57 protein-coding genes, 4 tRNA genes, 1 CRISPR repeat array, 3 riboswitches and 1 other annotated feature (1 of these 66 running past the window's edge) are annotated in these 57,671 nt (G+C 24.9%); of the genes, 4 read left to right on the top strand and 57 right to left on the bottom strand.

The genetic code is table 11. The features are described 5' to 3' along the window. The 17 genes from GM111_RS00295 to GM111_RS00215 all read right to left on the bottom strand — a co-directional run. Nucleotides 1–250, bottom strand: partial view of an OmpA family protein gene (locus tag GM111_RS00295; RefSeq protein ID WP_156298901.1) — the start only. 3,386 nt of this gene lie to the left of the window's left edge; the window shows 250 of its 3,636 coding nt (coding positions 1–250); it begins with the start codon at nucleotides 248–250; the stop codon falls past the left edge of the window. 102 nt (nucleotides 251–352) lie between these two features. Then, complete coding sequence (rpoD, locus tag GM111_RS00290) at nucleotides 353–1,510, bottom strand: RNA polymerase sigma factor RpoD (RefSeq protein WP_156298900.1); 1,158 nt, start codon at nucleotides 1,508–1,510, stop codon at nucleotides 353–355. Between the two features lies 1 nt (nucleotide 1,511). Further along, nucleotides 1,512–3,296, bottom strand: a complete 1,785-nt coding sequence (gene dnaG / locus GM111_RS00285) for a DNA primase (RefSeq protein WP_197034416.1) — start codon at nucleotides 3,294–3,296, stop codon at nucleotides 1,512–1,514. Nucleotides 3,297–3,351: 55 nt separating this feature from the next. Next, entirely contained in the window at nucleotides 3,352–3,537 is a 186-nt protein-coding gene (rpoZ, locus tag GM111_RS00280; RefSeq protein ID WP_156298898.1) for a DNA-directed RNA polymerase subunit omega, read from the bottom strand. 12 nt (nucleotides 3,538–3,549) lie between these two features. Next, nucleotides 3,550–4,095 (bottom strand): guanylate kinase, encoded by a 546-nt coding sequence (gene gmk / locus GM111_RS00275; protein ID WP_156298897.1) that lies wholly within the window; start codon nucleotides 4,093–4,095, stop codon nucleotides 3,550–3,552. A 44-nt stretch (nucleotides 4,096–4,139) separates the two neighbouring features. Beyond that, nucleotides 4,140–8,111, bottom strand: coding sequence for a DNA-directed RNA polymerase subunit beta' (gene rpoC, locus GM111_RS00270; protein WP_156298896.1), 3,972 nt, complete (start codon nucleotides 8,109–8,111; stop codon nucleotides 4,140–4,142). Nucleotides 8,112–8,140: 29 nt separating this feature from the next. Then, nucleotides 8,141–11,599, bottom strand: coding sequence for a DNA-directed RNA polymerase subunit beta (rpoB, locus tag GM111_RS00265; protein ID WP_156298895.1), 3,459 nt, complete (start codon nucleotides 11,597–11,599; stop codon nucleotides 8,141–8,143). A 168-nt stretch (nucleotides 11,600–11,767) separates the two neighbouring features. Continuing rightward, the gene (gene rplL, locus GM111_RS00260; protein ID WP_156298894.1) at nucleotides 11,768–12,133 is read right to left on the bottom strand and encodes a 50S ribosomal protein L7/L12; all 366 of its coding nucleotides are present in this window, start codon (nucleotides 12,131–12,133) and stop codon (nucleotides 11,768–11,770) included. Nucleotides 12,134–12,168: 35 nt separating this feature from the next. After that, the gene (gene rplJ / locus GM111_RS00255; protein ID WP_156298893.1) at nucleotides 12,169–12,663 is read right to left on the bottom strand and encodes a 50S ribosomal protein L10; all 495 of its coding nucleotides are present in this window, start codon (nucleotides 12,661–12,663) and stop codon (nucleotides 12,169–12,171) included. A gap of 14 nt (nucleotides 12,664–12,677) precedes the next feature. Then, nucleotides 12,678–12,814 (bottom strand) — a sequence feature (ribosomal protein L10 leader region). A 13-nt stretch (nucleotides 12,815–12,827) separates the two neighbouring features. Then, a tRNA-Leu gene (locus GM111_RS00250) sits at nucleotides 12,828–12,910 on the bottom strand. A 13-nt stretch (nucleotides 12,911–12,923) separates the two neighbouring features. After that, a tRNA-His gene (locus GM111_RS00245) sits at nucleotides 12,924–12,999 on the bottom strand. 12 nt (nucleotides 13,000–13,011) lie between these two features. Beyond that, nucleotides 13,012–13,087: transfer RNA gene (locus GM111_RS00240), tRNA-Gly, on the bottom strand. 6 nt (nucleotides 13,088–13,093) lie between these two features. Further along, nucleotides 13,094–13,170 (bottom strand) — tRNA-Pro (locus tag GM111_RS00235). 141 nt (nucleotides 13,171–13,311) lie between these two features. Further along, nucleotides 13,312–14,049, bottom strand: coding sequence for an ABC transporter ATP-binding protein (locus GM111_RS00230; protein WP_156298892.1), 738 nt, complete (start codon nucleotides 14,047–14,049; stop codon nucleotides 13,312–13,314). Between the two features lie 11 nt (nucleotides 14,050–14,060). Next, entirely contained in the window at nucleotides 14,061–15,044 is a 984-nt protein-coding gene (locus tag GM111_RS00225) for an ABC transporter substrate-binding protein (protein WP_156298891.1), read from the bottom strand. Beyond that, on the bottom strand, nucleotides 15,041–15,790 hold the full coding sequence (locus tag GM111_RS00220) for an ABC transporter permease (RefSeq protein ID WP_156298890.1): 750 nt from the start codon (nucleotides 15,788–15,790) through the stop codon (nucleotides 15,041–15,043). Before GM111_RS00220 ends, GM111_RS00225 begins: the two co-directional genes overlap by 4 nt. Before the next feature lie 40 nt (nucleotides 15,791–15,830). Next, a riboswitch (TPP riboswitch) is annotated at nucleotides 15,831–15,921 on the bottom strand. A gap of 3 nt (nucleotides 15,922–15,924) precedes the next feature. After that, the gene (locus tag GM111_RS00215) at nucleotides 15,925–16,821 is read right to left on the bottom strand and encodes a LysR family transcriptional regulator (RefSeq protein WP_156298889.1); all 897 of its coding nucleotides are present in this window, start codon (nucleotides 16,819–16,821) and stop codon (nucleotides 15,925–15,927) included. 111 nt (nucleotides 16,822–16,932) lie between these two features. Next, nucleotides 16,933–17,032, top strand: a riboswitch (purine riboswitch). A 50-nt stretch (nucleotides 17,033–17,082) separates the two neighbouring features. Between GM111_RS00215 and GM111_RS00210 the strand changes: the two genes are divergently transcribed. Together GM111_RS00210 and GM111_RS00205 are read left to right on the top strand one after the other, a co-directional pair. Beyond that, nucleotides 17,083–18,417, top strand: coding sequence for an NCS2 family permease (locus tag GM111_RS00210; RefSeq protein ID WP_156298888.1), 1,335 nt, complete (start codon nucleotides 17,083–17,085; stop codon nucleotides 18,415–18,417). Between the two features lie 78 nt (nucleotides 18,418–18,495). Next, nucleotides 18,496–18,595: riboswitch (purine riboswitch) on the top strand. Between the two features lie 51 nt (nucleotides 18,596–18,646). Next, nucleotides 18,647–19,981, top strand: a complete 1,335-nt coding sequence (locus GM111_RS00205) for an NCS2 family permease (RefSeq protein WP_156298887.1) — start codon at nucleotides 18,647–18,649, stop codon at nucleotides 19,979–19,981. Nucleotides 19,982–20,038: 57 nt separating this feature from the next. Here GM111_RS00205 and tpx read toward each other — a convergent pair whose 3' ends face one another. The 3 genes from tpx to GM111_RS00190 are packed head-to-tail and all read right to left on the bottom strand — an operon-like array spanning nucleotide 20,039 to nucleotide 22,096. Then, nucleotides 20,039–20,533: a thiol peroxidase gene (tpx, locus tag GM111_RS00200; protein WP_156298886.1), complete on the bottom strand. Its 495-nt coding sequence runs from the start codon at nucleotides 20,531–20,533 to the stop codon at nucleotides 20,039–20,041. An 8-nt stretch (nucleotides 20,534–20,541) separates the two neighbouring features. Beyond that, nucleotides 20,542–20,895, bottom strand: a complete 354-nt coding sequence (locus GM111_RS00195; RefSeq protein ID WP_156298885.1) for a hypothetical protein — start codon at nucleotides 20,893–20,895, stop codon at nucleotides 20,542–20,544. Further along, nucleotides 20,867–22,096, bottom strand: coding sequence for a DUF1576 domain-containing protein (locus GM111_RS00190; RefSeq protein ID WP_156298884.1), 1,230 nt, complete (start codon nucleotides 22,094–22,096; stop codon nucleotides 20,867–20,869). Before GM111_RS00190 ends, GM111_RS00195 begins: the two co-directional genes overlap by 29 nt. Before the next feature lie 110 nt (nucleotides 22,097–22,206). On the opposite strand from GM111_RS00190, the gene GM111_RS00185 reads away from it, so the two are divergent. Both GM111_RS00185 and GM111_RS00180 read left to right on the top strand, forming a co-directional pair. Further along, nucleotides 22,207–22,896, top strand: a complete 690-nt coding sequence (locus tag GM111_RS00185) for a copper homeostasis protein CutC (protein ID WP_156298883.1) — start codon at nucleotides 22,207–22,209, stop codon at nucleotides 22,894–22,896. 27 nt (nucleotides 22,897–22,923) lie between these two features. After that, nucleotides 22,924–23,616: a TetR/AcrR family transcriptional regulator gene (locus GM111_RS00180; protein WP_156298882.1), complete on the top strand. Its 693-nt coding sequence runs from the start codon at nucleotides 22,924–22,926 to the stop codon at nucleotides 23,614–23,616. A gap of 21 nt (nucleotides 23,617–23,637) precedes the next feature. Here GM111_RS00180 and GM111_RS00175 read toward each other — a convergent pair whose 3' ends face one another. From GM111_RS00175 to GM111_RS08120, 37 genes are all read right to left on the bottom strand, one after another. Next, nucleotides 23,638–25,251, bottom strand: a complete 1,614-nt coding sequence (locus GM111_RS00175) for an FAD-dependent oxidoreductase (RefSeq protein ID WP_156298881.1) — start codon at nucleotides 25,249–25,251, stop codon at nucleotides 23,638–23,640. A 51-nt stretch (nucleotides 25,252–25,302) separates the two neighbouring features. Next, entirely contained in the window at nucleotides 25,303–25,869 is a 567-nt protein-coding gene (ahpC, locus tag GM111_RS00170; RefSeq protein WP_156298880.1) for an alkyl hydroperoxide reductase subunit C, read from the bottom strand. Nucleotides 25,870–25,966: 97 nt separating this feature from the next. Further along, the gene (locus GM111_RS00165; protein WP_156298879.1) at nucleotides 25,967–26,347 is read right to left on the bottom strand and encodes a hypothetical protein; all 381 of its coding nucleotides are present in this window, start codon (nucleotides 26,345–26,347) and stop codon (nucleotides 25,967–25,969) included. 15 nt (nucleotides 26,348–26,362) lie between these two features. Continuing rightward, nucleotides 26,363–26,842, bottom strand: a complete 480-nt coding sequence (locus tag GM111_RS00160; RefSeq protein ID WP_156298878.1) for a type II toxin-antitoxin system death-on-curing family toxin — start codon at nucleotides 26,840–26,842, stop codon at nucleotides 26,363–26,365. A gap of 66 nt (nucleotides 26,843–26,908) precedes the next feature. Beyond that, nucleotides 26,909–28,966 (bottom strand): hypothetical protein, encoded by a 2,058-nt coding sequence (locus tag GM111_RS00155; RefSeq protein ID WP_156298877.1) that lies wholly within the window; start codon nucleotides 28,964–28,966, stop codon nucleotides 26,909–26,911. Nucleotides 28,967–29,486: 520 nt separating this feature from the next. Then, on the bottom strand, nucleotides 29,487–29,864 hold the full coding sequence (locus GM111_RS00150; protein ID WP_156298876.1) for a hypothetical protein: 378 nt from the start codon (nucleotides 29,862–29,864) through the stop codon (nucleotides 29,487–29,489). Nucleotides 29,865–30,590: 726 nt separating this feature from the next. Beyond that, entirely contained in the window at nucleotides 30,591–32,150 is a 1,560-nt protein-coding gene (gene nrdD / locus GM111_RS00145; RefSeq protein WP_156298875.1) for an anaerobic ribonucleoside-triphosphate reductase, read from the bottom strand. A gap of 15 nt (nucleotides 32,151–32,165) precedes the next feature. Next, nucleotides 32,166–32,537, bottom strand: a complete 372-nt coding sequence (locus GM111_RS00140; RefSeq protein WP_156298874.1) for a hypothetical protein — start codon at nucleotides 32,535–32,537, stop codon at nucleotides 32,166–32,168. Nucleotides 32,538–32,542: 5 nt separating this feature from the next. Next, a complete protein-coding gene (locus tag GM111_RS00135) occupies nucleotides 32,543–32,923 on the bottom strand; it encodes a hypothetical protein (protein ID WP_156298873.1) in 381 nt (126 codons plus the stop codon). Between the two features lies 1 nt (nucleotide 32,924). Beyond that, the gene (locus tag GM111_RS00130; RefSeq protein WP_156298872.1) at nucleotides 32,925–33,704 is read right to left on the bottom strand and encodes a hypothetical protein; all 780 of its coding nucleotides are present in this window, start codon (nucleotides 33,702–33,704) and stop codon (nucleotides 32,925–32,927) included. A 16-nt stretch (nucleotides 33,705–33,720) separates the two neighbouring features. After that, nucleotides 33,721–33,990, bottom strand: a complete 270-nt coding sequence (cas2, locus tag GM111_RS00125; RefSeq protein ID WP_156298871.1) for a CRISPR-associated endonuclease Cas2 — start codon at nucleotides 33,988–33,990, stop codon at nucleotides 33,721–33,723. Beyond that, entirely contained in the window at nucleotides 33,983–34,900 is a 918-nt protein-coding gene (gene cas1, locus GM111_RS00120; RefSeq protein WP_156298870.1) for a CRISPR-associated endonuclease Cas1, read from the bottom strand. Before cas1 ends, cas2 begins: the two co-directional genes overlap by 8 nt. Nucleotides 34,901–34,914: 14 nt before the next feature. Beyond that, nucleotides 34,915–35,199 (bottom strand): CRISPR-associated protein Csx16, encoded by a 285-nt coding sequence (locus GM111_RS00115; RefSeq protein WP_156298869.1) that lies wholly within the window; start codon nucleotides 35,197–35,199, stop codon nucleotides 34,915–34,917. A gap of 316 nt (nucleotides 35,200–35,515) precedes the next feature. Further along, the gene (locus GM111_RS00110) at nucleotides 35,516–36,187 is read right to left on the bottom strand and encodes a CRISPR-associated endonuclease Cas6 (protein ID WP_156298868.1); all 672 of its coding nucleotides are present in this window, start codon (nucleotides 36,185–36,187) and stop codon (nucleotides 35,516–35,518) included. Between the two features lie 2 nt (nucleotides 36,188–36,189). Further along, nucleotides 36,190–36,810 carry a hypothetical protein gene (locus GM111_RS00105; RefSeq protein WP_156298867.1) on the bottom strand — a complete coding sequence of 207 codons (621 nt, stop codon included), beginning with the start codon at nucleotides 36,808–36,810 and terminating at the stop codon, nucleotides 36,190–36,192. After that, entirely contained in the window at nucleotides 36,807–37,175 is a 369-nt protein-coding gene (locus GM111_RS00100) for a hypothetical protein (protein ID WP_156298866.1), read from the bottom strand. The genes GM111_RS00105 and GM111_RS00100 overlap by 4 nt, the downstream gene beginning before the upstream one ends. Further along, nucleotides 37,168–37,953, bottom strand: coding sequence for an RAMP superfamily CRISPR-associated protein (locus GM111_RS00095; protein WP_156298865.1), 786 nt, complete (start codon nucleotides 37,951–37,953; stop codon nucleotides 37,168–37,170). Before GM111_RS00095 ends, GM111_RS00100 begins: the two co-directional genes overlap by 8 nt. A 1-nt stretch (nucleotide 37,954) precedes the next feature. After that, a complete protein-coding gene (locus GM111_RS00090) occupies nucleotides 37,955–38,743 on the bottom strand; it encodes an RAMP superfamily CRISPR-associated protein (protein ID WP_156298864.1) in 789 nt (262 codons plus the stop codon). A 1-nt stretch (nucleotide 38,744) separates the two neighbouring features. Beyond that, nucleotides 38,745–39,293: a hypothetical protein gene (locus tag GM111_RS00085; protein WP_156298863.1), complete on the bottom strand. Its 549-nt coding sequence runs from the start codon at nucleotides 39,291–39,293 to the stop codon at nucleotides 38,745–38,747. Next, nucleotides 39,293–40,882 (bottom strand): RAMP superfamily CRISPR-associated protein, encoded by a 1,590-nt coding sequence (locus GM111_RS00080; protein WP_197034415.1) that lies wholly within the window; start codon nucleotides 40,880–40,882, stop codon nucleotides 39,293–39,295. The genes GM111_RS00085 and GM111_RS00080 overlap by 1 nt, the downstream gene beginning before the upstream one ends. Beyond that, nucleotides 40,869–42,701: a Cas10/Cmr2 second palm domain-containing protein gene (locus GM111_RS00075; RefSeq protein ID WP_156298861.1), complete on the bottom strand. Its 1,833-nt coding sequence runs from the start codon at nucleotides 42,699–42,701 to the stop codon at nucleotides 40,869–40,871. Before GM111_RS00075 ends, GM111_RS00080 begins: the two co-directional genes overlap by 14 nt. A gap of 18 nt (nucleotides 42,702–42,719) precedes the next feature. After that, the gene (locus GM111_RS00070; protein WP_156298860.1) at nucleotides 42,720–43,745 is read right to left on the bottom strand and encodes a hypothetical protein; all 1,026 of its coding nucleotides are present in this window, start codon (nucleotides 43,743–43,745) and stop codon (nucleotides 42,720–42,722) included. A 21-nt stretch (nucleotides 43,746–43,766) separates the two neighbouring features. Beyond that, the gene (locus tag GM111_RS00065) at nucleotides 43,767–44,720 is read right to left on the bottom strand and encodes a WYL domain-containing protein (protein ID WP_156298859.1); all 954 of its coding nucleotides are present in this window, start codon (nucleotides 44,718–44,720) and stop codon (nucleotides 43,767–43,769) included. Beyond that, the gene (locus GM111_RS00060) at nucleotides 44,717–47,092 is read right to left on the bottom strand and encodes a TM1812 family CRISPR-associated protein (RefSeq protein WP_156298858.1); all 2,376 of its coding nucleotides are present in this window, start codon (nucleotides 47,090–47,092) and stop codon (nucleotides 44,717–44,719) included. The genes GM111_RS00065 and GM111_RS00060 overlap by 4 nt, the downstream gene beginning before the upstream one ends. Before the next feature lie 441 nt (nucleotides 47,093–47,533). Next, nucleotides 47,534–47,857: a hypothetical protein gene (locus GM111_RS00055; protein WP_156298857.1), complete on the bottom strand. Its 324-nt coding sequence runs from the start codon at nucleotides 47,855–47,857 to the stop codon at nucleotides 47,534–47,536. A gap of 14 nt (nucleotides 47,858–47,871) precedes the next feature. Beyond that, on the bottom strand, nucleotides 47,872–48,252 hold the full coding sequence (locus GM111_RS00050) for a hypothetical protein (protein WP_156298856.1): 381 nt from the start codon (nucleotides 48,250–48,252) through the stop codon (nucleotides 47,872–47,874). A gap of 8 nt (nucleotides 48,253–48,260) precedes the next feature. Beyond that, nucleotides 48,261–48,647, bottom strand: coding sequence for a hypothetical protein (locus GM111_RS00045; protein ID WP_156298855.1), 387 nt, complete (start codon nucleotides 48,645–48,647; stop codon nucleotides 48,261–48,263). A gap of 22 nt (nucleotides 48,648–48,669) precedes the next feature. Continuing rightward, a complete protein-coding gene (locus GM111_RS00040) occupies nucleotides 48,670–50,427 on the bottom strand; it encodes a hypothetical protein (RefSeq protein WP_156298854.1) in 1,758 nt (585 codons plus the stop codon). Then, nucleotides 50,428–51,942, bottom strand: a complete 1,515-nt coding sequence (locus GM111_RS00035) for an AAA family ATPase (RefSeq protein ID WP_156298853.1) — start codon at nucleotides 51,940–51,942, stop codon at nucleotides 50,428–50,430. Further along, a complete protein-coding gene (locus GM111_RS00030) occupies nucleotides 51,939–52,784 on the bottom strand; it encodes a hypothetical protein (RefSeq protein WP_156298852.1) in 846 nt (281 codons plus the stop codon). Before GM111_RS00030 ends, GM111_RS00035 begins: the two co-directional genes overlap by 4 nt. Next, nucleotides 52,768–53,151, bottom strand: a complete 384-nt coding sequence (locus GM111_RS00025) for a hypothetical protein (protein ID WP_156298851.1) — start codon at nucleotides 53,149–53,151, stop codon at nucleotides 52,768–52,770. Before GM111_RS00025 ends, GM111_RS00030 begins: the two co-directional genes overlap by 17 nt. 216 nt (nucleotides 53,152–53,367) lie before the next feature. Then, nucleotides 53,368–54,120: a CRISPR direct-repeat array (repeat unit 36 nt; unit sequence GTTTCAATCCTTATTTTACTGGAATATGACTTGTAC). 189 nt (nucleotides 54,121–54,309) lie between these two features. Continuing rightward, nucleotides 54,310–54,438, bottom strand: coding sequence for a hypothetical protein (locus GM111_RS08455; RefSeq protein WP_269320123.1), 129 nt, complete (start codon nucleotides 54,436–54,438; stop codon nucleotides 54,310–54,312). Continuing rightward, on the bottom strand, nucleotides 54,431–54,595 hold the full coding sequence (locus GM111_RS00020) for a hypothetical protein (protein WP_197034414.1): 165 nt from the start codon (nucleotides 54,593–54,595) through the stop codon (nucleotides 54,431–54,433). Before GM111_RS00020 ends, GM111_RS08455 begins: the two co-directional genes overlap by 8 nt. 234 nt (nucleotides 54,596–54,829) lie before the next feature. Then, nucleotides 54,830–55,213 (bottom strand): hypothetical protein, encoded by a 384-nt coding sequence (locus GM111_RS00015; protein ID WP_197034413.1) that lies wholly within the window; start codon nucleotides 55,211–55,213, stop codon nucleotides 54,830–54,832. A gap of 27 nt (nucleotides 55,214–55,240) precedes the next feature. Further along, nucleotides 55,241–55,396: a hypothetical protein gene (locus tag GM111_RS00010; RefSeq protein WP_156298848.1), complete on the bottom strand. Its 156-nt coding sequence runs from the start codon at nucleotides 55,394–55,396 to the stop codon at nucleotides 55,241–55,243. 1,232 nt (nucleotides 55,397–56,628) lie between these two features. Continuing rightward, on the bottom strand, nucleotides 56,629–57,345 hold the full coding sequence (gene istB / locus GM111_RS00005; RefSeq protein WP_156298847.1) for an IS21-like element helper ATPase IstB: 717 nt from the start codon (nucleotides 57,343–57,345) through the stop codon (nucleotides 56,629–56,631). Continuing rightward, on the bottom strand, nucleotides 57,326–57,671 hold a 346-nt coding region (locus GM111_RS08120; protein ID WP_408022626.1), incomplete at its 5' end, for a Mu transposase domain-containing protein. The genes GM111_RS08120 and istB, both read right to left, overlap by 20 nt.

The raw sequence follows: 57,671 nt of genomic DNA, 5'->3' as shown, positions 1-57,671 counted from the left end.
TTAAATTTTTAATCTCTTTTTCCTTATTTTCAATTTCTGTAAGCTTTACCCTATTTTCTTCTATTTTCCTTACTACACTATCTTTAGTTTCATCATTACCAACAGCTGCAGAATTTTTCCCTATAGCTATAGAATTTCTACCTGTAGCAACACTACTTCCAATCGATATAGAATTATCCCCAATAGCTAATCCTTCATTACTATATAAATTTATAGCTAAAATTAACATTAACAAAAAATATTTTTTCATTTATCCCCTTTTATATATCTTATCCCCACAAAAATAGTATATCATAAAATTAAAATTTTTTAAATAATATTTTTAAACAAAAAAAGAGTGATTCAAATCACTCTAGTTTCTAAAGTCTTCAAGACCTTTTTTCTTTTTAATATTTTTTAATTTATTTATAGCCTTAACTTCAATTTGACGTATTCTTTCTCTAGTTACATCAAATATTTTTCCAACCTCTTCTAATGTTTTAGGAGCTCCATCATCAAGTCCATATCTTAATCTTAGTACTTGTTCTTCTCTCTCATTAAGCTCTTTTTTAAGTATTTCATTAAGCTTTTCTTTTAATACTGATCTAACAGTTGCTTCATGAGGATTTAAGAATTTATCATCTTCTACGAAATCTCCTAATTCAGAATCATCTTCACTACCTACAGGTGTTTCAAGTGATATTGGATCTTGGTTCATTTCCAAGATATTTTTAACTTTTTCTACTGGCATTTCAACTGTTTTAGCTAAATAGTCTGCAGTAGGTTCTTTTCCTGTTTCTTGTAAGTGTATTCTTGATGCTTTCTTTATTTTATTTATAGTTTCTATCATATGCACTGGTATTCTTATTGTTCTACCTTGATCAGCTATAGCTCTTGTAATAGCTTGTCTTATCCACCAAGTAGCATATGTTGAGAATTTAAACCCTTTATCTGATTCAAACTTTTCAACTGCCTTCATTAATCCAATATTTCCTTCTTGAATTAAATCTAGTAATTTTAATCCTCTGTTTGTATGTTTTTTAGCTATACTTACAACTAATCTTAAGTTTGATTCCATTAATTGTTGTTTAGCTTTTTCATCACCTTCACCTATACGTCTTGCTAATTCAAATTCTTCTTCACTTTTTAATAAAGGAATTTGACCTATTTCTCTTAAATACATTTTAATAGGTTCATCAACATCTGATGATTCACTTACAGATGTTAAATCTTCATTTAATAGGGCTTCAACTTCTTTATCATCTATATTTATTTCTGGTTCTATATCTTCTTTTTTTACTTTTTCTACTTCTTTATCTTTATCTTTTTTTGTTTTGTTTTTGTCGGCTATTTTATCTACAATTTCTATATTCATTTCTTGTAATTTAAAAAATGTAGCATCTATTTTATCTTGAGAAAAATTATCTTTCATCAGTTTATTAACTTCTTCTCTACTGATAATTTTATCTTCCTTCGCTTTCTTTATTAAATTAGATATACTTTCTTTTAAATCTATGTTTTTAGCCGCCATTTCATTCTCCCTTTAAAACAATTATTTCTTCATAACATTCCAACAAATCATTAACTAAAACAATATTTCTAAGTTTCTTGAGTAATCTTGCAATATTAACTTTTTCCACTACTTTTTCATTTATAGGTAATATGTTAATATAGTCCTCATATTCTTTTAGTAATAATTCTAACCAAGTTTTTATTAATCTAATGTAATCTTCATCCGTAAATCTATTGTTATAGTTTATTGTATAATCTATCATAAACTCTTCCTCTTCTTCATTTAAAGTAAGAGATGATATTCTAGCTATATCGTAATCTACAGATAGAAGTTTTTTATGTAATTCTCTATATTTTTCACTCTTAAAATCAAATGATTTAAGTATATCATATAGTTTAGTGTTTACATCATTTCCTAGTAATAGAAATTGAATTGTAGTTTTCTCAACTTTAGTTTGATTTGATTCTTCTTCTACCACTTCTACTACTGTATCTTTTTTTACATTAATATGTTTATTAATCTTTTTAGCGTTTTTAGTATATTTTGATAATATATACTCAACTTCAACACTTATAAGTTTTGAAAACTTATTAATTTCATCTTTATATACTATATCATTTGATATACTTTCAAAATATGACCTCATAATTTCAATAGCTTCTCTTTTTGAAGCTGTTTGTGTAAAGTCAAAATTATTTAAATTCATTTTTGTTACATAATCTAATGCTCCAATTGAATTACCTAATACTGTAAAGAATTCATCTTTTGAATATTTTTTAAAATATTCATCTGGATCTTTTACATCATCAGGTAGTGTTGCACATTTAATATTAAATTCTAACTTATTTAAAATATTAATTACTGATTTTGTAGCTTTTTGACCCGCTTCATCTTTATCATACATTATTATTATATTATTAGTATATTTTTTTAATAACATAGCTTGTTTTTCAGTAAAAGCAGTTCCAAGTGATGCAACAGAATTATTAAATGTATTAATATGTGAACTTAAAACATCTAAAAAACCTTCCATTAATATTGCATATTTTTTTTCTTTTATCTCTATTCCTCTATTAAATAATCCATAAAGTTCACTACTTTTATCGAATAAATAGCTTTCTGTTGAATTTAAATATTTAGGAATATTATTATCTTGTCCTATATATCTACCTCCAAAACCAACAATTTGTTGATGTCTATTAAATATAGGGAACATAATTCTTTCTCTAAATACATCATAAATATTTTCACTATCAGTATTACTAACAGCTACGATGCCTAACTTTACAAGTTCTTCAACTTCATATTTTTCTTTTAAATATTCATATAATCCATGCCATTCTTTAGTAGCATATCCTATTTGATATTTATTTAAATCATTAAGATTAAAACCTCTTTTTATCATATATTCTTTTGCTTTTTTTGATTTTTCAAAGTTTTCTTTAAAAAAGATAAGTGCATCTTTTAATATCTTATGTCCAACATTTTCTTTAATAATGTATTTTGAGCTATTATTTCTTATACTTATCCCATATTTTTTTGCAAGCTCATTTAAAGCTTCGTAATATGAAATATTTTTAATATATGAATAAAAACTAATTACATTTCCACCCTTTCCAGAACTAAAATCTTTAAAGATTTTCTTACCAGGATGTACCGAAAATGATGGTGTGTTTTCACTCTTAAATGGAGAAAAGCCTTTATAGCTTGCTCCTGCTTTATTTAAATCAACAAATTGACCTATAAGGTCAACTATATCGACATTATTTATTATTTTTTCTTCATCTTCGGATAGTTTAAACATATACTCCTCCATAATATAAGTATAATGCGATAATCTAAATTGTCAAGATTATAAATTAATCATTTTCAACAATTTTTATTTTTTCTTCTAAAATATCTTCAAAAACATTATCTATTATTTTATATTTTTCTATACCAGCAATAAATTCTTTTCTAGCAGCTTTACCTGCTAATATTGCTAATTCATATTTATTTGGTACTTTTTTCAATAATTCATCTACTGAAATTTTTTCTCTTTTCATAGTTTTTCTCCTTTAGCCTTCTATGATATCTATAAGCTGTTTACAAGAATCTTCAACATCATAATTAATTATTGTAAAATCATAATCTTTTTCATATTCAAGTTCTTTTAAAGCATTTTCAAGTCTTTTTTGTATTACTTCTTCACTATCAGTTTTTCTACCTCTTAATCTTTTTTCAAGTTCTATAAGATCAGGGGCTTTAAAGAATACTAAGATAGAATCTGGTCTTTTGCTTTTAGCAATTACACCACCTTGAACATCTATTTCTAAAATGACATTCTTTCCATTTTCTAAATGTTTTTCTATTTCAGAATTTAAAGTACCATAATAGTTCCCATGAACATTTGCATATTCAAATAATCCATTTTCTTCAATTTTTTTCTCAAATTCTTCCTTAGTAATGAAGTAATAATCTTTACCATCAACCTCTCCTACTCTCATTTGACGAGTAGTAACTGAAATTGCTAAAGGGATATTTAACATATCTCTTACAAGTTTTGTAACAGTAGACTTTCCAGAACCTGATGGTCCAGAAACTATGAATAATCTTCCTTTCATGCTACTCTCCTAAGTAATATACAAGGGGACTAGCCCCTCATACATTATATTTTTTCTATAATTTCTTCTTCAACTTCACCTAAATCTAAATTAAGATCTTTATAGTTTTTAAATCCTGTACCTCCAGGTATTTTCTTACCTATAATTACGTTTTCTTTTAATCCTTCAAGTCTATCTACTTTTCCTTCAACTGCAGCATTTGCTAATACTTTTGTAGTTTCTTGGAATGAAGATGCTGATATAAAGCTTTCTGTATTTACAGCTGCTTTAGTTATACCTTGAATTACTGGTTCGTAAATTGCAGGTTTTTTACCTTTAGCAATTAAGATTTCATTTTCTCTTTCTATTACTTTCTTATCTACTAATTCATCTTCTAAGAATAATGAATCTCCAGATTCTTTAATTCTAATTTTTTGGAACATTTGTTTAACTATAATTTCTATATGTTTATCATTAACTGTAACACCTTGGCTTCTATATACTTCTTGTACTGATTCTAAGATGAACTGTTGAGCTTCAACTGGTCCTTTAATTCTTAAAATATCATGTGGTGATATAGGTCCTTCAGTTAATTTATCTCCAGCATTTACTATCATTTCATTTGAAACTACTAAATGCTCTCCTGCTGGTATTGAGTATTCTTCTATCATAGTATCTTTATCGATATCATGTATTTCAACAACCCTCATACCTTTCTTAGTCTTATCAGAGAATTTAATTCTTCCTCCAACATTTGCTAAGATTGCTTTACCTTTTAAGTTTCTAGCTTCGAATAATTCTTGAACTCTTGGAAGACCTCCAGTAATATCTTTATTTCCTCCACCAGTTTTTGGTAATTTACAAATGATATCTCCTGGTTTAATCATATCTCCTTCTCTGAATAATAAGTATGATCCATAGTTAATATCATATTCTTTGATTTTCTTACCTTTATCATCATAAACTATAACTCTTGGTTTAACTTGTGTACTTTCTATTGGTTTAATAGCTAGTCTTTCAGTAACATCATATTTAACGTCTACATTTTCTTTAATATAGATATCTCTAAATTCTATACGTCCAGCAACTGTTGAAATTGTTGGAGTTTGGAACGGATCAAATTCAATTAAAACTTGTCCTTTAGTTACTTTTTCTTTATCTTTAATTTTTAATACTGAACCTGAAGGTACTTCATAACGATATTTACCTAGAATTACTTTACCTGCTGAAGAAACAACAATTTCTCTTCCATCAGGATATGTAAATGTTTCAATATTTTCAAATTTAACTTTTCCATCTTCATCAGCTTTATAGTCAGATTGTACTTCTGAACCTGTTGCAACCCCTCCTGTATGGAAAGTACGCATTGTAAGCTGTGTACCAGGTTCCCCAATTGATTGAGCTGCAATAACTCCAACTGCTTCCCCTAATAATACTTCTTTATGGTTAGATAAATCTATTCCATAACATTTTTTACATACACCTTTATCTAATTTACATGTTAATGGTGATCTCATTTTAACGCTAGTTATATTTCTCTTAACTATTTCAGCAAGTAAATCTTTAGTAATTAAAGTATTAGCTTTAGCAATTACTTCTCCATTATCTACTAAATCTTCAGCTAAGAATCTTCCATAGATTCTTTCTTCTAATTTTTCTATAACTTTTCCTTCATAAGTTAAGTCACTAACTTCTATTCCATGGTTTCCACAACCACAGTCTTCTTTATTTACTATTAATTCATGAGAGATATCAACAAGTCTTCTTGTTAAGTATCCTGAATCGGCAGTTCTTAGGGCAGTATCTGCTAACCCTTTTCTCGCACCATGTGATGACATGAAGAACTCTAATACGTTTAGTCCTTCTCTAAAGTTCGCTTTAATAGGTATTTCTATAATTTCCCCTTTAGTATTTGACATCATTCCACGCATTCCTCCTAATTGACGAATTTGCGCAATAGATCCTCTGGCTCCAGAGTTTGCCATCATGTATACTGGGTTGAATTGATCTAGGCTGTCCATCATGGCTTTAGTTACATCATTTGTAGCCTTATTCCATACTTGAACTGTTCTTCTATATCTTTCATCATTAATAATTTCCCCTGCTTTATATGCATTTTCAATATCTACTACATCTTGATCTGCTTTAGCAAGTATTGCTTTTTTCTCAGCTGGAATTTGTAAATCTTCTATACCAACACTTACTCCAGCAAATGTTGCAAAGTGATATCCAAATTCTTTAATTTTATCTATTAATTCACAAGTTTTTTCAAATCCATATTGTTCATATAGACCTGCGATTAATTTACCTAACTCACCTTTACCGAAAGTAACTTCATAATTTCTAATTTCTTCTGGTAATAATTGGTTGAACATTATTCTTCCTGGTGTAGTTTTAATTATTTTCTCATTAATTCTTACATTAACTAAAGCATGTACTCCAACTTTTTCATTTTGGAATGCAGTGATTAATTGATCTATACTTGAGAAGTATTTACCTTCACCAATTTCTCCTGCTCTTTCTTTAGTCATATAGTAGCATCCCATAACCATATCTTGAGATGGAACTGCTATAGGTTTTCCACTTGAAGGAGCTATGATGTTATTAGTTGCAAGCATTAATAACTTAGCTTCAAGTTGTGCCTCAGGTGATAATACTAAGTGAACCGCCATTTGGTCTCCATCGAAATCGGCATTGAATGCAGAACATACTAATGGATGAAGTCTTATTGCTTTACCTTCAATTAATGTTGGTTCAAAAGCTTGTATTGATAATCTATGTAGAGTTGGGGCACGGTTAAGTAATACTGGGTGATTTTTGATAATTTCTTCAATTAATTCCCATACTGCTTCGTTTTCTTCTTCTACCATTTTTTTAGCTGTTTTAACGTTTGTCGCTATACTTCTTTTAACAAGTTCTCTCATTAAGAAAGGTTTGTATAACTCTAATGCCATTTTCTTAGGTAATCCGCATTGGTGAATTTTTAAGTTTGGTCCTACTACGATAACAGAACGTCCTGAATAGTCCACACGTTTTCCAAGTAAGTTTTGTCTAAATCTTCCTTGTTTACCTTTTAACATATTAGATAATGATTTTAATTCTCTATTTGATTGAGTAACAACTGGTTTTCCACGTCTACCGTTATCAATTAAAGCATCAACTGCTTCTTGAAGCATTCTTTTTTCATTTCTAATCATGATTTCTGGAGCATTAGATTCAATTAATTTTTGTAATCTAATATTTCTATTAATAACTCTTCTATATAAATCATTTAAATCACTTGTTGCAAATCTTCCACCATCAAGTTGAACAAGAGGTCTTAAATCTGCAGGTATTACTGGTAATATAGTTAAGATTAACCATTCAGGTTTATTCCCTGAAGTAATAAAGTCTCTAACTATTTTTAATCTTTTTACCATTTTCTTTCTTTTTTGAGTTGAAGTTTCTCCATCAATTTCATCTTCTAATTCTTTTTCTAAAACTGATAAATCTAATTCTTGTAATAATTCTAAGATACCTTCAGCTCCCATTTTTGCACGGAAAGATCCACTTTTATCACTTTCCATACATAATCTATATTGTTGTTCTCTAATAATTTGATATTTTTTGAATTCAGTATTTCCCCCATCAATAACTATATATCTAGAGAAATATAGAACTGCTTCTAATTCTTTAGTACTAATTCCTAAAAGTAAACTCATTTTATTAGGAGTTCCTTTAGAATACCAAATGTGAGCTATAGGAGTTGCAAGTTTAATGTGTCCCATTCTTTCTCTTCTTACTTTAGAAGTAGTAATAGTAACTTTACATTTTTCACATACAGTTCCTTTATCTTTCATTTTTTTATGTTTACCACATGTACATTCGTAATCTTTTGTTGGTCCAAATATTTTTTCACAGAATAGTCCATCTGGTTCTGGTTTTAATGTTCTATAGTTTATAGTTTCTGATTTAGTTACTTCTCCAAAAGACCATTCTAAAATCTTTTCTGGTGAAGCAAGTTTAATTTGAATACTATCAAAATCTCTTATACTCATCGAATATGAGCCTCCTTATTCTAGTTTTTTTATCCTTCGAAATTGTTATCTAATTCTATTCTTTCTCCCTCTTTATTATATAGATTTACATCTAATCCTAAAGATTGGAATTCTTTTACTAATACTTTAAATGATTCAGGGGCATCTGCTTCTGGCATTGCTTGTCCTTTAATTATTGATTCATAAGTCTTAGTTCTTCCGTTAATATCATCAGATTTAACAGTTAACATTTCTTGAAGGATATTTGATGCTCCATATGCTTCAAGAGCCCAAACTTCCATTTCCCCTAATCTTTGTCCACCAAATTGAGCTTTACCTCCAAGTGGTTGTTGAGTGACTAATGAATATGGTCCTATTGCTCTAGCATGCATCTTATCTTCAACTAAGTGGTGTAGTTTTAACATGTACATTCTTCCTACAGTTACTGGATTATCAAAATATTCTCCAGTTCTTCCATCTATTAGTTTAACTTTTCCAGTTCTAGGATATCCAGCTTCTTCTAAGTAATTCTTAACATCTTCTTCAGTTGCACCGTCAAATACTGGTGTTGCAATATATTTATCCATATCTCCAATAGCAAGTCCTAAATGTACCTCTAATACTTGTCCTATGTTCATACGAGAGGGAACCCCTAATGGGTTTAAACATACGTCAACTGGAGTTCCGTCTTCTAAATGTGGCATGTCTTCTACTGGTAACACACGAGATATAACCCCTTTATTACCATGTCTTCCTGACATTTTATCTCCAACCATTATTTTTCTCTTTTCAGCAACGTAAATTCTAACGACTTTATTTACTCCTGCTTTTAAGTCATCTTTATTTTCTTTAGATAGTACTAATACATCTACTACAGTTCCTTTTACTCCATGTGGTAGTCTTAGAGATGTATCTCTAACATCTTTAGCTTTTTCTCCAAAGATTGCTCTTAATAATCTTTCTTCTGCAGGTGGTTCACTTTCTCCTTTAGGAGTTACTTTACCAACTAAGATATCATCTGGTTCAACATATGCACCTACTCTAACTATACCGTTTTTATCTAAGTTACGTAATGCTTCTTCAGATACATTTGGTATTTCTCTAGTTATTTCTTCTTCTCCTAATTTAGTTGTTCTTGCTTCAATATCAAACTCTTCAATATGTAATGAAGTAAATACATCATCTTTTCTTAATCTTTCTGATATTAAAATTCCATCCTCGAAATTGTATCCTTCCCAAGGCATGAATGCAAGTAATATATTTTTACCTAATGCTAAGTCTCCACCAGCTGTCGATGGTCCATCTGCTAAGATGTCACCTTTTTCAACTTTAGCACCTAAATCTATAATTGGTTTTTGGTGTAAACACATACTTTGGTTTGATTTTTCAAAGTTTAATAATCTATGTAAGTGATCATCACCTTTTTCATCTGTTACTATAATCTTACTTGCATCAACATAAGTAACTTCTCCCTTAACTTTAGATACAAGTACTGCTCCAGAATCTATAGCAACTTTTCTTTCAAGTCCAGTTCCTACATAAGGAGCTTCTGTTTTTAATAATGGTACTGCTTGTCTTTGCATGTTTGATCCCATCAGTGCACGATTGGCATCATCGTGTTCTAAGAATGGAATTAATCCAGCTGATACTGAAACTATTTGTTTAGGCGATACGTCCATTAAATCAACTTGTTCTTTTCTTACGTGAACTATTTCATCACCATATCTACAAGTTACTTCATTATCTAGTAATCTGCCTTTTTCATCTATATTTGTATCCGCTTGGGCGATGAATAATCCTTCTTCTTCATCTGCTGCAAGATAGTTAATATCATTAAAGTCTGCAACACCATCTTTTACTTTAACAAACGGAGTTTCAATAAATCCATATTTATTTACTTTACCATAAGTTGATAATGATGCAATAAGTCCTATATTTGGTCCTTCTGGAGTTTCTATTGGACATACCCTTCCATAGTGAGAGTTATGAACGTCACGAACCTCGAATCCCGCTCTATCTCTTGATAATCCTCCAGGTCCTAATGCTGAAATTCTTCTCTTATGAGTTAATTCTGCAAGTGGGTTAGATTGATCCATGAATTGTGATAATTGTCCACTTCCAAAGAATTCTAAAATTAAAGCATTTAATGGTTTAGTGTTCAATAAACTTTGTGGTGTTAAAGTATTTATATCTTGAGTTTGCATTTTTTCTCTAACCATTTTAGACATTTTAGCAACTCCACCTTTAATTTGAATAGATAATAACTCTCCTACTCCTCTTACCCTTCTGTTTGATAAGTTATCGATATCATCTGTACTTCCTCCACCATTGTATAATACTTTTAGGTAATTGATAGTAGCAATTACGTCATTTTTAGTAAGAACTATATCTTGCTCATTAATTTCACCTTCAAGTTTTAATCTCTTATTGATTTTGTATCTACCAACTGGTGCAAAATCATATCTTTGAGGGTTAAAGAACATAGGTATAATTAAGTTATATGCACTTTCTACTGTAACTATGTCTCCAGGTTTTAATTTTTTGAATACTTCTACAACAGCTTCATCAGATGATTTAGTATGATCATCTTTAATTGATTTAGCTATCATTCTATCTTCAGGTTTAACTTCCCAAATAGTAATTTCAGATGTATTTAATTCTAATAATTTATCTACTATAATTTCATCTATAAAGCTTTCAGCTTCAACTACTATTTCTCCTGTTTTTTCATCTATTACATCTTCATTTACAAATGAACCTTCTATTTCAGTTCTAATAACACTTTTAGCATCTTCTATATTTTTATATTTTTTATAAATAGGTGCTAAATTGATTGTTTTAACTTCAAAGAATTCATCCATAATCTCAGCATTAGTTTCAAAGAACTTAACTGCTTTTAAGAATACTGATGCTAATACTTTTTTCTTTCTATCAATTTTCACATTTAAAACATCATTTTTATCTGTTTCAAATTCAAGCCATGTCCCTTTATATGGAATTATTTTACCAATAAACATATCTTTACCAGTTTGCATATTTAATTCTTTATTGAATGTAATCCCTGGTGATCTATGTAATTGAGAAACAACAACTCTTTCTGCTCCATTTATGATGAAAGTTGCTTTATCAGTCATTAAAGGTATATCCCCAAAATGTACTAATGTTTCTTTTATTTCTCCAGTTTTATTGTTTGTTAATCTTAAATTAACTTTTAATTGACCTGAATAAGTTTTTCCTCTTTTTTTACATTCTAACTCGTCATTTAATGGTGCTTCACTATCGTGTATTTCATACCCAAAATACTCTAATTTTAAAGTACCATTAGCAGATTCTATTGGGAATGTTTCTTGGAATATTGCTTCTAATCCTTTTAGTTCTCTTGCAGTATGAGATCTTTTAGTTTGTAAAAAATCTTCATAAGAATCTAATTGGAACTCTAAAAAATTAGGCATTTCTCCCCTATCTTTAATTTTCCCAAAACTATATCTTTTAATTAGTTTGTTATTCATTTTTTAAGTTTCCTCCTATGAAAAATATACCTTGATACACCGAAAATAATGTGTTAAATATAAAAATGATCAAAGTAAAAGATTTGAAATTTGAATTGTGTGTTATAAATGAGGAAAAAGACATCACGTATTTCGGATGTCTATTTCCCTATTTTTTTATATGATTTATTATTTTAATTCTACAGATGCTCCAGCAGCTTCTAATTTAGCTTTAATATCTTCTGCTTCTTCTTTTGAAGCTCCTTCTTTAACTGCTCCACCGTTATCTACTAAGTCTTTAGCTTCTTTTAATCCTAATCCTGTGATTGCTCTTACTTCTTTGATAACAGCTATTTTATTAGCACCTGCTCCTGTTAATACTACGTCAAAGTTAGTTTTTTCTTCAACTGCTTCAGCAGCTACTGCTCCTCCTGCAACTGCAACTGGTTGTGCTGATACTCCAAAAGTTTCTTCTATAGCTTCTACTACTTCTTTTAATTCTAATACTGTCATTGCTTTTAAATCTTCAATAAATTGTTCTTTATTAAATGCCATTTTAATTCCTCCTATTTTATTCTTGATATTTATTATTATGCTTCTTTTTGTTCTGCTACGTTAGATAATCCAACTGCTAACATTCTTACTGGTGATAATAATCCGTAAGCTATCATACCTAGTAATTCTGGTCTTGATGGTAACTTAGCTAATGCTTCTATTGTATTTTTATCAGCTACTTTTCCATCAACAATTCCACCTTTAATTTTTAATTTTTCACCTTTAAATTGTTGTGAGAAATCATAGATTAATTTTGATGGTGCAACTCCGTCTTCAAATCCTAAAGCAAATGATGTTGTACCTTCAGCTAATTCTTTTAACTCAAGATCTAAACCTACATTTTTTAAAGCTATTTGTACTAATCTATTTTTTGCTACAAAATATTCTACATTAGCTTTTCTTGCTTCACTTCTTAACTGTGTATCTTCATTAACTGTAATTCCTTTATAATCAACGAAAACAACTGCCTTTGCCTCTTTTAATTTTTCAGTTAACATTTCTACTGCTGCAATATTAGCTTTTGATGCCATATTGTTTCACCTCCTTATAAATAAAAAAACCACTAATATTAGTGGGCGAGGTTAAAAGTATATACTTTATCAATATATGTATTATACTCAGAACTCACCTCGGTAGGATTTACTTTATACCTACTGTCTTTAGTTTGTTCAAATGATTATTCATTTTAACAAAATGGTGCGCAAGGTGGGACTCGAACCCACACACCGAAGCACTAGATCCTAAGTCTAGCGTGTATACCAATTTCACCACTCGCGCATAAAATATATTATGGGGTGACCGACGGGACTTGAACCCGCGACAACCAGTGCCACAAACTGGCGCTCTACCAACTGAACTACGGCCACCATAAAAAAAAATGGAGCGGGAGACGAGGGTCGAACTCGCGACATTCAGCTTGGAAGGCTGACACTCTACCAACTGAGTTACTCCCGCATATAATGGTCGGTGTAACAGGATTTGAACCTGTGACCCCTTGCTCCCAAGGCAAGTGCGCTACCGAGCTGCGCTATACACCGTCATTATTACATGTCCTATTGACAAGAATTATATTACCATATTTAAAAAAGTTTGTCAACACTTTTTATAATTTTTTTTGATGTTTTTTTCAAACCCATATATTAAATAAGTATAGAGATTATTTCCCTATACTTATTATACTATTTTTTCCCTAATTCTACTAGTATTTTTTTCTTAAATTCTATAAATTCCATAGTAGTGTTATTTCTATTTTCTAAATCTATTTTTATTTCTTTAGATATCTTCCCAACACCATTATCTAAAGTCAATATATATATTCTATTAGATAACAATATCGCTTCATCTATATCATGAGTTATTAATAAAGTTGTTAAATTTAATTTCTTTCTAATATCCATATACCATTTATGTATACTTGCTTTAGTTATTAGATCTAGCGCTGAAAATGGTTCATCAAGTAAATTCATGTCATCAGAAAACATATATGTTCTCAAAAAAGCTACTCTTTGTCTTTGTCCACCTGATAATTCTTTTGGATATTTTTTCTCAAGGCCCTCTAATCCAAAGGTCTCAAGATTAGCCATAACTTTTTCATAGGCCTCCTTTTTCCCCATGCCTTTTATTATTAAAGGTAGTGCAATATTTTCCAAAACGTTTTTAAACTGTAGTAACAAGTCTTTTTGTAACATATAGCTCATCTTACCATTTTTACCTGTAACATCTTCATTATTTAATAATATCTTTCCACTATTTACAGGTATAATCCCTGCTACTGCATTAAATATAGTTGTCTTTCCACTTCCAGATAGGCCTATAACACTTACTAGTTCTCCACTATCTACATGAAAATTAATATCTTCAACTATAGTCTTTCCATCAAAAACAACACTTAAATCTTTAACTTCTAACTTTATCATAAGTTTTTATTTTATTCTCCTAAATATTTATTAGTAAATCCATAATCTTTTTCTATAGTATTTTCAAGTAATCCATTTTCGAATAACCAGTTATAGAATGTATTCCATCTTCCTGAATCTATATGTCCCCATTTAACACCTTCATCAACATATTGACCATTAATCCATTTTTGAGATTCTAATACTAAGTTTCTATCAAGTTCTGGTGCTTCTTTTAATAATATATCTACTGATTCTTCAACATTATCTATTGCATATAGGTAACCTTTTTCTATAGCTTTCATTAAATTCATAGCATCTTCTTCATGTGTAGCTAAGAAGTCATTATTAGCAATAATAACTGGTGTATAGTAGTCTAATTCTGGTGCAACTTTAACATCTAAGAAATTAAATTCTAAACCTGCATTTTTTAAAGCAATTCCATCCCATGCATAATAAATCCACGCAGCATCAGTATCAGTTTGTAAAGCTTTTAATACATCCCATGAATAAGGTATAACATTTACTTTTTCAAAACTTGCACCTTCATCAGCCATTAATTTATTTAAAATAGCTTGTTCAATTGGATCTTCCCAAGTTCCATAAGTTTTACCTTCTAAATCTTTAAATGATGTAATATTTTTATCTTTTAAAGATACAAGTCCTGATGTATTATGTTGTAAAATAGCTGCAATTGCAGTAACTGGTAATTTTTCTTTAGCTGCAAAATATTTAGCTAATGTATCTTGGAAACTTATTCCTACTTGTGCTTTACCTGTACCAATTAATTGAGTTGTACTTCCTTCAGGAGGTTGTACTATTTCAACATCTAAACCATATTCATTAAAGAAACCTTTTTCTTTAGCAACAAATAATCCAGTATGATTAGTATTAGGTACCCAATCAAGAACTATAGTAATTTTTTCTTTTGGTTTATCCTCCATCTTTCCAATTTCTTTTGTTCCACAACTTATTATTAAAATAAATGTGAATAGGATAGTTAGTAATTTTTTCATTTTTCCTCCCATTTAATTATATATTTTTCTAATTTAGAAACAAGTGTCATTAACAGCAAGCTAAGTGCTGATATAAAAAAGATAATTGCAAACATCTTATCAAAAGAATAAGACTTTCTAACACGAGTCATATAAACTCCTAATCCATAAAACCCTCCAAGCCATTCTGCTACTACAGCTCCTATAAGTGAATAAGAAACTGAAATTCTAAATCCAGCAAAGAAATAACTTAGTGAACTTGGCAATTTAACATGTATATATTCTTGAACCTTTGATGCACCCATTGATTTTAAAAGTATCAAACTTTCTTTATCAACAGATCTATAACCATCAAGTAATGCAACAGTTATAGGAAAAAAGGTTGTAAGAATAACAAGTAATATTTTCGAACTCATACCATATCCTAGCCATAATACTAATAAAGGTGCTATTGCAACCGTAGGTATAGTTTGAGTTATTATTAACATAGGCATAGTCGTCTTATACATAAATTCAAACCTATCCATTATTATAGATAGAACAAAAGCAAAAAACGTTCCCAAAAAAAATCCTGTAAAGGCTTCTACCATAGTATATTTAGTGTGCTTCATTATTAAAGGAAAATCCTTAATAAAAGCAAGCACCACATCTATAGGTGAAGGCAATAAGAATTTAGGAACTATTCTAAGCCCAGATAGTAATTGCCATACTATAAGGACAAGAAATATTAAATAATACCTTATTAATGTATCTAATATTTTTTTCATAAAAAAAACTTCCTTTCTGCAAAAGGAAGTAAATATTTTAAGCACAAAAAAAATACTTCCCTACGCCAGCATTATCTGTATCAGGTTAATGGGTATAATCTCAGCCTTTCACAGCACCCCAAGATTTTTATTATTTATTTTTTCTTTATTATACTATCTGTTTCAAATTTAATGTTATAATTTTTAAAGAATTCAACAAAGTTTGAAATCCAAGTCTTATTTTCATTTTCTTTAAGATAAACTAATTGGAATTTATCTTCAAGTTTATCAAATTCATGAACTAAATTCATTTTCTTTTCTTTTATTTCTTCATACACACAATAATATGGTAAAACACTTACACCCATGCCATTCATAACTAAGTTTTTAATAGTTTCATTACTCCCATTAACACTTATTTTTCTTTCAAATGTATGATTAATAATTTCTTCAAATTTTTCTATATATTTAGATGCAAGTTGAGTGTCTTTTTTTAACATACTCATATCTTTAATATCTTCAATATTCTTTATATGAGGTGGCGCTATAACAACAAAAGGGTATGTATCTGTTTGAACAAATTTAAGATCTTTTTCATCTACTATTTCTTCTTCCATCATAGCTATATCTATTATTCCATCTTTAATATGTTTTATTAAAGATGTACTATTTTTAATATATAGATCAAATTCGACTTCTTTATATTTCTTACTATAATCCGTTATTATTTTAGGAAGTACTGGTTCACCTATATTATGTGTTGCACCAACTACTATTTTAGCCTTATGATTTGCAACTATTTTTTTCATTTCATTTTCCATACGTGATATTTTATTAAAGATATCTTGTGACATTCTATATAACTCTTTTCCAGCAAAAGTTAATTTAAAACTTTTAGAATTTCTTTCTATTAATTGTGTTGACATAGAAAGTTCTAATTTTTTCAATTGTATTGAAACTGCTGATTGACTTATAAAAAGTTTTTTAGCTGCTTTAGTAAAACTCTTCTCATTACATGTTTCATAAAATATCTTTAAATGATGTATATCCAAACTATCACTCCTCTATTTTAAAAATATATTTTATTTATGTTTATATTATATATTATAAATGATTTCAAAATAAGTTTCAAGTTTAAATTTATATTTTACTTTTTTTTTATTTTATGATACTATATCTAAAATCGTATATCTCCTTATGGATGGCAAGGAAGTTTCTACCCTAGAGCCTTAATCTAGGACTACGAAAATTTTATTTACTTTCTTTTTTATTTTTAGTATATACGATTTAAAAATATAGAAGGGAGTTTTTTTATGAAAAATTTTTTTAAATTTGACATTTATGAAACTAATTTTAAAACTGAAGTGATTGCCGGAATCACAACTTTTCTAACAATGGCATATATTTTAGGAGTAATTGTTGGAATACTTAGTATTGCCGGTATACCAACACAATCTACATTTATTGCAACAGCAATATCTGCAGCTGTAGCCTGTATTTTTATGGGAATATATTCTAATTCGCCCATTGCCTTAGCCCCTGGAATTGGATTAACAGCTTTTTTTACTTTTACTGTAGTATTAACTTATGGTTATACATGGCAAGAAGGCTTAGCAATGGTTTTTATTTCAGGAATAATATTTTTATCTATCTCTCTACTTGGATTAAGAAAATTAATTGTAGAATCTATACCTGAAAGTTTAAAACAATCAATAGGAGCAGGAATAGGTTTCTTCATTGCTTTTATCGGATTAGTTAAAATGGGTGTAATTGTTGCAAGTCCTGCAACGCTTGTAACTCTTGGAAATTTAAAAAATCCAACTGTATTACTAGCTTTATTTGGATTATTTATCACAATAATCTTAATGAGTTTAGAAATAAAATCTGGAATATTCATAGGTTTTTTTATAACTGCAATAGTCGGTGTCATCCTAAATAAATTAGGAGTAGAAGGAATGCCTACAACTCCAACACAAATTGTTAGTTTTAAATTTGAAACCTTAGCATTTGGTGCCTTTATCGAAGGTTTAAAATCTATACTCACTAAACCACAAACTATAGTAGTTATTTTTACTATGTTATTTGTTGACTTTTTTGATACAGCTGGTACTTTAATTGCAGTAACAAATAAAATAAATGATAATGGCAAAAAAATATATAATATGGATAAAATGTTTTATTCTGATGCTATTGGTACAGTTATTGGTTCTATATTTGGTACTTCAAATGTTACAAGCTATATTGAATCATCAAGCGGTGTTGCTGTAGGTGGTAGAACAGGATTAACTTCTGTAGTTGTTGGTATCTTATTCTTACTTTCAACAATTTTTTCACCACTTTTAACTGTTATTTCAAGGATAGAGGTAAATGGATTATTTTTAGAGCCAGTAGTTGCACCATCTTTAGTAGTTGTAGGTATTTTAATGGCAACACAACTATCTAATGTTGATTGGCATGATTTTTCAACAGCAGCATCTGGTTTCTTTACTATAATTATAATGATTTTATCATATTCTATTGCAGATGGTATTGCAGCTGGATTTATAGTTTATGTTTTATCTAAAGTATTCACTAATAAAAAACATGAAATTGGAAAGATAATTTGGATATTATTTATAATATTTATAATTTATTTTATTACTAAATAAGAAGTTTAAAACTCTTTACTTTAAATTTTAAGGTAAAGAGTTTTTCATTTTAATTACTACTTGCTTTTAAAAAGTTTTTTATGATAAAATATAACAAATCGTATATCTCCTTATGGATGGCAAGGAAGTTTCTACCCTAGAGCCTTAATCTAGGACTACGAAGTTTATATTTACTTTCTTTTTTATTTTTAGTATATACGATTTAAAAATATTGAAGGGAGTTTTTTTTATGAAAAATTTTTTTAAATTTGACATTTATGAAACTAATTTTAAAACTGAAGTGATTGCCGGAATAACAACTTTTCTAACAATGGCATACATTTTAGGTGTAAATGTTGGAATACTTACTATAGCTGGTATTCCTGCAAATTCCGTATTTATTGCAACTGCAATATCCGCAGCTGTAGCATGTTTATTTATGGGCTTTTATTCTAATTCTCCTATTGCTCTTGCTCCAGGAATGGGACTAAATGCCTTCTTTACATTTACTGTTGTACTAACTTACGGATACACTTGGCAAGAGGCTTTAGCAATGGTATTTTTATCAGGAATAATTTTTTTACTTATTTCTTTATTAGGTTTAAGAAAATTAATAATCGAATCTATTCCTGCAAGCTTAAAACAATCTATAGGTGCTGGAATAGGATTTTTTATAGCATTTATAGGTTTGGTTAAAATGGGTATAATAGTTGCAAGTCCTGCAACCTTAGTAACACTTGGAAATTTCAAAAATCCAACTGTTCTACTTGCTCTATTCGGTTTATTTATAACACTTATACTTATGTCTTTAGAATTTAAATCTGCAATATTTATAGGTCTTTTTATAACTGCATTAGTTGGTGTTTTATTAAATAAAATTGGAATTACAGGAATGCCTAACACACCTACACAAATTATAAGTTTTGATTTTGATACTTCTGCTTTTGGAGCCTTTATTACAGGTTTAAAATCTATTTTAAGAAAACCAGAAACTATAGTCGTTATTTTCACTATGTTATTTGTTGACTTTTTTGATACAGCTGGTACTTTAATAGCTGTTACAAATAAAATTAATACTGATAATACCAAAGAGTACAATATGGATAAGATGTTTTATTCTGATGCAATAGGAACAATAGTTGGTTCAATCTTTGGAACTTCAAATGTAACAAGTTATATTGAATCTACAAGTGGAGTTGCTGTAGGCGGAAGAACTGGTTTAACATCTATAGTAGTTGGAATCTTATTCTTACTTTCAACTTTATTTTCACCTCTTTTAACTGTAATAGGTAGTATAGAAGTAAATGGCGCATTCCTAGAACCAATAGTTGCACCATCTTTAGTAGTTGTAGGTATTTTAATGGCAACACAACTATCTAATGTTGATTGGCATGATTTTTCTACTGCAGCATCTGGATTTACTACTATTATCATTATGATATTATCATACTCTATAGCTGATGGAATTGCAGCTGGATTTATAGTTTATGTATTATCAAAATTATTTACTAAAAAGAAAAATGAAATTGGAAAAGTTGTTTGGGTATTATTTATAATATTCTTATTACACTTTATATTGAAATAATATACAATAAATAAAAACATCCTTTTTTTGAAAAATTCAAGAAAAGGATGTTTTTATTTATAAAGTATTTAATACAGATAATGCTTTCTCATAATCTGGTTCACTTTTAATCTCTTGGCAAACTTCAATATATGCTATCTTACCTTCTTTATCTATTACAAATACTGCTCTTGCTAAAAGTCTTAATTCCTCTATTAACATTCCATATTTCATTCCAAAGTCAACATCCTTATGATCTGAAATAGTAATAGCATTTTCAATTCCATTTACAGAACAATATCTACTTAAAGCAAATGGTAAATCATTTGAAACAGTTATTAAAACCGTATCTTCAAATTTTGATATTTCATGGTTAAATTTAGTTGCCTGCATAGCACAAATACCTGTATCAATAGACGGGAAAGAAGTTAAAACTATTTTTTTCCCTAAATAATCTGAAAACTTAAATTCACTCATATCACCTTTTACAGCTTTAAAATTTGGCGCCATCTGTCCAATCTTTACTTCATTTCCAATTAATGTAATTGGATTACCACCCATAGTTATTTTCATTTTTCCTCCTATATTTTAGACAATTTGTCTTTTTTTATTTCTATAATAAAAACTAGTTCATTATTTTCATAGAATATACCTACATTATCTGCGAGTAAAAAAAGTAATTCTAGTTCATCTTCTTCAAAAGCTTCTCCCATAAGTTCCCAGTAAAAATCATATTCTCTATCCTTATGATTAGCTAGTTTTGAATGTATTTCTTCTAATTCTTTTTGAGTTATCTTCATTTTTGAACTAGCTATAATTTGAAAAAAATTATCTTTATCTTCAATATCCACTCTTATCTTTAATCCTTTTTTAGATAAAAAATACTTGAGCAATTCATCTGTCATCTTAATTATTATCTTTTCTTGTTCTAACAATATCTATCACTCCTTTTATTTCTTCTACTATTGGAACATATATTGAGGAAATAATCCCAGCAGCAAGACCGTTATTATATAAATTCATACCCCCATGTATCGTTCCAATTCTTGTAGCAACCGCAAAATGTAGCATACCTACCAATATCCCTAACATTATTCCAAATTTCCCTGCAATTGGTGCAAGTGTAGTTGAAAAAAATACCGTCATTAAAAGTATTGTTAAATCTACTCTTGTATTAGTAATAAAATACATAAATATTACCCCAAACATTATGGGAATAATGTTTTTAGTATGTTTACCAAAACCACCAAATGCAACCACTGTTAACATTCCACATATTACAGGTCCATTAAAAACCTTAAAACATATTGAAAATACAAGACAAATTAATCCTATAGTTCCCATGTTAAAAAAAGAAGCATAAAATCCTTCTTTATGTACAAAATCTGTTACAAGTCTACCAGTATGAGTATGTATACTTTTGACATTTTCAAGAATTTTTTTATCATTTATATAACCAATAAATAACATATATATGTATAAGATAAAAAAATAAATAAAAGTTGAATTATAAAAAGTATTAACATAATTTTTATTAATATCAAATTTAATTCCAAATGACAATACTATTGAATAAATTATTATACCAAATAATCCACCAGCAAAACCTGTATTATATAAATTATAACCTCCATGATATAATAAAGTATGCTTAGTGACTATAGGCATTAAAAATCCTATAATTATCCCTAATATTATTCCTAAAAAACCTAAACTTGATACTATAGGAGCAAGTGTTGTACTCATCATTGCTATTGGAACTATACTTTTAAATTCTTTACCTATAAATCTAGAATAAAAATATGACCCAATATAAAACGGTAATATATTATAAATATTTTTACCCATAAAACCAAAAGATAAAATTAATAATACCGATACAATTAATAATCCGTTTATTTTTAAATCATATTTATATATTAACCAAATATTAAGTAAACAAATTATTCCTGCATTAAAAAATGCTGCACCTCGATTTGCAATGTAAAAATAATCTGACACTAATATATTATTCGTCATAATTATTCTTATCATCCCATCAAATATTTCAAAAGGGTTATTTAAAATAAAAGCATAAATTAACATTGAAAAGGGTATTATAGAAAGATAGATGTATTCTTTTGTTTTTTCTTTCAATTTTTACCTCCAAATATATATATTAGATTATACCTTATATATATAAAATAATGCAAATTAATTATTTTTTTATCTTTTATTTTAAGGTATAATATAAATGGAGGTATAAAATGAAAATAGAAATATGTGCAGGTAATATAGAAGATATTATTATAGCTGAAAAAATGAATATAGATAGAATAGAACTAAATCAAGGTTTAAGCACTGGTGGTCTAACTCCTTCATATGCATTGGTTAAAAGAGCATTAGAAATATCATCTAAAGACATAATTGTAATGATTAGACCTAGAGAAGGGAGTTTTACATACACTATTGAGGAGTATCAGATTATGAAAGAAGATGCAATTAATTTTTTAAAAATGAATATTAAAGGAATAGTATTTGGTTTTTTAAATGAAGATAGATCCATTGATATTGAAAAAACTAAAGAATTTATAGAGCTTGCTAAAAACTTTAACAAAGAAGCTATATTTCATAGAGCAATAGATGTGAGTAATGACTATCAAAATAATTTAAAATTATTAACCAAACTTGGTATCACAAGAATATTAACTTCTGGTGCTGCAACAAATGCTACCTTAGGCATAGAAAATATTAAAAAAGCAATAGAACAAAAATTTCCTATTATCATAGGTTGTGGTATAAATAAAGATAACATCCATTTATTTAAAAACTTAGGAGCAAAAGAAATACATGGCTCTTTTTCAAAAAAAATACCTAATAAATATCATATAGATTTTGGAAATTATTCTATTTTAGACCAAAATGTCGTATTAACTATTGACTTTAATACTTTTTAATATTAAACTATACTTGAGGTGAATAAAATGGAAAAGAAAAAAACACTGAAGGAAAAAAAACAAAATGTAATTGTACAAAGTGCAAATCTTTTTTTTAAAAAAGGTTATGTAAATACTGGTGTACAAGATATTTTAGATGTTTGTAATATACCAAAAGGCTCATTTTATTACTATTTTAAAAGTAAAGATGATCTACTTTTACATGTAATAGAATATCATAGAGATAATATACTAGAACTATTTGAAAAAACAGTCGATGATTTATCTATATATAAACTAAAATCATTTTTCTCTATATTTTTAAATAATATTGCAATTATAGAAATTGAAGATAATATTAATGAAGAAGAAGAAAAAGTTATAAAAAAAGAAAATAACTTACTATTTGATAATAACCTATTATATTATAAAACTAAAAAATTTTATGGTGGATCACCTCTAGGTAATTTAAATTCAGAGCTATCAAATTTAAGTGATGAAATTAATAACAAAATTGTAGACGCCTATTTTCAAATTGAAAGTAGAATATATTTCTTTTTAGAAACTTTAAGTATAGTGCATAATAAGTATAAATCAGAATTTATAGATTATTATACGTATCTTCTAGTTAATAATCTCGAAGGAACTTGCTTAAAACTAAAAAGAATGAGAAATCAAGAACCTATAGAGGAATTTCTAAAGTTCTTTGACATTCTAATAGATAAAATGATTCATGATTAATAAAGGCAGCTAATTGGCTGCCTATTTAATTACCTCTATAATTTCTTCTATTCCTTTTTCTCCAAAATATACTTTATCTTCAATTATCATAGCTGGTACACTCATAATATTGTATTTATCTTTAAACTCTGGAAATGAGAATATATTTATCACTTCTACATCAATATTATTATTAATTGTAGCAATTTTTTGTGTAGATTGCACTACTTTTGGACATTTAGTACATGAAAGTGATATACCAACTTTAATACTTACTTTCTTATCAACTTTATTAATATTATCAATTCTATCTTGTGTTAAAGGTTGACCAGGTCCTGCAACATTATACATACCTAAAATAAATGAATTTAACTCATGACCCCCAGGTATAGTAGAATATTTAATCCCTGAAAATTCTCCTGATTTATCTAAAATAGCTATAGTTGGTGTTTTTTCAAGTTTAATTTTAGCTTCTACTTCAGGATTATCTCCTTTATTTAATATCGTAAGTTTAATTTTATCTGAACAATTTGCAATATCAGTTACTGCATTTAATATATCATTATTTTCAAAATGACTTCCATCTCCAACATATACAAGTTCTATACTATTACTAAATTTTGAAGCAACTGCACTAAGTTGAGCTTTTAAATTCTCATCTAAGAATACTTTTTTCTCTATTACAGTTTCAACAACATTTTCTTCTTTTTTTTGCAATCCTAAATGTTCTCTTAATTCATATACATATTTTTCAATACTTGTAGAAGCTATAGCACCATCTGCTACTGCTGTAACTACTTGTCTTAAACTTTTAGGTCTAATATCACCTGCAGCATAAATACCTCTAATATTAGTTTCTAATAATTCATTTGTTGGTATAAAGCCATTTTTATCAATTTCTACATGTCCCTTAAATATATCTGATATAGGGGCATATCCAACAAAAACAAATACTCCAAATGTTTTGTCTGTATTAAGTTCTGTTATTTCTCCAGTAATATTATTCTTAAATATAGCTTTTCTTGGTTTAGTATCTCCAATTAATTCTAGTAATTCTGTATTGAATTTAATATTAATCTTTGGATGAGCTTTTACTTTATCCGCTATAGATTTAGCACAAGTAAATTCTGGTTCTCTTGCAATAATCGTTACACTCTTACCATATTTAGTTAAAAACATAGCTTCTTCTGCTGCAGCAAATCCTGCTCCTATAACATAAATATCAAGTCCTGTAAAAAATTCTCCATCACAAGTTGCACAATATGCTACTCCTCTTCCTGTAAATTCTTCTTCACCTTTAAATCCAAGTTTTCTTGGCGCTGCACCTGTTGCAATAACAACCGATAATGCTTCATATTCATTATTTAGTGTTTTAACTACTTTAATATCTTCACTAAAATTCATATCCATAACTTCTTCAGTAACAAAATTAACACCAAAAGAAATAGCCTGTTCTCTCATATCTTTCATTAACTTAGCACCAGTACTTTTCGCTATACCTGGATAGTTAACTATTTCATCAGTTATAGCTATTTGTCCACCTTTATTATCTTTTTCTAAAATTAGTACATCAAGTTTTGAACGACCTGCATATATTCCTGCACTAAGTCCTGCTGGCCCACTTCCTATTATTATTAAATCATAAATTTTTTTCATAATTATCCTTTCAAAAAAGAGGGATATTAAAAAATATCCCTTTTATATATCTTAAAGTTCTCCAACTAAATCAATACTTGGAATTAAAGTTTCATCTCCAGGTTTCCATTTTGCAGGACAAACTTCTCCATGTTCTTCAACAAATTTTGCACCTTGAACTTTTCTTAATAATTCTTTTGCTTCTCTTCCTATACCGTTATCATGTATTTCAAACGCTTTAATTATACCTTCTGGATTTACTACAAAGCTTCCTCTTAAAGCCATCCCTTCTTCTTCTATCATAACATCAAAAAATCTAGCTAAAAATCCAGTTGGATCTGCAAGCATAGTGTATTCTACTTTAGATATTTTGTCTGAATGATCACTCCATGCTTTATGAACAAAGTGTGTATCACATGAAACAGAATATATTTCACATCCTTCTTGTTTAAAAGCTTCATAGTTATCTTGTAAATCTTCTAATTCTGTAGGACATACAAAAGTAAAATCTGCTGGATAAAATACAAATACTGACCATTTTCCTAAAATATCTTTATCTGTAACTGTTAAGAAATCTTTTTCACCCTTTCTAAATGCTTTTACTGAAAATTCTGGTAGCTTTTTACCAATTAATGCCATAACATTCCCTCCTCTAAATTCATTTTATTTTTGTAATTATTACAATTTTATTTTACAATAATTTCAAAAATAAATCAATAATAGTGAAAAGTATATTTTATTTTTCTAACATAAACAAAGCTATTTTAGTATATACATTATAATACTCAAAAATTATATCAGTAATTAAAATAAAAATTATGAAAAAAAGAAATATTAATATCATAATTTTAAAAATTAAAAAAGGTAAATTTTCCATTTTATCTACAACTTCCTTATAATTTTTAGATATTTTTTTTAATTTTTTTATATTTTCTTTTTCCTCCTTACTATATTCTTTTTCATAACTCATCAGTATTATTACATCACAATTTATATCATATTTATTTATAAATTCTATTGCATATTTCGCATTTTCATATCTACAAAATATTTCTACATTTTTTTCATCATTTAATTCAATAATATCATAATTACTCTCATTAATTATATATCCCATATTTCCCCTCCCTAATTATTTTATCATTTTTAAAATTAAATTTATCATTAATTCTTTTTCAAAATTTGATGAATGGGCTATCAAAAGAACTAATGGAACTAACATTTTTTTATCTATTTCCTCAATATTATTCATTGATAAGTAATAAATAAATACTGCTGTAGCAATACGTTTACATCCATCTACAAAAGGATGATCTTTTATTAAAAAATAAAGTAAATTAGCTGCTTTTTCTTCTACACTTTCATATATTTCTATTCCAAAACTACTTTGGTATATATTATTTAATATACCCTGAACTATACCTTTTTCTTTTTCCACTCCAAAAACATTTGAACTTTCACTAAAATTCATACTATTTATTATTTTAAGAACATCTTCATAACTAATCTTATATTTTTCCAGAGTATTATTTGTTGTTTTTTCAATACATTGATGATCATAATCATCTAATAATTTAAGTGTATATTCAAGCTCATTTAATTTTTTTTTCAATTTATTCAACTCCTGTATTTTTATTTAAAATTATATCTTACTATTATTTATATAAAAGAAATAAAGTTAATCTTCTATTGTGTTTTCTAAAATATATCTTAATTCTTGAATATAATCCTCTTCAGAAATATTATATATTTTTTTTCTTTTCATAATTTCATCTTCTATAATATCAATTAATATAGTTCTAGCAAAAACTTCTTTTCTCTTAGATTTATACATTTCATATAAAAAAGCTTGCGTTAAAACCTCCGATAATCTATTAACAATTTTCTCAAATTCTATTTTATTTATTAGATATTCATCAGATAACTTCTCTAATTCTTTTTGTATAATTTCAACTAACATTACTACATCATCTTCAATTATATAATCAGTAATTTTCTTAGAAACTTTACCACTAATAAAAGAACCTACTGCTGTACCTATTAATCCACCTACAATAGTTATACCACCACTTGCAATCCCTGCTGCACCTACTACTGCTGCTCCTCCTAAATATCCTAATATCCCTCCACCAACAGAACTTGTATTATTTATCAGATTTTTAAACAGCTGTTTTCCTGATATTTTACCACTAAATATTCTATAAAAATCTCCAGCTGATAAAATTACAACTGATACCGCTCCTGTAATAGTATTACTTCTTAACATTTTTGCAGCACTTTTCATAGCCGCTACACCATAAATATTGCTACCTGTCCTAAATGCATTACTAATTAAAGCTGCTCCTTTTGGTCCTATAGTTGCAACTACTGCTTCAGAACTAGAAACTAGTGCACTATTTAATCCTGCTCTTGCAAGTTGTGCTGAAAGTACACTAGTTATGAAAGTTACGCCTCCTACTCTAATACCAGTTAAAGCTGAAATTTGTAATGAAGTTTTAAGGTCATTTCCAGCCCAAATTGATCTTGCAAATTCAACTGTTGCACTAATACCAAAAACTGTCGTTGATATAATAGCTCCATTAGTTGCATCAAATTTTATTGAATCAATAGTTCCTGCCTTTGCAATATTTTTAGCTTGTTGATAAGTAATACTTCCTTTTTTTATAATATTTTTTGCTTCTTTAGGATCAGTTACATTAGGTATTTGTCCCTTTTTAATTCTTTCTTCCATTGCAAATATTGCATCATCATATTTATCAGATGGTACTTCTATCTTCATTATACTTCCATCATTTGCAATATATCTAAATTTACCATCACTGAAACATTCTGAAATACATTCACTTCCAGTTTTACAATATTTTGTTTGAATATTTACTCCATTTACTATTCTATCTGCACCATTTTTTATTATTCTATTAGTTTCTGGATCTATATCTTCTCCCACTAATTGAACTTCATTTCCACCAAAGAAGTCAAAATTATTTATCTTATCATATAAATGATTAGCTTGCTCTGCTGCAAATCCATGTCCTCTTGGTGTATTAAATTTATCCATCCCATATATAGTACTCGCATTACTAATATTACCAAAAATTATTGATTCAACATTTCTTAAATCTTCTTTTTCAATATTTAAATCAAATTTACGATAATTTTGCCTATTACCAAACTTACAATAAACTTTAATTAAATCATCTATCATTTTTTCTCTATCTTTTTTGCTATTGATAACATACTTTAATTTATAATCTATATATATTTCAAGAGCACCAAATTCATTTTTAATGACATCTGTTAATAATGAATTATTATAATATTTTACATCATTCATATATAATAAATCTAGAGCTTCTAATATCGTTTCATCTTCTTCATTATAATAATTTTTTGATATACTTATCCAATCTATTCTTGTTCTTTTTACTTCATATCTTGAATTTTTATATATAGAGTAGTCATCTCCTACATAATTTTTTATTTTACTAATAAGCTTTTCAATATCTGATATCATAGACTTAATATCATCATTTTTACGTGCAATAAAAACAAGCTTATTATCAACAAATATTTCTAAATTTCCACTTTCATTTAATAATATATCCGTTAATAAGGAATCATATCTATAACTAATGTCATATTCATCAATTATATCAATTTCTTCTAATATTGTTTCATCTTCCATCTCAAGATATATATTTGAAATTCTTTCCCAATCAAATATATTCAAATCCATTATACACCTCATTTTCTATGTAATCGTTATCCGTTGATTTATCTTACATTAAATTAATATTGTAGTCAACAAAATCTAACCGAATTTTTTTACTCTTTATCCATTTTTTTTAAAATATTCATTATATTATAAACATAAAAATGTACCTACAAACTTTAATAAAAGCAAACACAAAGTTTTTCGGTATATTTCTGACACCTATTTTTACAATTATTTTATTAAACTAAATTATATAATCAAAATCAAATACATAACTATCTTGGCCATCCTCCCCAATTCGGGTTTAAATCTTCATCATATGATGGTTCATCATCTGGTCCCATTACATAAATTCTATCTAATAACATATATTTCACCTCCTATTAAATATATCACAATATATCTTATGCAAATATTAATGTAATAAAAAAATGATTTCTAATAATTTAAGCAACAATAACTGTTCTATTACTATAAAAGTTTTTGTAACAATAAATTATTTCTACAACTTAATTATCTATAATTTAAATACATTATATTTTTATCCAAAGAATTGTTTTATTGTATTGCTTTTTTCATCTTCATGTTTTATAACAAAATCTAATGCATCTTCAATCGATAATAACGCTTCTTTAATTGTATCAGAATCATCAAATATATATTTTTTCCCTTTATGTTCAATAAAAAGTTGATTATCATTAATATATATATTTGTTTCATAAATACAGTCAGAATTTAAATAATCGTTATAGCATGAAATTTCTAAAAATTCTTCTTCATTTTCATTTAAATCATTGATTTTATTATATCTATTACTTAGATCCAACCAATCAAATTCTATTTCTTTTTTTAATATTATTTTTTTTAACAAAGATTTCAAATCTTCTTTTTCTTCTTTTTTCAAATCTAATATCTTCATATTTTTTCACTTTCCTTCTTTATTTATACATATATACTATCATTATTTTTTAATTTAAAAAAGGAACAATAATTAAAAAAAATCACAGTCCTAACAAAATTTAAACTATGATTTTATTATGTTTTTTCATCAATCTTCTCTTATTAATTTTTCAAAAAAAGAACAACCAAATAAAAAATCCTTATTATATTGGAATAGCATTCGTACTTACTCATATACATTCAAAGAAGGGCAAGGAATAGCAGTTTCAATCCTTATTATATTGGAATAGCATTCGTACATATTTCCTTTACTAAAAAATTAGCAGGAGTTTTGTTTCAATCCTTATTATATTGGAATAGCATTCGTACGCTCTTTTAATTTTCGAAAACTCTTTCATGAGGGTGTTTCAATCCTTATTATATTGGAATAGCATTCGTACATCATTAAAAATACTTAAACCATTTTTAAAACAAGTGTTTCAATCCTTATTATATTGGAATAGCATTCGTACACTTACTGTTTGAGAGCAATGTATTTACTTTAACTCTATCACATTTTTTTTGAAAAAACAAGAAATTTTTGATAAAACAAAAATCATTTTTATTTTTTCAAAAGAAAAAACTACCTTCGTTCAAAAATGTATTTAAGTATAATTTTTGAATTTCAGTAGTTTTTACAACACAATCTATACACATCATTTTTATATCCTTAATCTTTATAATTTTTTCAATAATTTTTAAAAAACTAATCACCTGTTTCTAATATCAAATTACTCTTTCTTATTTTTTCTTCTGCTGCTTTTCCAATTGAGAGATTTTGTTTTAAAGAAATATATCCTGATACTCTTCTATATCTATCTATATTTGTAGAAGAACAAAATGGACATTCCTGATCAAATACACCTTCACTATTACATTCATTACACACATCTAATTTAAAATTTATCCCAAAATAAGTAATATCATATTCAAAAGCACCTAAAACAGCACAAGATATAGTTTTGGGGTTTTCTTTCATTGGATGCGGAAATTCAACATATGTTATATTACCTCCATTACAATATTTAACAAATTTAGATTCTATTTCAATTTTATTTTTAATATTAATTTCTAAATAAACAGGTACATGAAAAGAATTAGTATAATATTCATAATTTGGATCATCAATTGCAAATTTTTTACAAATTCCTTCTCCAGCAGATGCTAATAGTGAAACATTTAATCCGTATACATTTGAAAAATAATCTGTTTTATTTCTCATAAACTTTATTATTTCAAGTGCTTTTTCAATATTATCTTTTACAAATTCCTTTGAAATTTCTTTTTTAAATAAATAGGCTAGCGTCTCCCATATCCCAATAAATCCAATAGAATAAGTCCCATTAGAAAACATTTTTCTCAACTCTTTATCTGAATCTACATACAAATTATACTTAGTTAAAATACCAAAATTATTTTTATCCATTTCTGATAAAACATCATGTTTCTTCTTTAAAATTTCCATTGTTTCATTCATATATATCTCTAAATTTTCAATAAAATTATCAAAATTTTTCGAAATTGTTGCAATTTTTGGTAAATTTAAAGATATTGCTTGTACATTACCTCTATTTAAAGATCCAGATTTACCATTAATATTTTTAGTAACTAAAGTTCTGCATCCCATTATTCCTATTTCTAAAGGGTTATAATCTCTCAATAATTCTGAATCTAAATTTAAATAAGTTGGATTCATTCTCACAGCTGTTACTTCTGTAGCTAATGAAAATAAGTCTTCATTAACACCTTTTTTATATTTAAAGACAACATTTGGGAATATAAATTGTCTCCCTTTATCTCTACTACCTAATCTAAGTGCTTCTAAAATACATTTTGTAATAATTCTACCTTCTTCACTAATATCTTGTCCCAAGTTAAAAGTTACATATGCATTCTCGATACCTTTTCTAAGATTAGCATTTAATTTTTCGAAGAAGTTTCTAAAATTTTTTACTAATATTTCTTTTTCATTTTTTTGTGCAAATTTTTTTAAATCTTCATCTATATTAATTATTCCTATCCCACCAGACTGTTCATTACATAATTCTGTAATAAATATCTCAATTTTCGTTAAGGCATAATCAAAATCTTCTATATCATTTATTATATTTTTCAATGATATACCTAAACAATTATACGATACATTAAAATATTCTTTATCATGAATATGTATCACTTCTCTACTATAATCAAAATTCAATTCACTATCTTGCATCGATCTATAACTTGCATTTTTAATTAAATTTGATTGCAATTCTTTTTGCATAGTTTATCTAACCTCCTACTCATTATTTGGTAATACTGTAATAATTTTATTGTTTTTTACTAATAATTTATGATTTGAATTTTCTAATGGATAAAGACCATCTCCTGTAACATTTATCCAGTTTCTAACTTTTTCATTTAATATATTACTTTTAATTTCAGATAAATTCAATTTAATTATTTTTTCTAAATAAGTTAAAATTGCTCCATCAGAAATCTTCAAACTATTTTTTTCTTTTAATTTTTTTAAACACTCTTTCTTTTCTTTTATCATCTGTATATATCTACTAATTTCTCTTGATAAAATTCTTTGTTCATTTTTAAGTAATTCTAATTCTTCTCTTAATTTCTTTTCTTCAGTTATTAACTTTTTTAATTTATCTTCCAAATTTTTTACACCTCCTCTATTTTAATTATTGTTCCATTTTTTATATTTAATTTCATATTAGGTATCTCTAATATATATTCACCATCACCAGATTCCTGAAATTTTTTTAACAAACTTTCATTTATTAATGAATTTTTTATCTCTTCTGTATCTAAACCAATAACTCTTTCTAGATATCTTAAAATAGCATGATTTGAAACGCTTATTTTTTCTTTCTCAATTTTAATAATATCGTTTTGCATCTCAATTTTTTCTGAAATCTCACTTATTTTTCCAGTAATTTTTCTACTAATTTCTCTAACTTTATTTTTATTACTTGTTAATTTTTCTGATAACAAATCTATTTCTTTTTCAATATTTTTTATTTCTAAAGTTATCATATTCATTTTAAATCACCTCTTCTCTTTTTTTATCTAAAAATGTATAAAAATAATCTTCTTTTTTTATATTATATTTAGGAAAAAATTCTATTTCCAATTTAGTATTAATTTTATCACTCTTAATTCCATCAACCACATTACTTGTAGCTTTTTCTATTCCTTCTATAGGTAATCTAGTTTGTAAATTTATTCCTTCAAATTGTTCTTCATAAAAGAATATTTCTGAATTTTTTTTAATGAACGCTTTATCTTTATATATTCCAGCAATATCTAGTATTACTATATTTTTCATTTTTTTTAATTCAATGAACATATATTTTTCTTTTTCTTCATTATACAAAAATACAATATTAAAATTTTCACTTCTATCAACTTTTATTGCATATGGTGTAACATGGATTTTTTCTCCTGAAAATTCTATTTCTAATTTTTTCTTTCTTTCTATTGCTTTGTTGATCTTCTCTACTTCATCATAGAATATTATTTGTTCTCTTTTATATTTAGGATTTATAAAATAAGTATTAATTAGATTTCTAATGTATTCAGCGTCAGAATTTTCTTTATGTTTAGTCAATATTTCAAAATAATTTTCTTCATTTTCTTTCCATAAATTAAATTGAAACATTTTTTTATCTTTTTTATTTTTTTCTATTCTTGATAACTCTTTGTCTGAATAGTATTTTATCCATATATTCGCTAATGTATTTTTTTTTATCTCAAAAGATTCTAAATCATTAGCAATTCTTTCAATGTACTCTAGTTGAACTAAAGCTCGCATTTTTTTCATACTTTTCTCCTTTCAATTACATAATAACTACTTCTTCTAAAAGAGGTATACCCTCTATATTTTTTGACTCCACTTTTGCAATAAAATAATTTTCAATTTCTAATTTTGTAAACATTATCTTAATTAGATTAAAAATATTTTTACTTATGTCTTCTCCATAGAAAACCGAATACTGTATATTTATTAATCCAAAATATTTTAATTCCTTAAACACTTTAGCTCTTATTTTATCATCGCTAATATCATATCCTATCAATAAATTTATCTTAATAGCCTCCTTACTCATTTTTTAAGATATGCATAGCTAATGATTTAACATATTTTTTCATTTCTAAAATTTCTTTTTCAAAATTTTTTCTAAAATATTCAGCAATATCTTTCCTTACTTTATCACTTAGTTTAAGTTTATTTTCTACGATTGAAAAATCGTCTTCTTGGTATTCAGTAAATTCAACTATTTCTTTAACCATCTTATAGATTAGATATCTGTACTTTTCTATTAAATCATACACAAAAGGAACTTTACCATAATTATTTATATGTATTATTCCATAACTTGGATCCATTCCTGCAATTATTATATATTTTTCTAATAGATTGTATAAAATTCCAAATCCATAATTTAACATTGCATTTATTTTTGTTTTTGTCTTTCTTTTTTCTCTAACCTTAGCCCTGTATTTTAAAGGTAGTGTAGAATTATATTTAAGAAAAAACAATTTAGACGCCTGTCCTTCTAAAGAAAAAAGTTTATTTCTAAATTCAATAAGATCATTTTCAATTGATAATTTTTTTATTTTATTTTGAATTAATTCCATTTCATTTACTAAATTTTTATCTCCTTTAAATAAAGTAATAGATTTTTTTATTTTTTCTATGTGCCATTCTTTTACTAGATTTAATGAGTTACCAGTTTTAAAGAATTCTATTTGCTTTTTTCTTAATGTTGATATTGAACCAAACTTATTATTCCATATTCTAGTAATAGGATAATTATATGCATCAAGAAACAATAAATCGATATTATGTTTATGACAAACATCAACAACTTCACCAGAAATACTACTTTTTGATGATATCATTATCCTATCAACTTTATAGGGTGAAAAACTTTTTGATTTATCTTGATTCTCAACTAAAAACATTTTATCTTTTATTCTAATCTTCGAACCATATTCATTAAGAATTATTTCCACTAAAAATCTCCTTTCTATTTTATTTCTTTCACTTTATATTTTTTTATTGATAGAATATATTTTTCTATCTCTTCTAAAGTTAATTCCATACCCCTTTTCTCAAAAGGTATATTTAATACAATTTCTGTAAAAGTATTTGTTAGACATGATAAGCTATGCGGTAAAACTCCTATCACATCCTTATCTTTAACATTTTCAGCAGATGCATGCTCAATTACTTCACAATCTTTTGAAATTATATTATTATTTTTCAAATACTCTACTAACGTTTTATGTCTTGTAACAACTAAATCTACCATTTCCCATCACCTCATTTCATTTTTAGGAATCAATATTTACTTTTAATTTATCTACACAAATATATTACCACAACATTTTTTTGTTTTCAAGATATTAAAACATGTTATATTTTCCCTATTAAAAATATACGTTTTTACTATCTTTTTGAATTAATGTAGTAATTTATTCTGTTATTTTATCAACTCTTTTTCTTTCCATCAAGATAAATTTTCTTAAATTTTTAGGCAGTAGTTATTACTTAAAATTAAGTCTAAAATCTTTTAAATTTGTAAAAAAAAAAGATATATATCACTTCGATATACATCTTTCATCATTTCATTTATTAGTTTTCTTTTTTATTACTCCAAATCCTATACTTTTTCTCTTCCCTAAAGAAATATAATTTGGTAAATCAACATTAGTAGCAAATGACAACTTAAAGGTTAAAAATTCAGTGTTTTTCATAACAATCTTATTTTGTTTATTTAAATTAATTTTTTCAACCCTTATTATTTCATCTTCATTCAAACGTAACCCTATACCTTTTAAAAACTCAAGTATATTATTTATAATTGCTTTTTCTAAACTATAATTAGCTTTCAAATACAAATCATAATTCTTTTGATTAAATGGGATATAGTCTGATACAAATTCATATGTAATAAAATCATTTTCAATATATTTAACATCATATTCTTTTATCACTACATCTTTTTTAAAATCTGTATATTCAATTTCACCCATTTTTATTTTTTTTATATCTTTCATTATTTTCATTATTAAATCAATATCATTTAAAAACATGATACTTAACTTATTCTTTATATATTTGTATTGCACTTCCGGAAATTTATAAACTGATTTACCATCTTCAAAATGATTATGCACTCTTATTTCATTTCTAAATTTTGAAATCATATTTCCTCTTAACATTTCTAAATTCTTCATTCTATTCGATTTTAATTCTTGATTAAAATCAAAAGATATTATCGCATAAACCATTTCCATTTTTATTTACTTTCTATATTTACTATTTTATACATTTCAACATTAGGCTCAAATGTACTAAAGAATTCTTCATTAAAATTATATTGTTTAATATCATATATTTTTATCACGCCTGTATCATACGGATTTTCATCTTCTTCACCTTTTGAATTTTTATACGAAATAAATATTTTTTTCTTCAAAGTATTAATTAATGATTTAATATGATCTTCATCTAAATCTTTATAATAAATCTTATACAAATTCCCTTCCATTACTGCAAAGATATTTACTTTATTTTTATTATTATCTTTTTTTTCTGATAATTCCTTGATTTTTTTATATAAACTTTCCAATTCTGCAGATAATTTTATAAATTCTTTTTCATTCTCTTCTATAATCTTTTTCTTTTCATCTATATTTTTTTCTATAAAATTCAATTTTTTCTCTTCAACTAAATATATTTTGGGAACTTCTTTCATATCTTCTCCAAATATTCCAAGTTTCTCTTCAGCATCTCCCACAAAATTTTCTATAATAATTGACCTAAGTTTATTTAAAAATGAGAAATTTTCTTTTTTACAAGAAATAGGTATTAATGTTTTTAGATAAAATTCTATTTTACCACTACTCCTTTTATTCATTTTACCAAACCTCCAAAGTATGAAATTTCTTCATCATTATTTATATAATAATTAACTCTAATTTTATCAAATATCTCTTTTTCTCCTTTAGAATTAATTGCAATTATATTATCTTTTAAACAATATTCTTTTACATAAAATTCGTTCTCTTCTTTTTTTTCTTTATATTCAAAATATGAATAATTTCCATAAAATAAATACATCCTATTTTCATTAAATATATATAGTTTATAAAAATCTAAATTTAAATTATTAATATCAGCTTTTGATAAATCATAATAAACATTTATTCCATTTACTTTTTCATAATTAATACTTATTACAAAATATTTTTCATCTTGAAGTATTTCAAATTCTTTAATCATTTTTATTACCCCTATATTCTTCAATATGTTTTACAAAATCGGTTGAAAAAATATTTTCAATTATTTCTTTTTTTACTTCATATACTAATTTTAGATACTTATCACCTAGTTTTATGCTACTTTTATCTATTATATTATAAAAAGTTTCTTCAAAATTTTTTTCAATTTTGTAATTAATATATTCATTTGATATTTCATTATATAATGAAGAAAATTCTATTTTTATTTCTTTTATTATAATTTCAACAAGTCCTTTTCCCTTATATTTATTACTTCCTATCTTAAATTGATCATAATGTGATAATTGTATTATCTTTAAAATATCAAAAAGTTCAAAATATTTACAATTATTTATAATTATTCTAGACTCTGCTGTTTTATTTTTAGGAATACTTTGATTTATCAACTCTATTTGATTTTCTTGAAACTTTGCATCTTCTACAAATATTCTTGATTTTACAGAATTTTCTCCTTCTACAATACCAAATAAGTCATTTTCTAAATTATTTTTATCATTTTTAATTTCTTGAATCAAACTGAATATTTCTCTAATTTTCCCTCTAATTGTTGAACCTGGGATATAAAAAATTCTTTCATTATTTATTTCATAATTAACCGTCGATGTATTGCTAATACCTTTACCTTTACCTTTATCTTTTCCATCAATATTACTATTATCATTAGATTTATCAACTGCATTTAAAAACTTACAAGGTTCTAAGGTATTAATTTCAACATAAATCGTAACTTTATTAAAAGTATCAAGATATTTATTCATCTTAATTTCCTCCGATACTCATATTTTTTCTTTTTTCTAAAACTAGTTTATCAAAATCTGCTTTTTTCTTTTCAATATATTCACCTTTTAATATATAATTCTCTATAGATTTTTCATCAACATATTTATAGTTATCGATTACCAATTTACATCTACCTATACCCCTAGATAATTTCCCTCCAAATAAATCTCCTTCATCACTCATTATTTCAGATAAACCTAATAAAATTAAAGCTATTTCCTCTTCTTCTACATTCTCTAATATCATTTTAAATTCAAAAATATTTCCTCTTGTAACTACTTCATAATCAAATTTAGCTCCATCTTTAGCCAATCCTGTTTCTTTATCAATCATAATTCCATCTCTATTTTGAGTTTTATTTTTCTCATCATCTTTTTTATTTCTAGATTTTATCATCGGAAGATCGGGGATAAATATTCTACCTGCTTGAATTTTTTCACCTTCAACAGTACCAAAAATTATATCTATAGTATCTTTAGAATATTTTTTTTCTTTCTTCTCATCATTTATATAAAATAGAAATTTTTCATTTCTAATTTCATCATCTTTTTCGTTTTCAATAAAATTATATAAAATTTTTTCAATTTTAGATCTTAAATATCCTCTAAAACTTGAACCTGGAATCTGATATTCTCCATTAACATTAAAAAATGGTGAATCTTTTTCTGAACCATCAGTTCCCATTCCTACATGTAATCCATTATACACAAATAAATATCCATTTATAATATATTTATTAACAAATTTATTAAATCCTATCCCTTTCATCTTAATCCCTCGTTTTCATATATTTTGTTACAATAAATAGTTCTTCCATAATTTTTTTTATTACAAAGCTCTCTTTAAAAATTTCATTTGATAATATAAATTTTCTTAATTTTAATAAAAATATTTCATACTCATAATCTTTTTTTTCATTTCTTATATTATTAATTAATTCATCAAAATTTTTTTCATCATCTATATTTCCTTTTAAGACCTCTTTTAATTTTTCTTTATTACTACTCGTTTTATTTTCAATAAGTTCTACAACTTTTTTTATTTTCTTAGTTACAAAACTTTTAAACTTTGGTAGAGAATTAACATTATCTCTCATTGTAGAAATTTTACTATTTTCAATTTTCTTTAAAATTGTTTTATTTTTTTCAATAAAATCATACAACTCTTTCCATTTAAATTCAATTTCTATTTTATTATTCTCTATTTTTTTTATTTTTTTTATATCTTTTATATGTTTATATATTTCTTCAATACTATTTTCCTTTTCAAAATTTTCTATATCTTCCTTAAAATCTTCAATATTTAAAAAATCAATCATCACATTTCACCTCTCACATCTGTCTTAGTACAAATGGAAATAATACCAAATCCTTCTTTTCTTCTTAAGCCTAATCCTTTTTCTTCGATTGTTTTTAGTACTTCTATCACTTCTTTATCTAAATTCAATACTTTATACGTTAAAACACTACCTTTTAAAATAATAAGTTCATCAGCTTTTCTTGTATTATTAATAATATTATAACCTTTTAATTTATCTAAAAATATGAAAGATCTTTCATTTAAACCTTCTAAATTACTATTAAGTTCTTTAGGTAACATTTTTAAAAATTCTCTTAAAAGATCTTCTGTTTTTTGAAATGGTAATACTAGATCAGACAACAAATCAAATGTTAATATTGAATCAAGATTTTTTTCATATTTTTTGACTTTTTGATTAAATTCTTTAATTCTTGTCTCAATATTATTTTCTTTTATTTTGTTTTCATCATTAACTTTAAGTATAATTTTCCCAAAACCTTTACTCTTAAATTTCCCTACATATATTTCATTTTTTTCTTCTACTTTAGTCAGTAATTTTTCAGGAATATATGCTTTTAAATTATACAAACCATTCAAATCTTTGTTTTCAATGATTTCATGATTAAATAGCATCTCTTCTTCTGCAATTCTTGTAGAGTTATTAATTTTAATACTTATTTCATCAGTAATTTTTTCAAAATCCGTTGCAGAAGAACGAGTAAATTTATTTCCAATATCCCCACCATTTTCAGAATTAAAGTATTTGTTATCTTTTGGGTTTATAGATTTATCTACATTATTTATTCCACCTATTCTATATTTAGGTTTAAATTCACTTCTTAATTTGATTTTGTTATTTACAAGTCTAACTTCTATATCTAATAAATTAGATATATTCCCATTTAATTTTTCTAATCCTTTTTGAATTAACGCTCCTCTAATCGAACTTCCTTGTAAATTTTTTCTAGAATGTGATACATTAGTAATTTTAGTTTCTTCCAATACCAAAGGTGATACAAAATTTAAATCTAAATCAAACCATTTAAACTCACCTAAATCCATTAATTTTTCTTCTTCTATCTTTTGTATTTTTAAAATTTCCACAGAAATATGACCAATCCCCCTTGATTTCAACCCACCAATTTTATCCATATTTCTAATTGAACCAATTAAAAGTTCCTCTGTTAATTCATCAATATCTTCTTTTATTAAAACTTCTCCAGTAAATGTATTTCCTTCTTTTATATATTCATAATTAAATAAAGACCCCTCTTTAGCAGTTCTTGTTTCTGGATTAATTTTAACTGAATGCCTTCTCATTACATCGTATTTTTTTTCATCAATTTCAAGATTTGAAAAATATATTTTTGATATTTCAATACCCTCAGAACCGAATAATTCATTTGCTTTTAAGCAATTTTTATATTTATCTACATATAAAAAAGATTCATAAATACCACGAATTATTCCTTTAATATGTTTTCCATAAATAATTGGTATTCCTTCACCATTAACTTTTACCGTGTAATCTATTTCTTTTCCAACAACTCCATTTTGAGAAGTAATAAATCCTCTATCTAATTTTATTACATATTCAATTTTTTTCATTTTCTTCACCCACAAAATCATATAATTCAACTATATCTAAAATATTGTTACAATAATTTTTACTCTCAATTTTTTTTAAATTAATATCATTTTCTATTTCTTTCCAAAGTTCTTTCAATTTATTTTGCGATGTTTCACTATATTTAAAGAATTTATTTAAAATTCTAATATTCTTTCTTTGTAATTCTAGTTTATCATCCAATTTATATTCTAATATTTGTCTTAAACTTGAATTTGAAATTCTATCATTTTCTTTAAGTTCTGAAATTTCATCAATAAAATCTTTTAATTTTTTCAATTTACTTGCTTTATATGGTCTTTCTATTACTTTTTTATTTTCTTTATATTTTTTAAGAAATTCATCAATATTCACATTTCCTTCTGATGCTATATTTAAAAAGTCAATATATCCAACCCTATTATCTTCATTTATATTATGATAAATATTTTTAAATCTTTCTTTTTTAGCATTTTTTTGTAATACTAATGACTGTTTCAACATTAAATGAAATGGTACTTTATTTTTAACAAAAAGAACTCCGCTAGAAGTTGAAATCTGATTATAGTTAATTTTTCTCATTTTATCACTAAATATCTCTGAATATTTTGTTGCAATATCTATAATTTCATTTGATTTAAATAAGGCACAAACATCATCTCCACCAACGATGAAAAAGGCTCCAAATAAATTATCATTCTTATTTTCATTTTTATTATCATTTTGAATTTTATTTTCTCTTATTTTTTTTATTTCTACTAAAGTATCAACTAAAGATGATTTAGTAATATAATCTAGTAATATACTAAAAGGTTTGATAAATTTTAAATATTCTTGATTTTTTTCTTCTATAGATATATTTAATTTTGATATTTCTTTACTCTTATTTTTCAAGAATTCTCCTAAACCATCTCCATCAGCATACATAAAACCAACAAATGATTTATCATCTTTAAATGCTTCAATTTCATCTTCAAATTTAATTCCAGGTATTTTATTTTTAATAACAGTATAAAAACTTTCAAATTCTTTATCATTATCCCTAAAGAATTCAGAGAAAATATATTTCATATATGATTCCAAACTTATTTTTCTCACTTTTATTTTCTCTAATTTATCAATAATATCATAATGATCAATTTTAGGTAAAATAATATCAACAATATTTTGAAAAACATAATCATGTTTAAATTGTTTTGAAATTAAATTATCTATATAATTATTATTATCAATACTTCCATAATATTCTTCAAGATATTTTTCAAAATCTATTTCTGCTAATTCATTATTTGAAAAATCACATTTTTCAATAAATGGTAAATCTAAATTTTCTATTTTAAATCCATTATTCTTTTTTTGATTTACTATTGTAGATAATTGCCCTATTTTTTCAGATATATCATCTTTATCAGATATTTCAATATATTCCATCATGATTTTTGACCCAGGTGCAACAAATTTATATAAATATTCTATTTCTTTTTTTAATGCATTGTAATCAACAGTTTCATCAATTATAAATTTAGCATTCCCTGCTGCAATATATATCAATTCCCCATTTAATTTTGAATCATTTATCATTACTTTTTCTTCTATTTGTTTCAATATATCTTCATTTGACTTGAATATTTTCTCTATTTCACCATAATTTAATAAAGGGTCCGCTTCAGCAATAATATTGAATTTTTTTAGAATTTTTCTGATTCCAACATTATTTACATAATCTAATAAATAACTTGCACCTTGTATTGTTTTTAATTTATTTGTTGCAAAAATATACTCTTTAATTTTAACAGTTTCCACTGTTACAATTTTTTTCATCCAAAAATCAACCTCTCTTTATTTTTTAATTTTATCTTTTTTATCACACATTGCTTTAATTTTATTATAGTAATCATTATTTTTATCAATAAATAATAAATCATAATTTTTTGCAGTATTTATTATTTTTTCAATAAAATGTTTTCTTATATGTTCAGGTCCTAGAATCGTTGCATCTTCAAAAAATTTTTGAAAGTACCTAAAGGCTAAAAAATGTCCACATTGAAATTTTTTTATCTTTTTAGTACTCTCTTTCTTTATTTCTTCTGGTTTATCCACTAATATTAGATTTTCATATAAATATAAACCTTTTTTAGTAAAACTAACTTCCAAAGGTTCATCAACTAAAATATTTAAATACGCATCAAAATTTTCTAGTATTTTTTCTTTTTTCCTATAATCAATAGATTTAAAATTAAAAATTTCTTCTTCCAATGTATCATTAATATTCAATATTGAAGATAATTTTATATTTCTAAAATAATTATTTTTATCTACATAAACTAAATAGTTTCTATTTTCATTTAACCCTACTTTTATTGCTATCGGTTTTATTGTATTACTTACTATTTTAGTTTTATTTGTTTTTTCGTCAAAAATTAAATGTTGTATTTCAACAATTTTTGGTGTATTCTCTCCCTCTATTACTTTTAAAAGTTTCTTGTAATTTTCAAAATATAAAATTTTTTCACGTTCAAATCTCGGTAATTTATAGAAATTAGTTTTTATTTTTTTTATAAAAGCATTTTGTTCTGAATAATCATTAATTCCATATTTTTTTAATACTTCAACTGTTTTTTCATCACATAATAAATCTATAACTTTTGTAGAATTTTTATTTATTACCTTTTTTTTAAATTTTATTTCTAATTTTTTTATTTCAGGGATTTTAGAATCAAGCAATTTCTTTACTTCTTTATTATTTGTTGCACAAATTAATTCATTTAACAATCCTTTCTTTGTTTTATTAAAAAAAACTAAATCAATTTTCATTTGTTCATATTCAAAAAAGTCAAATGTTATCCTTCTAGCAACATTACTCATAATTTTCTTCTCCTTTACACACTATTTTATTATTCCATAATTTTTACACATTTTTTCTAATCTTTTCATTATATCTTCTCTAATATATGAAGGACTTACTATGGTTGCATGTTCATAATAAGGAGCAAAATATTTTTCTGTTAAAAATTTGTTTGCGATTACATTTCTAGTCAAAATATTCTCGTTTATATTTCTTTCACTTAATCTTGGCTTATATGAATGAATCACATTCTCAAATAATTCTAAACCCTTCTCTGTAAACTTTACAGTTACAGGTACATCTTTTTTTATCCACGATAAAGTTTCATCAAAATTATCAAGTATGTCCATTACTTCTTCTTTATCTAAATCAATTATATCTTCAAAAGTTTCTTCAAAATTCAATATTTCAGAAAATTTTATATTAAAATAATGATCCTGATTACCTTTTACTTCTTTTCTATATGAAACTAAATAATTTCTACCTTCCTTTATTCCTACTTTCATATCTATAGGTATAATAATTTCATCATGAATTTCTCCTTCTTTATTATATCTACATTTTATAAATTTATCCGTTAATATTTTTTCTTTTATTTTCAAAAACATATCAAAATTTAGTAATCTTTCTCTTTCGTATCTTTCGAAAGAATAAAATTTTTTAAATGTCTCTAATATAATATCAGAAAGATCTTCTATTCCTTTATTGTTTTCATTTAAATATTTTTTTATAATTTCTTTCGTATTCTTTTTTAAAGAATAGGTTGTTCTTCCATTTCTAATCTTATATTTGGGATTAATTCCTATTTCTTTTTCTCTTACTACCTCAATTTTATCTAAATATTGTTTTAAAATAGGACTTATGTCATCTAAATATATTGTTAATACTCTATTTATTATCTCATTTATACCTAGATTAAACATTCTTTGATCTTCAGAAAACTTTTCATATATATCTCTTGATAATGTCAGTGTTCTTCTCTCAACTATTTTCATTTTTTATTTTCTCCAATTCTTTTTTTTAAACCTTCTATTTTATCTTGATTATCTTCAAATAAGGTAATCAATCTATTTAAATCTGTTTTTAATAAATCTAAATTGTTATTTATCTTTATTTCTTTATTATGTCCTGCTACTATTCTAACATTTTTTTTATTAAACATTATCTCATTTACCTCTTTAATAAATGGATAATCTTCAGCGAAATATTCACTCATTTTTTTACAATAATCATAATTTTTTTCGTATTCATTTTCATTATTTTCATTCTCAAAAATTATATAGTAATAATAATCAGTCAAATTATATAAAACAAATAGTAAATTATTAAATTCAAATTGTTTTCTTATAAAGTGAATCATTCTATCTTTATTTTCATCACCAATAATTATATCTTTCAAAATATTATAAATTTGAAGTTCTAATCCTTTTAAATTTCCAATGTTATTATCATAGTTTAAAAATCTGTCATAAATTAATTCATAAGATTTATAGTCATTTATTTCAAATATTTTAGGTATCTCGGTTAAAAATTTATTTAATTCTTCACTTTTTATTTTTATATCAAAATTATTTTTACAATATTTTTCTAAATCTATTTTATTTTTTTCAGTTTTTAATGAATCTAAAATTGTTTTACAATTTAATATTTTATTTTTTCTACTTTCTAAATTACTTAATTTTTTATTTTCATTTTCTTTATCATTTAAGATACATTGTGCATACGTAATATTTTCTAATTCAATATTTAAAAATAGTAATTCTAAATAGAAAAAAAAGACTATAACATAGTAAACCGTACTTCTATAAGAATGAGTTATATCATAACTTATTTTATATTTATTCTTTGCATATTTCTTGCCATCTTTAATATCTAATATTTCTATTAATTTATTACATAATATTTCAAAAATATTATCAATTTCATCATTATTTTTACCTTCTGGTATAAAAACAGCATTATATCTCTTATCAATAGTTTTAAGTTTTTTATTTATATCTTCTTCTTTATAATTTTTATTTGTATTATTTATATTAATTTGATTACTAAGTTTGGATATTAAAAAATCCCAATTACTTGTTTTAGTCCCAATTATAAGAATAGTGTCGTATTTCTTTTTACCTTTTTCTTCACAATCAAGTATTTTAAGAGTTATATTATCTTTATATTTTTTATTTTTATACTCATATTCTACTTCATAATAATCAGTATCTCCTAAATTCCAAATCAAAACATTGCTTACATCTTTTTTATCATTTTGACCTTGTAACACCCTAAAACTTTTATATATTTCCAATATTGAATTATAATCCTTTCTTTTTTTACTTTTTTTACTTTTTTTATATGTAAAAGCGTGTAATATTTGATTTCTAGAATTATTTATATTTTTTAATATTTTTTTTAATTTTGAAATATTGTTATCATTCATATCATGTATATTGTTTATTGCAATTCCAAGATTTTTTCTTGATAAATTAACACTAGACATTGCGATTAAATTATTTTCCCAGTCTTTTTTATTTGGAGAACTATTTCCTCTCAATTTTTCGATTTCAGGATATTGATATGAATATAATTCAAACATTTTATTTACAACTTTATTTTTTTTAGCAATTTCAAATTTCTTATCTACTTTAATAAGCGAAAAATAGGTATTATTAAAATCTTCAACTAAATTAAATTGTTGTGCCAAATACATTTTTTTAAATTTATTAATTGCTTCTTCTTCCTCAAACATATATTCTAAATTTTCAGTATCTCCATAATTTAAAAATGAACTTAAATTATTTATTTCAACTAAATTATTAAGTATTCTATTATCAAGAAAAATATCTGACTTCTTATTAGGTACATCAGAATATTGCATAAAAAAATTAAATTTTCTTTTACCTTTCATACTGTAAATCATATTGTTTATTATCATTAATATATCTAATGATAAATTTCTCGGAAACCCTGAGAAATCTATATATATATCATCAAATTCTTTTATTTTATCCTTTAAATTAAAAATTTTATTCCTAACTGATTTATTAGCATTGCTACTTAAAATAACTGAATTTATTTTAATATCTGTATTCTTGTTTAAAATTTCATTCAACTCTTCTTCATTTTTAATATTTCCCCAATCATATTCTTCTTGATTTCTAGTTTTATTTAAAATATTATATAAATAATCCCATGAACTTGCTTCAGTTCCTATACAAATTATTTCATCAAATTTATATTTATTTATATATAGTTCAATAAAATAACTATAGTCTTTTATTTCTACTTCTTTATCATTTTCAAATAATCTATATTCAAAATCTAATTTATCCCAAATTCCTTTTGTTAATGTTATAATTAATAATTTTTTATCTCCCATATATAATAATATATACTCCCTTCTTTTTTATTCTATTAATATTATACCTCATTTTTTTATTTTTTCATAAACTTTTTCATATATATTATTAATATTATTATTCATATGATAAAATATTATTTTAATCTATACATAAAAATTTATTTACAATTTTTTCTATTTCTTCTTCAGTCATATTTTCAATATCTAATTCTAAATATTTTGCCCAATCTAACTTTGTCATTATACTCATCTCCTTCTTTTTATTAGAAAAAAATTTAATAGTTAAATATCTTTTTACTATTAAATCTTATCGTTCATTTTCTTTTATTTAATATTTCCATTAATGATTCACACATAATACTATACTCTATATAAATATCTCGCATTTTAAATTTTACATAAGCTAAGCTTGCCATAAAATAGATACTTGGAATAACAATAAATGTTATATAAATTAATTCAATTACCATTTTTCTCCTCTATTTCAAGTTTTAAAATGACAAATTTTTCAATAAATGATCTTAGTTTTTTATTTTTAATTTTATCCAATGAATTAAATAATTCCTCAATATGACCTTCTTTATATAAAGTTTGCCCTAATTTGTTTATTAAATAATTTTTTTTATCTATTATTCCATTTATATCATATGAGTTAATTTCTAACATTATTTCATTATAAAAATCTTTTTTAATTCTTCTTATTAAATTTGATATAAAGTAATAATTCAATATCGATATAAATATATTATATATCAAAAATATTATCATAAAATTTATTTTCATTTCTATCACCTCCATTAATTATTAAAAAAATGATTAATTGTTTCTATAATATCATTTTCATTTTCTAACACCATTTCCATTGCTTCCAGTATCTTATATAATGCCATCTCTATTTTATCTTTTGATTTTATTATAATGTACTCTTTAGCACTGATATGTAGGTCATTTTCTACAAATTTAACTTGATTACCATAGCTACTATTTAAAGCTTTAGAATCAAATAATTCTATTCCTAAAAAACTACCATTATCCTCCCCTACTAATTTCAAATATCTATTTTCTAAATCATTCCAATTAAATATTATTTTTTTATCATAGATTATTATTTTTAAAAAACTTTTAAGATTCTTTTTTTGTTCTTGCGTTAAATCGATTATTCTAATACTATTATTCATTTTACCTCCTAATTATTTAAAAAGAAATTAAGTATCATTTCTTTTTTTTCTTCTTCATTTTCTAAAACTTTTTGTAAAATATCATATATATCATTTAAAGCGCTTTCAACTGTTGTAGGTTGAGAAAAAACATAACAGATTCCATTATTATTTTTATATATATTTACATATAATCTATTTTCAAAAATACATATTTCATTTCTATTACCATAAAATGATATTGTAAAATCAAAATAATCTAATCCTAGAAAAGAATCATTTTCAACTTCTTCTAAATCTCTATATCTTGCTTCAAGATCAAGCCAATCAAAATCAATTTTTCTCTCCAAGATTACCTCTTTTAAAAATCCTTTTAAATTTTTCTTTTGTTTTTCATCTAAATTTAATACTTTCATTTTATCCTATCCTTTCATTATTTTAAAATCCAAAAAAACTACCTATCGATGAAGCTACTTTACTTAATCCTCTTACAGCATTCCCAACAACACTCTTAACAACACTTGTACCTTTTTTTAAAAAATTCCCTATTAAACTTGTTGATCCTTTTGCCAAACTTTTAACACCTTCAACACCTTTTTTGATTGTATTAACAGTTCCATTGTATAGACTACTAACTATTTTTGTCCCACCATCATATATAGCTTCTGCAGCTTTAGTTGAAATCATAGAAGTAGCTGCACCCATAACAACTGATGCAACATTAATTACATTCCCCATAGGTAGCATCATCCCACCTAAATATTTTACTAATTTACTTTTTGCAAAATTATATGCCCACTGGAATGATTTAATTGATGTAAAAGATGAAGTTAATTGTTTTCCAATATTATTCAAACCTTTAATCAAGCTTATCTCACCTGTTCCTACTTTATAACAAGTTGACATTATACCTAAACTTGAACTCGCAACTACACCTATAGATGTATCATTAAGATATTTTGCAGCAACACCAGTAATATATCCATTTTCTACTCCAACTTTAAGTGCTGCACCTATAGCTGTTGAAATCTCTATATCTCTTCCTGTAATCAATGCTTTTTCAAGCATTTGATTTGCATCTGTATCTCTTCCTTGTATTTTATCATTAATTAATGTTGAAGCCATACTCAATAATGATGCAGAAAATCCAGCTGTAAAGCTTTGTTTAGCAACTTGTTTACTTAATGAATATATATTTACATCATTTTTAAAACTATTATTCATTATTCCAACATTACCTTGTTGTACTTCTAATTGTATTTTTTTCATTTCTTGTTTTGTATAACCTTTTCCCTTTATACTATCATGTGAAAGATTTGATATTACTGTTTTATTTGGAAACGCTTTTTGTACACCTTTAACTTGATCAGAAGGTACAATTATTGTTTGATTATTATAATTCCCATTTTTTAATAACTTTATAGTATCTTTATCAGTTGCACCATATTTAACTTGATATTGATGTATATTCTTACCTTCCCCATTTTTCATTATTACATCAAATCCATTCTTACTATAACCCATTTTAGGTTTTAAGTCTGGTACTAAAGAAAATATTTCACTTTTTTTTACACTAGCATCTATATTAAAGCTATTAACAAGTTTTTGCTCTGCTATAAAACCATCTAAATTACTATTTTGATTAATACAACCGGTATTAGTATAGATTACTGATTTCATTGCTTCATTACCATTATCAATAGTATTTTTTATACTATTAATATATCCTGTTATTTTATCAATCGATATAGTTGAAGCTACTTGTTTTAAGGTATTGGAAAACTTTTCTTTCTCTTCCACTGAATTAAATTCATTATTTACATAATAATTTTTTCCAACTTCATTAATAATATAAGAATTAATATTTGAATTAACATCTATAATCTCATTAAGTTTTTCTTTTGCTTCTTCTTTATTTACTCCAGATTTTTCAATAGTATCTATAATTTCTGCTGTAAGAATCCCTTCATATGATTTACCTTTTTTTTCTTGTGTTTCTATTTCTTCTAAAACTTCTATTTGTTTATTCACACCTTTTTCTATATTTAATACTATTTCTAATATTTCTTTTTCATTTTTATTTGCTAATTCTTTTTTCAACATTTCTACAATTGCATTTTTATTTGTATTTTCTAAAAATTTTTGAATAACTTTTTTTAGCTTCTCTTTTTTTCTAATTTTTAAGAATCCAAACACTTATCTTCCTCCTTTATTAGCTTTCTTAAATCCGTAGTTAATATTATTTTTCCTAATATTATTAATCAGATTTTTAAAACTTTTTCCCATACCTTTTATTTCCTTTACAGCATTTTCTAAATCTATAGTTTCTAACTCTAATTTATTATTTATAAATATTTTTTCAACTGCATTTTTAACTATTGTTTCTAAATCTGCACCACTATAATTTTCAGTTATTTTTGCTATTTGATCTATATTTATTCTACTATTATTTTTATTTCTTTTATTTAAATGAATTGTTAAAATTTTCTTTCTTTCCTCTAATTTAGGTAACTCAACAAAAAATATCTCATCAAATCTACCTTTTCTTAAAAATTCAGATGGTAACTTAGAAACATCATTTGCTGTTGCAACAACAAAGACATTTGATTTTTTCTCTTGCATCCAAGTTAAAAATTGTCCAAATAATCTAGTTGTTACCTCACTTCCACTATTTTCATTTCCAACACCAGAAAATGCTTTCTCAACTTCATCTATCCAAAGTATACAAGGTGATATTGCTTCTACAACTTCTAATACCATCTTCATATTTTCTTCTGATTCTCCAACATATTTCCCTAATAACCTCCCTACATCTAATCTTAATAATGGAAGTTTAAATAATCCTGATGTTGCTTTAGCACACAAACTTTTCCCACATCCAGGTAAACCTGTAATTAACATACCTTTCGGTATATCTACTCCAAATTTTATAGCTTCAGTTAATTTTCTAAATACTTTTTCCTTATCACTTAGCCAACTTTTTAAATTTTCAAGTCCACCTATACTTTCAATATCATCATCTGTTCTTATTAAATCAATTAAACCATTTTTCTTTATTAATTGCTCTTTAGTTTTTAATATTAACTTTATACCATCTTTATCGATTACACCTTTTTTTTGCAATGCTAAATTAAGTATTTGTATAATTTGAAATCTATTTAAACCCTTAAATTGATTTTTTAATTCAAATAAAATTTCTTTTTCTATTTTAATATTAAAATCTTCTTGAAATTCAGTTAAAATTTCTTTTATTTCTTGATTTTCTGGTAAAGGTATATCTAAAATCGTTATATATTCTTTTAATTCTATTGGTATATTTAATTTACTTGAAACAATAATAATACTCGAACCATAACCTTCAATATTAGAATTTCTATAAATAATCTCTTTTAATCCAGATATTACTTCTATATTATTCAACGAATTATGAACATCTTTCAAAATAATTACATTATCATTTTCATACCCAAACTCTTTTATTGTTTTTAAAAAATCAACTAAACTAATCTCATTTTCTAAAATTCTTGTTTTTGAATCAACAACACCTAAACCTTCAATATACTCTATAATATCTTTATTTAAATTTGCTTTTTCAATTAATTCATCTACATATTTAAAATCAAAATGATTAATATATATTATGGGAAACAATGCTTCAACATAACTTCTTAATAAATATGTTGGACTTTCTTTTTCAATTGTCAACTTCATCTCTCAACCTCCAAATATATTATTTTACTTAATATATGATTTGACTTAAATTCAAACTTTGATAACATTAATGGTTTATAATCTTTTTCTAATTTATTATAAACTTCACTTTTTTCATTTTCTCTTATTTCTACATTTTTACCTATAAATATAACTATAGACTTCTTATTTGTAACTTTTTCCCATAGATTATTAACATTTTTATTATACTCTTTAATTCCTTGAATATTTGATTTAATTTTATATTCAAAACCTATAATTTCTTTTATTTTCTTATACTTTTCTTTATCTTCTAACCATTCTACTTTTAATTTAGTACTTGCTAAAACTAATAATAGAAGTATATAATTTTTATTTATCATTATCTTATTAAAAAAATCTTCATTTGCAATATTAAATAAATGTAAAAAATGTTTTTCAATATATTCAACATAATTCATTAAACTTGTAATTTCTTTTTCATTAATAGCTTTATTAAGAATATCACTATATAGATTAATTTGATTAAACATAATTTGATTATCTTTTCTTTCTTTTAAAAGTATTGACTCATATTTTTTTTCATAATAATGCATCTCAATAATCTCCTCAATATATTTTTGATCTTTAGAAACCTCAAAAATATTTATTAATTCTTTTGCTATTTCTTTTTCTGTTTTCACTTTAATGTTTTTTACTTTATTGGCAACATCATTATATTCTCTTATATTTAACCATTTGTATAAAATACCTGAATGATAATAATCCATTATTTCACTCAAGGAGAAATTTTTTTGTAATAATTCTAAATTATTAATTCTTTTACCCAATAATGTCAAGTCAAATTTAATTATTTTTGCCATACTTGCACCTCCTTAAATATTTATTACCAACTATTTCATTTGCTATTTTCATTAATAGCTTACTAATCGTCGGTACTTCTATAGAATAAAGTATTAGTCCTAAATTTATTCTAAAATCTAAGTAATTTCTATCATCTAATTCTATGTATTCTTCTCCATGCATCTTGTACCATAATAAATTTATTATTTTCAATATATTAGATTTATCTTTTTCTAAAGATTCTACATCTACAATTTCTAGATTTAAATATTTTAATGCTAAACACTTAATAATTAATAATTCTATTCTACTTATTTTTTCTTTAGTATTTATATCTAAATCTTGGCCTATTTTCATTAACAATTTTATATATGATTTTGATTTCATGCAATACCTCCATTTCCTTTATGTTTATATTCTATATAAATTCATCTTATTTTTAAAGGAACAGTATTAAGTAAATAGTTCTTATTTTTTTGTTCCTATTTTTTTTAAAATTTCAACATAAACACTAATATATAAAATTTTTTTTGTTCATTTTTTACTGAACAAAAAAAGACCTGTTAAAATTAACAGATCAAAAAAAGGTATCCATAAGTATAGCTTAACATCCTTATTTTACTGGAATATGACTTGTACGAATAAAATGAAAGAGAAAGTATTCGAAATAGAAATGTTTCAATCCTTATTTTACTGGAATATGACTTGTACAAAAGACAAGTTCAGCGATGGGAAGAAGTATCTACCAGTTTCAATCCTTATTTTACTGGAATATGACTTGTACTATAATGTTCATTTTAATCTTCATTTGAGTTTTATACAGTTTCAATCCTTATTTTACTGGAATATGACTTGTACGAGTCAATGAACAAATATTCAGATGCGAAAAAAGCAGTTTCAATCCTTATTTTACTGGAATATGACTTGTACGATTCGCAGTATCTTCTAAAGATTTATCAGCATCGTTTCAATCCTTATTTTACTGGAATATGACTTGTACGATTCGCAGTATCTTCTAAAGATTTATCAGCATCGTTTCAATCCTTATTTTACTGGAATATGACTTGTACTGAAATACAATATCACATTGAAGATATTGTATATGAGTTTCAATCCTTATTTTACTGGAATATGACTTGTACGCACATAATCCCGCTCCATGTAATTGGAATGAGGAGTTTCAATCCTTATTTTACTGGAATATGACTTGTACGCACATAATCCCGCTCCATGTAATTGGAATGAGGAGTTTCAATCCTTATTTTACTGGAATATGACTTGTACACATCATCAGTATTTTGATCGCTCTTATATGTTATAGTTTCAATCCTTATTTTACTGGAATATGACTTGTACAGTTAAAACTCACAAGTATTATATTTACTTAATTTTAGCACATCTATATTTTTAAATCAAGGAAAAAATAATAAAACTGTTTTGCTTTTTATATTTTAAAATTTTATTTTTAAACATAAATTCCTTAAAAAATATACAAAGAAAAAACTTAAATTTTAAAGTCCAAGTTTTTCAAAAATCATCAATAGATCAATCTAATCCAATTATTATATTTTTTTGTTTACTTGTAAGTGGTTTTAATAGTAAATTATTATTATTATTATTATTATTATTATTATTATTATTTAGTAAAACAATATTTTCTAATATACTAATCATTTTTTATAGATAAAATTTCTTTTTTCTTTTTAAAATACTTTACTTTAGAAACAACATAATCTAACAATATTTGAGCTATAAATCCAATAAAGAATTTCCCTCGTAAAGATACAGCGTTTTGTGTATTTAAATAAGTAAAATCTAAAGTATTTTTCATATTATCATAATGAGCTTTAAGCATATTTCTTTTACATTAGCTCTAGCATTATCATAATATATATGATTTATATATTTATTATCATCTATTATTATTTCCTAACTAGTTCCATAAACTCTTAAATCCAGTATAATATTCTCTATATCTTTTATGCTATTATCCTTTTTAATTAACTTTTCTTTATATACTTTTTCATTATTTAATGTAAAAACTAATATTTTTATATCATAATCACTAGTGTATTGTAAATTTTCTTTGCAAAGATTTATCATTTATACTACCATTATATATATCATAACATACCGGAAAATCTTTGTTTTGTGAATAAAGCACTCCTACATTTATTTGTGGTAAATTTTCTTTATCTCTATAATATCCAAATTCTCCAATAGGTATACTTTCAGAATATCTTAATAATGATGTTACATCATATCCCACATAATCTTCATCACTTATTATCTTATTTTTCCATAATTTAAAGAAATCTAGTTTTAATGTTTCATCTATTGTTTTATATATATACATCAAATTTTTAGAATTTATATTTATATCAAATATATTTATGTGTTTATCAAAGTAATCATCAATTAAATACATAACTTTACTTTCTATTATCATAAAGTAGGCTATTTGTAAAATATGCTTTTATTTATCATCAAAAACTTTTTTTAAAATTTCTTTTAATCCTAATTTATTAGCTATTAAATATAATACTACACTAGCACTAACACTTACAACTTCATTAGTTTTTTTATCTCTTTCAGTTTCAAATATTTCATAGTAGTTATTATTAGCATACATTTTAGTTCTATCATCAATATTTACAAGTTTTCCTATTATTTTAGATTTATTAGTTCTTGTTTTATTTTCATTTTTTACTGTATAGAATTAAACATACTCTCCTTTAAATGATATTCTTTTTTAGGGATTAGCATCATCTCCTTAGTGTATATATTGTACAACGAATAGAATAGAAAGTTAAGAAAAAAATACTTGAAAACTATTTATATTTCTAGTTTCAAGCATTTTGTTGTATATTTTTTAAGGGATTTAGGTTAAAAAAAGATATGTTAGAATTAAAGAGAATACAGGACTCTTAAAGAGTAACTCTACGAATGTTATTCCAGTATAATATGGAATTTTTATTTAATTGTTCCTTTTTTGAATGATTAGTAAGAGAAGTTTAGCAAAAAAATATAATAAAATCATAGTTTAAATTTTGCTTTGGCTATAAATTTTTTTTATTATTGTTCCTTTTTATAATTAAAAAATAATGATATTATTTATGTGTAACTAAAGAAAGAAAGGGAAAAATATGAAGGTATTAGATTTGAAAAAGAAGATTTGAAATCTTTGTTAGAAAAAATAATATTTAAAAAAAGAAATAGACTTTAATTGGTGGAATCTAAGTAATAGATATAATAAAATCAATGACTTAAATCAAAATGAAGAAGAATTTATAAAAATTTCATGCTATAATGATTATCTAAATTCTGAGTATATTTTTGAAACAAATATATATATTTATGATAATCAACTTTTTATTGAACATAAAAGGGAAAAATATAGATTTGATGATTTTGATACAATTGAAGAAAGAATATTATTAATTGAAGTTGCATTAGATTTTGTGATAAAACATGAAGATGAAAAAAGTAATACAATAAAACAATTCTTTTGTTAGAAATATAATGTATCTAAATTATAGATAAATAAGTTGCAGAAATAATCCATTGTTAGTAATAGAAAAATGAATGTAATTTGAATTATTAGAAATCATTTTTAATTAAAGTAATATTTATATAAGATATATAAAATTACAATATGTGATACATTTAAAGGAGGTGAGATGTATGTTATTAAATAAAAATTATGTAATGGGACCAGATGATGATGAACCATCATACGATGAAGATTTAAACCCAAATTGGGGAGGATGGCCAAGATAGTTAGGGGTTTAATTTTAATTTTGACTATATAATATTAATATCAATATAGAAATGTAGTATTTTGTCAAAATAAGAATGTCGTTCTTATTCTTGATAATAATCTCTAACTCTATAAGATTTACCATTAATATTAATAACATTACAATGGTGTAATAACCTATCTAATATCGCATTAGCTAATGTATTATCAGAAAATATATTACCCCATTCTTTGAAGTCAGCATTAGTTGTTACTATTGTTGACTTCTTTTCATATCTATCATTAATAAGTTTGAAAAACATTAAGGCTTCTTCTTTTGATATAGGGATATATCCAAGTTCATCTATTATTAAAACCCTATATTTATAATAATGTTTAATTCTTTCGTTAACTCTTCCTTCTCTATTTGCCTTATTAAGTTGATTTATTAAATCATTAAATTTAATGAAATAAGTAGACATTCTCTTTTTAGCTGTAGATATCCCAATAGATGTAGCAAGGTGTGTCTTACCTACACCACTAGGTCCTACAAAGATAATGTTTTCAAGATTATGAATAAATCTATGACTTAATAGATCTAATATTTCTTGTTTATTTAAATTGTCTTGATAATCAAAATCAAACTCATCTATTTCTTTCTTAAAAGGAAATCCTGCTATCTTTATCATAGAGGTTATTAAATTACTTTCTTTATGACTTATCTCATAATCAGTAAGTTTAACTAAAGCTTCCACAAGAGACATATCACTGTTTTTAAATTCCTCCTTTAATTTTAAATATTCAAAATTATCAATTAATATTTCATAAATTGTTCTTTCCATTGTTTTCTCCTATTATACATGTATTATTTTTAGAAATTTGATGAAATGTTATTAGTTTTGTGCTACAATACATGTATAATATATCATCTATTTGTTGCACATCAATAATTTTACCTATATATTTAGATGGTACTGAATATTTCTTTTTATGGTAAGTTATTAAAGATGAATTATCAACTTTTAGATTATGAGTTTTAATCTTATATTGCTTTCTTATACTTTCACATGGTAGTGGTTGTAAGAAAGCTTTTTCTTTTTCTAAATGTTTTACTGGTATCTTTTGATAACTTTGATGGAATCTAATATTTTCTTCATCATTTATCTTT

It is taken from the genome of Streptobacillus canis (assembly GCF_009733925.1).
In the GTDB taxonomy this organism is placed as follows: domain Bacteria; phylum Fusobacteriota; class Fusobacteriia; order Fusobacteriales; family Leptotrichiaceae; genus Streptobacillus; species Streptobacillus canis.
The sequence above is the reverse complement of the archived record's forward strand: the minus strand, read 5'-3'. Positions and strand labels throughout refer to the sequence as shown.

Excerpts from the sequence above, each read along its gene's own strand:
- rpoD (WP_156298900.1), bottom strand. The coding sequence starts at position 1,510 with ATGGCGGCTAAAAACATAGATTTAAAAGAAAGTATATCTAATTTAATA.
- dnaG (WP_197034416.1), bottom strand. The coding sequence starts at position 3,296 with ATGTTTAAACTATCCGAAGATGAAGAAAAAATAATAAATAATGTCGAT.
- rpoZ (WP_156298898.1), bottom strand. The coding sequence starts at position 3,537 with ATGAAAAGAGAAAAAATTTCAGTAGATGAATTATTGAAAAAAGTACCA.
- gmk (WP_156298897.1), bottom strand. The coding sequence starts at position 4,095 with ATGAAAGGAAGATTATTCATAGTTTCTGGACCATCAGGTTCTGGAAAG.
- rpoC (WP_156298896.1), bottom strand. The coding sequence starts at position 8,111 with ATGAGTATAAGAGATTTTGATAGTATTCAAATTAAACTTGCTTCACCA.
- rpoB (WP_156298895.1), bottom strand. The coding sequence starts at position 11,599 with ATGAATAACAAACTAATTAAAAGATATAGTTTTGGGAAAATTAAAGAT.
- rplL (WP_156298894.1), bottom strand. The coding sequence starts at position 12,133 with ATGGCATTTAATAAAGAACAATTTATTGAAGATTTAAAAGCAATGACA.
- rplJ (WP_156298893.1), bottom strand. The coding sequence starts at position 12,663 with ATGGCATCAAAAGCTAATATTGCAGCAGTAGAAATGTTAACTGAAAAA.
- GM111_RS00230 (WP_156298892.1), bottom strand. The coding sequence starts at position 14,049 with ATGATAAAGTTAGAAGTTAAAGATTTAAGTGTTGTTTTTGATGGAAAG.
- GM111_RS00225 (WP_156298891.1), bottom strand. The coding sequence starts at position 15,044 with ATGAAAAAATTACTAACTATCCTATTCACATTTATTTTAATAATAAGT.
- GM111_RS00220 (WP_156298890.1), bottom strand. The coding sequence starts at position 15,790 with ATGAAAAAAATATTAGATACATTAATAAGGTATTATTTAATATTTCTT.
- GM111_RS00210 (WP_156298888.1), top strand. The coding sequence starts at position 17,083 with ATGAAAAATTTTTTTAAATTTGACATTTATGAAACTAATTTTAAAACT.
- GM111_RS00205 (WP_156298887.1), top strand. The coding sequence starts at position 18,647 with ATGAAAAATTTTTTTAAATTTGACATTTATGAAACTAATTTTAAAACT.
- tpx (WP_156298886.1), bottom strand. The coding sequence starts at position 20,533 with ATGAAAATAACTATGGGTGGTAATCCAATTACATTAATTGGAAATGAA.
- GM111_RS00185 (WP_156298883.1), top strand. The coding sequence starts at position 22,207 with ATGAAAATAGAAATATGTGCAGGTAATATAGAAGATATTATTATAGCT.
- GM111_RS00180 (WP_156298882.1), top strand. The coding sequence starts at position 22,924 with ATGGAAAAGAAAAAAACACTGAAGGAAAAAAAACAAAATGTAATTGTA.
- GM111_RS00175 (WP_156298881.1), bottom strand. The coding sequence starts at position 25,251 with ATGAAAAAAATTTATGATTTAATAATAATAGGAAGTGGGCCAGCAGGA.
- ahpC (WP_156298880.1), bottom strand. The coding sequence starts at position 25,869 with ATGGCATTAATTGGTAAAAAGCTACCAGAATTTTCAGTAAAAGCATTT.
- GM111_RS00165 (WP_156298879.1), bottom strand. The coding sequence starts at position 26,347 with ATGGGATATATAATTAATGAGAGTAATTATGATATTATTGAATTAAAT.
- GM111_RS00155 (WP_156298877.1), bottom strand. The coding sequence starts at position 28,966 with ATGGATTTGAATATATTTGATTGGGAAAGAATTTCAAATATATATCTT.
- GM111_RS00150 (WP_156298876.1), bottom strand. The coding sequence starts at position 29,864 with ATGAAGATATTAGATTTGAAAAAAGAAGAAAAAGAAGATTTGAAATCT.
- nrdD (WP_156298875.1), bottom strand. The coding sequence starts at position 32,150 with ATGCAAAAAGAATTGCAATCAAATTTAATTAAAAATGCAAGTTATAGA.
- GM111_RS00135 (WP_156298873.1), bottom strand. The coding sequence starts at position 32,923 with ATGAATATGATAACTTTAGAAATAAAAAATATTGAAAAAGAAATAGAT.
- GM111_RS00130 (WP_156298872.1), bottom strand. The coding sequence starts at position 33,704 with ATGAAAAAAATGCGAGCTTTAGTTCAACTAGAGTACATTGAAAGAATT.
- cas2 (WP_156298871.1), bottom strand. The coding sequence starts at position 33,990 with ATGAGTAAGGAGGCTATTAAGATAAATTTATTGATAGGATATGATATT.
- GM111_RS00115 (WP_156298869.1), bottom strand. The coding sequence starts at position 35,199 with ATGGTAGATTTAGTTGTTACAAGACATAAAACGTTAGTAGAGTATTTG.
- GM111_RS00110 (WP_156298868.1), bottom strand. The coding sequence starts at position 36,187 with ATGGAAATGGTTTATGCGATAATATCTTTTGATTTTAATCAAGAATTA.
- GM111_RS00105 (WP_156298867.1), bottom strand. The coding sequence starts at position 36,810 with ATGAATAAAAGGAGTAGTGGTAAAATAGAATTTTATCTAAAAACATTA.
- GM111_RS00100 (WP_156298866.1), bottom strand. The coding sequence starts at position 37,175 with ATGATTAAAGAATTTGAAATACTTCAAGATGAAAAATATTTTGTAATA.
- GM111_RS00095 (WP_156298865.1), bottom strand. The coding sequence starts at position 37,953 with ATGAATAAATATCTTGATACTTTTAATAAAGTTACGATTTATGTTGAA.
- GM111_RS00090 (WP_156298864.1), bottom strand. The coding sequence starts at position 38,743 with ATGAAAGGGATAGGATTTAATAAATTTGTTAATAAATATATTATAAAT.
- GM111_RS00085 (WP_156298863.1), bottom strand. The coding sequence starts at position 39,293 with ATGATTGATTTTTTAAATATTGAAGATTTTAAGGAAGATATAGAAAAT.
- GM111_RS00080 (WP_197034415.1), bottom strand. The coding sequence starts at position 40,882 with ATGAAAAAAATTGAATATGTAATAAAATTAGATAGAGGATTTATTACT.
- GM111_RS00075 (WP_156298861.1), bottom strand. The coding sequence starts at position 42,701 with ATGAAAAAAATTGTAACAGTGGAAACTGTTAAAATTAAAGAGTATATT.
- GM111_RS00070 (WP_156298860.1), bottom strand. The coding sequence starts at position 43,745 with ATGAGTAATGTTGCTAGAAGGATAACATTTGACTTTTTTGAATATGAA.
- GM111_RS00065 (WP_156298859.1), bottom strand. The coding sequence starts at position 44,720 with ATGAAAATAGTTGAGAGAAGAACACTGACATTATCAAGAGATATATAT.
- GM111_RS00060 (WP_156298858.1), bottom strand. The coding sequence starts at position 47,092 with ATGGGAGATAAAAAATTATTAATTATAACATTAACAAAAGGAATTTGG.
- GM111_RS00055 (WP_156298857.1), bottom strand. The coding sequence starts at position 47,857 with ATGAAAATAAATTTTATGATAATATTTTTGATATATAATATATTTATA.
- GM111_RS00050 (WP_156298856.1), bottom strand. The coding sequence starts at position 48,252 with ATGAATAATAGTATTAGAATAATCGATTTAACGCAAGAACAAAAAAAG.
- GM111_RS00045 (WP_156298855.1), bottom strand. The coding sequence starts at position 48,647 with ATGAAAGTATTAAATTTAGATGAAAAACAAAAGAAAAATTTAAAAGGA.
- GM111_RS00035 (WP_156298853.1), bottom strand. The coding sequence starts at position 51,942 with ATGAAGTTGACAATTGAAAAAGAAAGTCCAACATATTTATTAAGAAGT.
- GM111_RS00030 (WP_156298852.1), bottom strand. The coding sequence starts at position 52,784 with ATGGCAAAAATAATTAAATTTGACTTGACATTATTGGGTAAAAGAATT.
- GM111_RS00025 (WP_156298851.1), bottom strand. The coding sequence starts at position 53,151 with ATGAAATCAAAATCATATATAAAATTGTTAATGAAAATAGGCCAAGAT.
- GM111_RS08455 (WP_269320123.1), bottom strand. The coding sequence starts at position 54,438 with ATGATTAGTATATTAGAAAATATTGTTTTACTAAATAATAATAATAAT.
- GM111_RS00020 (WP_197034414.1), bottom strand. The coding sequence starts at position 54,595 with ATGAAAAATACTTTAGATTTTACTTATTTAAATACACAAAACGCTGTA.
- GM111_RS00015 (WP_197034413.1), bottom strand. The coding sequence starts at position 55,213 with ATGATAATAGAAAGTAAAGTTATGTATTTAATTGATGATTACTTTGAT.
- GM111_RS00010 (WP_156298848.1), bottom strand. The coding sequence starts at position 55,396 with ATGTATGCTAATAATAACTACTATGAAATATTTGAAACTGAAAGAGAT.
- istB (WP_156298847.1), bottom strand. The coding sequence starts at position 57,345 with ATGGAAAGAACAATTTATGAAATATTAATTGATAATTTTGAATATTTA.